Raw genomic sequence first — 56,505 nt, 5'->3', positions numbered from 1 at the left:
CCCTGGACAGGGGTATCATGGTGTATCGCAGCCCGAAACAGGCCAGCGTCTTAGCCAATCCACTCTGGCATGCGGCCAAAGTCGTCTTCGAGTGGCGCTATCTGCTGCATTATCGTTGAACACGTCCCATCCCGGGATCGCGACCGCAAGGTCGGGGCACAGGGGTGATCAACCCGCTCCTCAAATGATGAGGCGCTGTGCGTTCACTGCTCCTCTCCAGGCGAACTGTAATGCCGTCCCTTCCATGCACCGCCCCGGCCACTATAATGACGGCGGGCAGAATCCAGCGTCATGAGCGTATAGAGCAGGGCCGCAACGGGCAGGCTGAACGCCCAGAACGGGTCCAGCCTATAAAGACGCAAGGTGGGCAGATAGGCCGTCAACATCAGCAGGCAAGCGAGCAGCACTGGCAACACCAGCCAGATATTTTCCGTCCAAAGGCCGAACAGCAGCCCCCCTACCGGCCAAGCATAAAGAAAAATCATCCCTAATATCGCCCCGAGCAGGCGCCAGAGGCTGAACCGCAGTTGCACGTAAGCGGAGCGGGCTACCATCCGCCATATTTCGCCAAGCCGCTGATAGTCCCGCAGACTATGGCTCTCGGTTCCCAAACCCAGCCAGATCGCTCCGTGGGGCTTCAGTAGGGCCGCTAACGTGCAGTCATCTATGCGTGCCGCACGCATAGCAGCGAAACCGCCCGCCTTTTCGAGAATCTCCCGACGCAGCAGCATACAGCCCCCGGCAGCGCCAGCCAGCGCCCGGCGCGGGTTATTGACCCAGGGAAAGGGATACAGCATCTGAAAGAAAAAAATGAAAGGCGGAATCAGAAGACGTTCCCAAAAACTATGGCAGGAGAGCATCACCATCAAAGAAACCAGTGACCGGTCTTTGTCCTCTATCTGGGTGACGAGGCGTTGCAAAACACCCGGCTCGTGAACAATATCTCCGTCGGTGAACCAGAGCAGTGGCACCAGACCCGCCGCAGCCACCCCCTGGGCCATGGCCCAGACTTTGCCCGCCCAGTTTTCCGGCAATGGCGCACCGCTCAGCACCTCTAGACGGGAAGCAGCATCCACTCGATGTGCCGCTTCTCGCGCACACTCTGCGGTGCCGTCGCTGCTCTGGTCGTCCACCACGATGACGCGCAGCACACCGGGGTAATCCTGCCTAAAAAGAGCCGTTACGCAATCACCAATCCCCTCTGCTTCATTGCGCGCAGGCACCACGGCAGTCACTTCCGGCCAGGTTCGCTGCGCGCCATATGCTCCGAGGGAAAGACGCTGATCTGCCCGCCAAAAGCCCCCCCGCCCAAAGACCAGTATCAGCCAGGCCAACAAGGCTAACCATGCGGCCGGCAGAGTCCACCAGCCACTCAAGACTGAATGCGCCACTGTCCTTCGGTAGATGTACTGGAACCGGGGTCTTCCAGGCCACGCCGCATGCAGGCCTGCTTGATGGCAAGGCGCAGATCATTCTGCGAATCGGCCCCACGCAGGGCATCCTCATATTCCACCAACCCATCCATAAACAGGTGCAGCAGGCTCTGATCAAAAGTCTGCATACCGACATCATTCGTCCGTGCCATGGCGTCTTTCAGCAAGCCCACTTCACCCTTGTGGATCAAATCGGCAATGGCCGGGGTATTGATCAGCACCTCCATCGCGGCCACTCGCCCGCCCTGCCCCTTGATCGGCAACAGGCGTTGTGACACCACCGCGCGCAAATTGAGCGAAAGATCCATCAACAACTGCTTTTTGCGATCTTCCGGGAAGAAGTTGATGATACGTTCAATGGCTTGATTCGCATTGTTCGCATGTAAGGTCGACATACACAAATGCCCGGTTTCTGCATACGCCATGGCGTGATCCATGGTATCCCGACTGCGCACTTCGCCGATCAGAATAACGTCTGGTGCCTCACGCAAAGCATTCTCCAGCGCCCGCTCGTAATTCAGGGTATCTATACCCACTTCGCGCTGATTGACGATAGACATCGCATTCTTATGAAGAAATTCGATGGGATCCTCAATCGTGAGGATGTGGCCCGCCGCATTCTGATTGCGATACTGAATCATCGACGCCAGAGAAGTACTTTTACCGGAACCGGTAGCCCCAACAAAGAGCACAAGCCCCCGGGAAGTCATGGCCAAGTCTTTCAGTATGGGCGGTAGCCTGAGCTGTTCCAGGCTAGGAATTTGCGTCTTAATGGCACGCAAGACAAAGCTCAGTTCACCGCGCTGGAAAAAGCCATTGACCCGGAAACGCCCAATCCCAGGCGCGGAAATGGCCATGTTAATTTCTTTTTCCTGCTGGAATTCCTGCAATTGCTCCGTGCCCAGAATTTCTTTCGCCAGATTCAGCACCTGACCCGGCTTCAGCATCTCTGCCCCCAATGAAACCGTCCGCCCGTCAATTTTCATGACCGGCGGCGAACCTACGGTGAGGTAAAGGTCCGAACCGTTTTTTTCCACCATCAAGACCAGCAGATCATCTAGTACCGACATAAATTGTCCTCAGGCCACATTCATAAAGCTGTCTTTGTTCTGTACCCGGCGCAGGGCATCTTCGCGGGTCACTTTGTGGGCACGTACCAGATCGGCAAGACACTGGTCGAGGGTTTGCATGCCCTGATTCTGTCCGGTCTGGATCACCGAGTACATCTGCGCCACCTTATTTTCGCGGATGAGGTTACGGATAGCCGGAGTGGCAATCATAATTTCATGCGCGGGTACTCGGCCTTTGCCATCGGCCGTTTTGAGCAAGGTCTGAGAAATAACTGCGCGCAAGGATTCTGACAACATCGCGCGAACCATATCCTTTTCCCCCCCAGGGAATGAATCGACAATACGGTCAATGGTTTTCGGCGCAGAACTCGTATGCAGCGTCGCAAACACGATATGGCCCGTTTCCGCTGCGGTCAGCGCCAGACGCATGGTCTCTAAGTCACGTAGTTCGCCCACCAGAATGATATCGGGATCCTCACGTAGAGCCGAGCGCAGGGCATTTTCAAAGGAGTGGGTGTTGGCGCCTACCTCGCGCTGGTTGATGAGACACTTCTTGGGGGTATGCAAAAATTCAATGGGATCTTCAATGGTAATAATATGGTCAGCGCGATTCGCATTGATATGATCCACCATCGCCGCCAACGTCGTTGATTTACCTGATCCCGTCGGCCCGGTGACCAGCACCAGTCCGCGCGGTACGTTGATGATCTCTGTAAAAGACTTAGGTGCATTGAGATCTTCCAGACTCAGCACCTTGGCGGGAATCGTCCGGAACGCCGCCGCAGGTCCACGGTCCTGGTTGAAGGCGTTCACCCGAAAACGCGCCACGCCAGGTAACTCATACGCAAAGTCGATTTCCAGCCTTTCCTCATACCCCTTCCGCTGAGAATCATTCATGATGTCGTAGATCATGCCATGTACGGCCTTTCTGTCCTGCGCCTCCACATTGAGAGGGCGAATATCGCCGTTGATCCGCAGCATAGGCGACAAACCCGCCGAAATGTGCGTGTCCGAAGCATTGTTCTTCACCGCGAAGGCGAGCAGTTCTGAAATGTCCATCATGTAGCTCCCAGAATAAACGGCCCGTGATTTTGGACCAAAGGCTATTGAGCGTTACTATAGTCGACCTTGACCATTTCGCCCACGTCTGCCGGAGACCGATGCCCCTCGCCGAACGCTTAGCCCATGTGCAATGGGAAATTGCCGACCGTCCGCCACAATGCCTGCTCGCCGCCAGCAAGCGTGTCGCGCCAGAGACTCTGCGTCGCGCTTATGCACTCGGCCTCCGTCACTTCGGCGAAAACTATCTGCAAGAAGCCCTGGACAAGCAGATGGCGCTAAGAGATCTGGATGGCATCGTCTGGCACTTCATCGGTCGCATCCAGCGCAACAAGACTGCAGCATTAGCCCGGCATTTTGACTGGGTGGAAAGTGTAGACCGTCCACTCATCGCTGAACGACTCAATAACGCACGCGCGGGCATGCTGGCCCCGTTAAACGTGCTTATTGAAGTGGCCATCAGTGGAGAAAACAGCAAAGGAGGTTGCATGCCGGAAGAAGTCCCGGAATTGGCCCTCGCTATTTCCCGATTATCTTGTTTGCGGCTACGCGGCCTGATGGCCCTGGTCCACCCGCAACCGGAACAGGCAGACGCCGACTTCCGGCGGATGGCAGAACTTTTCCTCGCGCTACAGCAGACCCCAATCCATGCCGATCTAGATACCCTCTCCATGGGCACTTCGGCGGATTACCTCCAAGCCCTGCAACACGGCGCCACCGAGATCCGTCTTGGTACCATCCTCTTCGGAGCACGTACCCAGGAGTCCTTATGATACCTCAGAATATCGTCTTCATCGGTGCCGGCAATATGGCACGCGCCCTCATCGCCGGTCTACGGCATCGGGGCGTTGCGGGTAAGCAGATCCAGGTTCATGCCCCCAGCGGCGCGCGCCGTGATGCGCTTGCGGAAGAGTTCGGCATCCGCAGCCTGCCGGCCGAGGCGCAGCATTTGCCGACCAACAGCGTGGTCATCTATGCCGCCAAGCCGAAGCAAATCTCGTCGGTGCTTGCGCTATGGCGCCAAGCCTTTGCCGACGCCGGGGTGCTCTTTCTCTCTGTCGCCGCTGGTATCGGCAGTACGCGCATCGCCACCGAACTGAATGCCGGGAGCGCCATCGTGCGAGGCATGCCCAACACCCCGGCGCAGGTCGGCGCCGGAGCGACCGCTCTTTATGCCCGCGATTCGGTGAACGCTGCACAACGCCAGACTGCCGAAGCTATCATGTCCGCGGTGGGGCAGACTTACTGGCTGAGTGACGAGTCGCTGATGGATGCCGTTACCGCACTCTCTGGAAGCGGCCCCGCCTACGTCCTGCTTTTTTTGGAGGCACTCGAAGATGCAGCCGTGCTGCAGGGCCTGGACCGGCCCATTGCCCGCGCGCTCGCTTTACAAACCGTGCTTGGTACCGCGCAAATGGCCGCTGCCAGCGTGCTCAGCCCAACTGAGTTACGCCATCAGGTCACCAGTCCGGGCGGCACCACGGCAGCAGGTTTGGCCGCATGGGAGGAACATCTGCGGCCACTGGCGCAACGAGCCCTGGCAGCCGCGGCCGAGCGCAGTCGCGCTCTGGGCAGCCCCAAAAAGGATATACCATGACCGAACTAAGCATTATGGCAGCCCGTCTTACCAGCCTTGTCCTGACCCTGCTGTTCTGGGCTATTCTCATTCGCGCCATACTGTCCTGGGTACAACCCGATCCGCGCAACCCCATCGTCCAGTTCCTCGAACGGGTGACCGGCCCCATTCTTTATCCGCTACAGCGGATCATCCCGCCGCTGGGTGGCATTGATCTCAGCCCATTAGTAGCCATGCTGCTCATCGAGTTGATCAAAGGCCTGCTGGTCAACGCCATCCTCAAATTGGGCGGCTAACCCATTTAAGGCAGACTACGACTATGACACCCACAGAAACGCCGCCCCGGTACCTGCGCGTACAGGGTGACGACCTGTATTTACGCGTCCATGTACAGCCGGGTGCCAAGGCCGATACCATCAGCGGATGCCACGGCGATGCCCTCAAAATCCGTCTGCGCGCCCGACCCGTAGACGGCGCTGCTAATACTGCCCTTTCGGCTTTGCTCTGTGCTACCCTGCGCCTTAAAAGGCGGCAAATTACTTTAGTGCAGGGGGAGAGCGCTCGAGACAAAGTGCTTAGGATTAGCGCGGCGCCCATACTCGTTCAGACCCAACTCAGAAAATACGCCGAATCCTCCCACCCACCTGCTCTCAACAGGGAAGACTGATGAATACCACCACACCAACCCAGACCCTTGACGCCATCCTCGAAATCTATGCCCGTCCCTTCAACGATCTGATTTTTGAGGCGCAAAGGGTGCATCGGCTACACTTTGATCCAAACGCTATCCAGTGCTCCACGCTCCTCTCCATCAAAACCGGTGGTTGCTCTGAGGATTGCGGCTACTGTTCACAAAGCGTCCATCACCGGACGGCGCTCAAGGCAGAGGCCCTCATGGACATTGAGCAGGTTCGTGCGGCCGCACAGGAGGCCAAAGCCAACGGCGCCCAACGCCTGTGCATGGGGGCTGCCTGGCGCTCCCCCCACGACAAGGATATCGAAAAAGTCGCCGCCATGATTAGCGTGGTCAAAGAATATGGTCTGGAAAGCTGCGCGACGCTCGGCATGCTTAAACCGGGACAGGCGGAGCGCTTACAGAATGCCGGCCTCGACTACTATAACCACAACCTCGACACCTCACCGGAATTTTATGGCGAAGTCATCCACACCCGCAGTTACCAGGACCGCCTCGATACGCTGGAGGCAGTGCGTGACGCTGGTATTAAGATTTGTAGCGGTGGCATCCTCGGCATGGGTGAATCCCGTCGTGACCGGGCGCGCATGCTGCAAGTGCTGGCGCAACTGCCACAAGCCCCGGAGAGCATTCCCATCAACGCCCTGGTTCCTATCCCTGGCACCCCGCTGGAGACCGCAGAGCCCATCGATGGATTCGAATTTGTACGCACTATTGCCGTCACCCGCATACTCTTTCCTAGCGCCTATGTGCGACTGTCTGCCGGACGCGAGGCCATGCGTGATGAATTGCAGGCGCTCGCCTTCCTGGCCGGTGCCAACAGTATTTTTCTGGGGGATCGTCTGCTGACCACAGGGAATGCCAGCACGGGACACGATCAGGCTTTGTTCAAGCGCTTGGGATTGCATCCCAGTGGGAGCTGTTTTCATGCTTAAACGTGACCGGCCCCGGCAAATCTACGCCTGAGCTCAATGGATAGCATATCTTCGACAGAGACCGATAAAACTCCACCCATAGAACAGACCCTGGCCGATTTGCATACCAGTTCAGCCGGTATGACGGGTAGTGAAGCGCAGCAACGCCTGCAGCAATATGGTGCTAATGCCTTGCAGGAAAAGATAGTCAGTCTCCTCATGCATTTTCTGCATTACTTTTGCGGACCCATAGCCTGGATGGATGCACTGCGCGCCGCTGTCCTGGCCCTCTGTGGGTAAACGTACCGACGCCCAAGTGACGGATTCGTCTGGTCAGATTTGGATCATGACCAAGGGTGCGCCGCAAGTGATCCTTGGGCTTTGCCATTTGCCATTTGCCATTTGCCATTTGCCATTTGCCAACGACTGTACTTCAAGACACGTAGGCCCACATTCAGGCCCTAGCGCAGAAGGGGTATCGTACCCTCGGTGCCGCGCGCATGCCTGCTTCAGGCGATTGGCAGTTATAGATTAATCCATAATATCCAGAAAAACAGACAAGGTACGTGAACGTCTTGCCGAATTTGGAATCGCCATATAACTCTGCCATATCAGCTGCGAGGATATGATAGGCTGAGAAATCAGGTCCCAATCTGGTCTCTGCTCAAACACGGTGCGCGTCATAAAACCTATCCCCAAACCGGCCTTCACCATAGCGCCAACGGACTCCACATCGGCTACTTCAATGAAGTGCGCAGGCAAGATATTCTTTTTTCTGAATGCCTTCTCCAGTATCCTCCGGACTCCGGAAGAAGGCTCACGCCAAACGACGGGAAAAGGTTGCACATCTTTCAGGCTCAGCGCCGATGCCGATGCCAGCGGATGCGTTTTGGGCATGACCGCGATGATTTCGCCTGTCAGCCACGGTTGTATTTCATAACTGTCCGGAAGATGGGGTATATCCATCTCTCCTTCAAAAAAGAAAACGTCCAGCTCGGAAAGGTTGATATGTTCCCAATAGGCCACCCCACTTTTTATGAAGAGATTAACCCCTGGATTTTGCTTCTGAAAGATTTGCAAATATTGTGGTAGTAAATAATTGGCGATAAGGCTGGTAGAAGCGATACGGAGTTCTCCTGATTGCAGGGATTTTTGGCGCATCAGTAAATTCTCGATGTCCTGCAATTTCGCGCGTAATTGCCGGATGTCGGGAATAAGTGCCTGACCTGCCGGAGTCAACTGAATACCTCCACCCTCACGGACATATAAAGGCTCACCGATTTCCCGTGTCAGTTTATGTAGCCGTTCCGAGATGGCTGGCTGTCCCCGCCCCAGGCGTAGCGCGGCTTCGCTGACGCTGCCAGTTTCTGCAACCGCGAGGAGGGTGAGCAACTGCTCGGCATCTATCGTCATCGGGATCTCCGATATTTATTTCAAATAAATCGATTTGATTTGGCGGAAAGTATAGCGTACTTTTTAGAACGTGAATTCCCAGAGTGCGCCGATGGCCAACGATCCTTCCCTACCCGCCAACATGGATACCCTCGTTATGGAGCGCAACGTCAAGGGATGGGCGGGGTTGTTTCGGATGAATCCAGCCTTTCATCTGATTCTGGCGTTCTTTGTGGGTATTGTCGCGGGCCTGGGTGCGGTCGTTTTCCGGCGCCTCATCGGTCTGATGCATAACGCCTTCTTTTTCGGTCAGATTTCCTCACGTTTTGATGATTTGCAGCATTCCGCAGCCAGCGTCTGGGGCTTAGGCATCGTGCTAGTTCCCATTCTCGGCGGGCTCGTGGTGGTCTGGCTTGTCAGAACTTTCGCGCCGGAAGCCAAAGGGCACGGCGTACCTGAAGTGATGGATGCCATTTATTACGGGCGCGGCATTATTCGGCCCGTGGTGGTTCTGGTGAAGGCGCTCGCATCATCTATCAGTATCGGCAGCGGCGGATCGGTAGGACGGGAGGGGCCGATTATTCAGATCGGAGCCGCCTTCGGCTCCAGTCTGGCCCAGTGGTTGCGGTTGCAAGAATGGCAGAGACTGGGACTGATTGCAGCGGGAGCGGGCGCCGGTATTGCTGCGACCTTCAACACACCAGTGGGCGGCATATTGTTTGCGATCGAGCTCATGCTGGTGGAAGTCAGCGCGCGGACCCTTGTTCCGGTCATGATCGCCACCGGTACCGCCGCCTTCGTATCACGCCTATTTCTGGGTAATTATCCATCGTTTATCATCTCTCAACGCATTATCGACCAGACCCTGCACCAAAGCGCCGGTGCCTACGCCGCCTATGTTCTGCTCGGTCTTTTGACGGGCGGAGCCGGCCTGCTGTTCACAAGCAGTCTGTATTGGACCGAGGCTCGCTTCGAGCGCTGGATCAAAAATCCCTACGCACGACATGCTGCGGGCATGCTCGGCGTGGGCGTGGTCATTTACTTCATGATCACCTTTACTGGTCATTACTACGTAGAAGGGGTGGGCTATGCGACGGTTCAGGATGTCCTCGACGGCGTCATTACGCACCCTGGTTTTCTCCTGCTCCTGCTTTTACTGAAGATCCTGACCTTTTCCGTTACGCTGGGTTCCGGAGGGTCGGGCGGTGTGTTCTCTCCCGCGCTGTATGTCGGAGCAGTGCTCGGCGGGCTATATGCCGTCATCGCCAATCATTTGCTGCCGGGAATCGGGGTCAGCATGGCCATCGCGGCCGCCTTGGGGATGGCCGGGATGGTCGCTGCATCTACCGGCGCCGCCGTTACCGGTGCCGTGATGATTTTTGAAATGACCAGCGACTATCATATTATTATTCCCTTGATTATCGTCGCATCACTGGCCTTTGGGGTCCGTCGACTGATGACAAGGGAGACGATTTACACGCGCAAACTGATCCGCCGTGGTCATTTTATCCCTGAGGCACGGCACAGCAACCTCTACCTGATGCGTCCGGCTGGAGAGTTCATTGAAACCCCGCTGATCCGGGTGAAGGGTAGCCGGACGCTGGCCGATATCGCGGTGCTGCTCCATCGCGGCCGTGAAATACCGCACATCCTGGTCGTCGAAGGGACGCAACCCCGTGCGGTACTGACCGCCCCGCGCGTATGTGAGTTGCTGCGACACCGACAAACCTCGACCGCCATAGAAAATTTCGCCAGCGCGGATTGGTTTAGTGTTCCTGTGGATTACCAAATACATGACTTGGTCGCCCGATTCCGTGCCACCCATCAGGAATGCGCGCTACTCTGCCGGATCGACCCCCCGGAACATCACGAAGATGTTATAGCTATTGTGACGATTGCGGATGTGCTGGCCTATACCTCCCTGCCCATGCGCTTGCTACGCCCTCACCCGGCGCAATGACAGGGGTACTCTGATGGAACTTTCCGCATGGTCTCATCGCAGTTTGGAGCCGCATCACGAAGGTCCGGGTTTGATTCTGCTGGGTGCCGGAGTGGGTTTATTGACCGGGTTGGGTGCCGTACTTTTCCATTATCTGATTGCCGGCATTCATAATGCAGCGATTTTAGGCGCTTTGGGTATTGCGCAAAACGCACGGGAACATACTCCCGTATCCCCGTGGGGCGCATGGATTATTCTTGTGCCGGTGATCGGCGCCCTGCTGGTAACCGTGCTGGTGCGCAACTTTGCACCGGAGGCGCAGGGTGCCGGAGTCAGCCAGGTACTACGTGCGGTGCATGCCGACCGGGGCCATATGCGGCCGGTGATTGCGATCATGCGACCGATGGCGACAGCCATCACCATTGGCACGGGTGGCTCTGCTGGCCGCGAGGGTCCAGCCATGCAGTTCGGTGCCGCTATCGGTGCCCTGGTAGGGCATCTTTTTCGAGTGCCGGATCACCGACGCATCCATTTGTTGGGTTGTGGCGTTGGTGCCGGTATCGCCGCCGTCTTCAATGCGCCTCTGGGTGGGTGGTTTCTAGCCATGGAAGTGATCGTGCCCGACTGGCGGCCCTGGACCGTCCTGTCCACACTCGTGGCAACGGCCTCTGCCAGTTGGGTGACGCAGAAGGTTTTCGGGAGCGCCCACCTCTTCGCGCATGCCAGCATCACCCATTGGAATGGCAGCTTCATGTTACCGACCGTTGCCGTGCTGGGCAGTTTCATGGCGCCGATAAGCATCGGTTTTATCCGGCTGATGGATGGTGTTGACGCCTATAGTCGGCAACTACTGCAAAATCCTTACACAAGACACATGTCCGGCATGCTGCTGGTCGGTATGCTGATTTATCTGACTGATCGTCTGACGGGCCATTACTATTTGATCGGCGGCAGCTATGCGGGGATATCCGACGTACTGATCCAGCAGATTCGCTGGCCACTACTCCTACTGATTCTGCTGGTCCTGAAGGCGGTGGCTACCAGTTTGACCATTGGTACCGGTGGTTCCGGGGGAATTTTCTCGCCTTCCCTATTTATGGGGGCTGCACTTGGCAGTTGTTTGGGAATGCTCCTGGAACCCATTATCGGTGCCCCGCATCTGGCGTCCCTGTTCGCGCTGTGTGGAATGGCCGGTATGGTGGCGGCCACCACGGGTGCGTTGCTCAGTGCGCCGGTGATGGTAGTGGAATTGACCGGAAACTACCATATTCTGTTGCCGACCATGGTGACTGCCCTGACCGCTTTCGCCGTACGTCGTGTGTTTTTGCAGGACAGCATCTATACCTTACCATTGCACCGCGAAGGGCTACCCGTGCCTGAAAACCATTATATCGTCGAAGAGAAAATGGATGACAAATGATCTGCACTTTCCATACACCCCAACCCCATTTTTTGAAATGAGGTAGCCGTTTGAGATGATGGGGGAGAGCCAACAAGATCATATCTTGTCCATAGACTGCAATGGCGCCTAAATGATAAGGTAACTAACAATGACATACCGCTACACTGACTATATCTTTTTGTTTTATATATTTTTTTACATTGGTACTCTGGTGCAATATCTAGTGGGTCTCCATATCCGCACAAAAGTGCGGCATGGTTTTCAAGAACAAAAAATACTGAAGCGCTTCATGCTCAACTGAGTTGGTGCGCCAGGCACAACCTCGATATATCCTTACATTCTTGCGCCATAGCGAAAGAGGCCTACGTAAAAATAGGCGGGCAGTGAAATGAGATGACAATAAGGTTTTTCAAGCCTGATTCATAAGTAATCAATAATTCATTAACGATGGCCTCAATAACCCTACAAAAGGATAAGTATGACGACCCCAAAAAACGCTTTGGACGGACGTGAACGTCGATCCATTATTGCCTTGGCCGGAATATTTGGTTTACGCCTGCTCGGCTTGTTTCTGGTATTACCGGTGTTTTCCGTGTATGCGCATGGATTGCATGGGGCAATGCGCCATCCGGTGCTCATTGGCGTTGCTCTGGGTGCTTACGGTCTGACTCAGGCCATTTTTCAAATCCCCTTCGGCAGACTGTCCGATAAGTGGGGCAGAAAACCCGTCATTGCGGCAGGACTCCTCATTTTTGCCATTGGCAGCGTTATCGCCGCACAGGCCACCGACATCGAGTGGTTGCTGGTAGGGCGAATCATACAAGGTGCAGGTGCCGTAGCCGCCGCCATCATCGCGCTCACCGCGGATCTGGTGCGTGAAGAACGCTGGACCAAGGCTATGGCCACTATTGGCATTACCATTGGCATCAGCTTTAGCGTGTCGCTGGTGTTATCCGCGCCGTTAGCCCAATGGATTGGGGTGCAAGGGATCTTTTGGTTGACAGCGGCGCTCTCCATCCTCGCCATCGGCGTGCTCTACAAGGTGATTCCGGCTGTTCCAGCACGCTTCCATCGCGACGCCGAAATGAATCCTGCGGCGCTGAAGGACGTACTGAGGAATCCCAATCTGCTCCGTTTGGACTTTGGTATATTTTCACTCCACACTGGTCTGACAGCGCTCTTCGTAGTGCTGCCCTTGGTACTTATTGATCCGCAGCATCCTCTCCTCTCTGAGGCGGATCAGTGGATGCTGTATCTTCCGGTCATGCTGCTGTCTTTCGTGGCCATGATCCCTTTTATCATTGTCGGTGAGGCGAAGCATCGTCTCCGTGAGGTCTTTGTGCTGGCGATTGCAATTTTGCTGGCCGCCGTCATCTGGATGGCGCTCTCCAATCACAGCATCTGGTCTATTGCCATCGCGCTCTTTCTGTTTTTTGTGGGTTTCAATGTGCTGGAGGCAAGCTTACCTTCTCTGGTGGCCAAGTTCTGCCATCCGGGCGCCAAGGGAACGGCCACTGGCGTATATACCACGGCGGAGTTTTTAGGGGCATTCAGCGGCGGTTTGTTGGGAGGATTACTTTATCTGCCCGGTCAACACAACTACAGTGATGTCTTTTGGGCCGTGGCAGCCATCTATTTGATCTGGTTGATAGTGGCACTCACGATGCAGCAGCCACGTTACGTCGCTACCAGGATATTTCCACTCCCTGCCGATAGTCAAGACAACACCCAACTCACCCGGCAACTTCTGCAGTTGCCTGGAGTAGTGGAAGTGGCGGTTTTTCCAGATGAGGGCGCGGTGTATTGCAAAGTAGAGAGCAAAACATACGATGATGAGCGGGTGCGGTCGGTTATAGGATAGACCGGTCAAACCCACCAGCCCCGCGTCGGCGGGGAAAAGTGCCCATAAAAACTCATCTACCGCCAGTATGTCGCTGCTCTGATCAGGAGTGATCACCAAAAGACAGGGGAATGGAGTAGTTCAGCATGACTTCGTCTTCACCAGGGTCCTCCTGGGCGATATAGGCGTTGGAAATGTGGGCGATCTTGAGCCCCAGTCGCGATTGATCCGCAAACTGATAGGCCAGGCTCAATTCCAAGCGGAACTGGAAGGTGCCATCCAGATATTTGCCCCGCCCCTGATTATATCCGCCCATGCCGAGCACCGGCGTCAGCACCCAGTGGTCCCAGGCAATATCCGAGTACAGGCCAGTGTAACCCATGAAACCGCCATTGGTATTAGCGACGACACCCCACAATGCACCAACACCAAACAACTTGGAGGCGGACTGATATTCCAGATCAATTTCTGGAAGCGTCGCGTTACCCCGATGTCCGGGACCGGGCTCAACGCCCGCCGCATTAAAGGCACCAATACCAGCGTTGAAATAAGCTGGCCCGCCCTGAATCACATGCAACCCCGCACCCTCTGCCCAGGCTGGCCCGGCCGCCAACAAACTCAACGCCGTCACGCCCAGAATCCCCGCCAGGATTCCATTACCATCCTTCATGACTACTCCTTGTAGATTTGCGTCGGTTACCTTGCCGACAGAAATCGTTTGCGTTATGGTATCAACCGAACGGTCAGTATGCGTTCACTCGGCAAGCGTGTCAAAAATATCTGACAGACCTAACCCACACAGACATTACCCGCAAGACCTATTTTAAGTGGGGTCTTCGCCTGAGTCGAGCTTCAGGAACAGGCCGGGAGTCACCCGGCTGCTTAGATTGCAACAAGGGACATATATGCGCTGGCTCAAACGCCTTTTGGTTCTGATCATCGTCGTCGTGGTTGCCTTTGGTGCCTACGTCTACTTCCAGATTGCTGATTACTACCCCAACACGGACGATGCTTATGTACATGCCCATGTCGTGAACATTGCACCGCGTGTTACAGGACATATCGATGCTATCTATGTACATGACAATCAGGTCGTGCAGGCTGGACAGCCTTTGGTCAAAGTGGATCCGCGGGCCTATCTCTACGACGTGCAGAAGGCCAAGGCTGAACTGATGCAGGCGGAACGGCAGACTGCTGCCATTCGGGCCAACATTGCCGGAGCGCAGGCCAACATCAGCGCCGACCAGGTCAACTACCAGAATGCCCGGCACAATGCCCAACGCGCAGCGGCATTGGCAGCGCAGAAATACCTCTCTGCGCAACAGGCGGATAACAAAATGACCGCGGCGAAAAGTGCCGGGGCGCGCCTGGATGCCGATCAGGCTGCTTTGGCGGAGACGCAGGCGCAGCAAGTCCTCAACGGCGCCCGTATTGCCGCCGCGCAAGCGGCCCTACGTACGGCCGAACTCTATCTGTCTGAAACCACGCTCTACGCGCCCATCACCGGGGTCGTCAGCAAAGTGGATAATATCCATGTGGGCGACGTGGTCACTGTGAATCAAGATATTTTCCCCCTGATTGGCAACGCGGAATACTGGGTTGAGGCCAACTACAAAGAAACCGATCTCGACCGCGTGCACCCGGGGCAGAGTGCGGACGTCATCATTGACATGTACCCCAATCATCGCTTCAAAGGAAAGGTAGTGAGCCTGAGTGGTGGTGCTGGCAACGCCTTCTCGCTGCTACCACCGGAAAATGCTACGGGTAACTGGGTCAAGGTGACGCAGCGGGTACCGGTGCGTGTTCTCATCACCAACCCGGACCCCAAGTTCCCTCTACGGATCGGTACCAGTGCGTCGGTTACGGTGGATACGGGTGGCGCGCCGGGTTGGGTCAAGTTGCTGCGGCCTATCCTCTGAGGAGAGATTGCGCCACCCCGGCGCGTTGGAGAGAGGCGCTAATGGCGACGCTGTGACCAACATAAACACGCGGGGTTCGACCCGGATTTTTCCGCGCTGGAGTGCTAGTAGCTGCGGCGCGGATGCATCCTCACTTCGTATCAGAGATCAACGTACCCACGCCAGCGTCGGTAAAAATTTCCAGCAATAACGCATGAGGTACCCGACCATCAATGATATGCGCGGCATGCACCCCGGCCGCCACCGCATCCTGGCAGCACTGAATCTTGGGTAACATGCCGCCATAAATACGGCCATCGGCGATCATCCGACCTACCTCGGCGGCTTCCAGACGCGTGCGCAACTGCCCATCCTGATCCAGCACGCCAGCGACATTGGTCATCAGAATCAGCTTCTCGGCATTCAACGTCGCAGCGAGAGCGCCAGCCACCAGATCGGCATTGATATTGTAGGATTCGCCCAGGGAGCCCACCCCGATCGGGGCCACCACCGGAATGAAGTCGCCCTGATCCAGCAGGCGGATAATATCTGGATCCACCTGAGCGACCTCGCCCACCAGACCGAGGTCAACGCCATCCCGACGCAAAGGACGGGCGCGCAGCAATCCACCATCCTTTCCCGTCAGCCCCACCGCGCGGCCGCCCGCCCGGTTGATGGCTTGCACAATCTCCTTATTGACGCGCCCGCCGAGGACCATTTCCACCACTTCCATGGTCGCCGTATCGGTCACTCGCATGCCATCCACAAAATGGGTCCGCACCCCGAGTCGCTCCAGCATGGCACCGATCTGCGGTCCGCCGCCATGCACCACCACCGGATTCATGCCTACCTGTTTCATCAGGGTCACATCGTAGGCAAACTGCTCCTGAAGACGGGCTTCGGTCATGGCATTGCCACCATATTTGATAACGATGGTACGACCATGGAAACGCTGCATGTAAGGTAATGCCTCTACCAATATATGCGCCTGCAGGTGGGGATCATTGTGCATAGAGCTCATCACGTACTCGCCGTATCTATCGAAGACTCAGGAATCAGCCCGCGCAAGAGAATCTCCACAATTCCGGCGTCATAACCTGCGGGATCGTCGGCAAAGGTAATGGGCGGATAATGGCGCAAGATATCCCGGGACTGGAAAAAGAAAACATTTGCGCCCAACAACAAGGTTGCCACCAGTGCCGGGTCAAAATCTACCCGCAATTCACCCCGGGATTGACCGGCTTCGAGCACTGCGACCAGCGCCGAAAATACATCAGCAAAGCCCTGTTCGGCGAACTCCTGCGCTCTCGGCGCACCCTTTTCAAGAATTTCCCGCCATACCAGACGCACTAGTTCCGGTCGGTCCAACAGCGCCTGGAGATGGCAGCGCGCAAAATGCCGGAGCACATCCACCACGGCTCCGTGGGCGTTGACCGCATCATTGAGCAATGTCCGCAAACTCTGGCTGGCCGCACGCAATACCGCAAGATAGAGCGCATCTTTGTTGGGAAAATAATGATAAATATTGGCTTTGCTGATACCCGCCTGCAAAGCGATGGCATTCATGGAGACAGCATCAAATGCCTTATCGGAGAAGAGCCTTTCAGCGGCCGCCAAAATCCGCTGTCGTCCCTCACTTTCGATTGCCAGTGACAAATCTTCCATGAAACCTCCTTCCAATCTACATATAGGGGTCGCCCTTGCACGGCGCCCGACCAATCGGTCAATATGCGGCCAGTGTAGCACCACCCATGGCGATTGTCCCTCTGCGGACAGCGGTGGATAGTTGTCCACCATTCGCTCGCAATTTGCTATTCTACGTGCCAACGATTTTGGCAAAGGGAGCACGCATGTTTACCCATACACCCAGCCAGGGAGATTTGTCTTTTTCGTTGTTGCTGCGAGCGCTTCGCGGCATCACCTTATGGCAGCCTATATTGGTGTACGTCATCGCCGTTTTCCTAGGCATGACCGGCCTGGAACTCTTCGCGCAATGGCCTGGGGGATGGTCAGGCGCCACCATTGGGGTGCTCATTCTGATGACCAGTTTTGGTGTCGGCTATCTGGGCGCTGGCGGTGTTCTGCTGCACGAGGCGCGCGGCGACCCATTGCCAGGCGTGGCTAAAAGTCTCCGCTTTGGCATACGGGTGCTGCCGCGTCTGCTGGGGCTGTTGGTTATTGAAAGTCTCTTGCTTTTAGGCATTTTTGTCATAGAAGTACTGGGATTTCTCGCGTGCAAGATACCGGGGGTTGGCGCGATGCTCTTTGTCCCGCTCTTCCCTGCCATCATGTTGGTAAACGCCGTTGTTTTTATCCTCGCCATTATCGTCTTCAATCTCTCCGGCCCCGCGTTGTGGCACGGCGAAAGCGTAGGTAACTCACTTCGTCATACCATCTCCATCGCTCGCAACAAACCAGGCTCTATTCTGTTGATGATGTTACTGCTCGCCGCATTGGCAACCGGCATGGGGATTATTATTGCGGTGATTCTCTACACCGGATACAGCATGGCACTAACGGCCGCGACCCCCGTGCTGGCCGAAGAAATCAGCCGCAGTGCCGACATGTTCTGGCAAACGCTGGGGGCACTGTCTGGCGATAGACTCATCAACGGCGAAATACTCGCGCAACCGGTGGCAACAAGCACCTCTTTATATAACGCAGGACTCAGCATGGGGGTTGGCCTGGCCAGTGCGCTGGTATTTATTCTTCCCAATGTGGTGTTCCTGCTGGGTATGGCACATATCTATATTGAGGCTCTTGAACTGGTAGCACCTGAGGATGTCTAATTTCACCATGAAAAAATGGATACACCAATTGGAAATTGAGAAAAACCGCTGCCAGAGTTGTGGTATGCCACTACAGTTTGACCCCCACGGAGGGGGGACGGAGGTCGACGGCAATCGTAGCGCCCGTTACTGTAGCTATTGCTATGCGGCGGGTCAGTTCAAGGAACCAGAGCTGACGCTGGACGCCATGCAGCACCGCGTCCGCCAGTTGATGCGCAACCGCAATGCACCATGGTATATCCGCGCTTACATGGCGCACCGCATACCAACGCTGGCGCGCTGGCGGGGATGCAAAAAGCGTTAGTGGAATGCCTTATTACAAAAAGCCCCCGCATGCTCATCGCTTCGGGGGCCTCCGTACGTAAAAAACCGCTCAGGTTGGGGGGATTAAATCGCGGAACGGGGACGTCGGCCGCGACGGGGTTTCAGTTCCTGCATGAGCGTGCTTCCACGGTTATCCAACTCACCCAACAGATGGCTGTTATCACCCACGCGGTCACGAACTTCAGCGACAGCCGCAAGAATCTGCGCAGGCTCCCAATCAGGCACCAGACGAGAAATGCGGTCCATCAATGACCGTCGTTGAGCCTCACGCTCACGACGTGCGCGCGGGCTTTCCTGCAAACTCCGCTTTTGCTGTTCGAATTTTGCCAACTGCTCACGCAACCGCATCTCTGTCTGACGTTGCTTCTCTTCTAAATCCGCCAGACGCTCTTCTGAGGTACGGCGGTGACGTTTTTTTGCTTGCGCTTCCATAGTCGTTCACTCCTTAAAATTAGGTTACCATGGCGGAAGAAATCACCAATAGCATAATTATGTCAGCTTGTTTTTGCTTTGGCAAATACAAACGCATCAGCAAAAACGTGTTCAGCATTCAATCCTGCTCCCTGTAAAGCGTCGGATACGGAAAACACCATATCGGGATGCCCACAGATATAGGCATCGATTGCGCTCGCGTCTGGAAAATCATGAATGACGTGTGCAGTAACATAACCGGTAGCTCCCGACCAGGAAGCATCCGGACGCGATACTATCCGGGTTACCTGAAAGTGGTCGTGACACGACTGCCATTCATTCAGTAAGTCCTGATAATAAAAATCCTCCGCATGGCGTACACCCCAATAAAAATAGATCGGACGTACGGAGCCCTGCGCGAAGAGAGATTCGAGCATACTTTTAATAGGTGCAAAGCCCGTGCCGGTGGCGACCATCAGCAAAGGACGAGTGGACTCCTGACGAATAAAAAAGGTGCCTAACGGGCCTTCAAAACGCAGGATGTCCTTTTCTTTCAAAGCACCGAACACATGCCCGGTAAAGGCGCCGCCAGGCACTTTTTTAATGTGCAGTTCTAACAGTGCATCGTCGCCGGGCATATTGGCGAGGGAAAAACCCCGTCTGCCACCATCTTTCAGAAGAATGTCGATGTACTGCCCGGGAAGGAACTGCAGGCGCTCCGAATCAGGAATTTTTAGAAAGAGCGCGCGCACATCAGGTGCCAAGTCCACTATTTTGACTACTCGCGACGGCAGGGTTTTGATCTGAATATCTTTAGCGGCACCGATCTCCCGGACTTCTATCGTCACGTCGGACAAGGGCACCGCCTGACAGAAGAGCGCTAGCCCCGCCTCTTTCTCCGCAGCCGACAATGTTTTTTCTTCCACCGTCCCGTAATCCACTTCTCCGCTGAGAATACGCCCCTTGCAGGTCGCACAGGTACCATTGCGACAACTGTAGGGGATGTTAAAACCGTGCCGTAGAGCCGCCTCCAGGATGGTTTCATCACTATCACAATCCATCTCGTGGCCACTGGGTTCAATATGCAGACGGTAAGGCATAGGCGCATCCTCTCATAACAATTTAAAATATTTTCGGTGAACATTCTAACAGATGCGCGGCAGGTTGACCGTGCTTCAGGGATATTCCCGGTTGAGATCATACCGATTCACAATGCGGCAGAATAATTCCGCCGTCTGGCGCGCATCATAGAGCGCCGAATGCGCCTGCGTGTGGTCCCAGTCCAGACCGGCAGCCATAGCCGCCTTAGCCAGCACGGTCTCACCATAGGCCAACCCGGCCAGACTGACGGTGTCAAAGGTGCTGAAAAGATGAAAGGGGTTATTTTTAACGCCCGTCCGCTTTTCTGCTGCCTTGATAAAGGACAAGTCAAAAGAGGCATTGTGCCCCACAAGAATGGCACGTCGACATTGGGCGGTTTTTATAGCCGTGCGCACTGGCCTGAAAACTCCGCGCAAGGCCTCCTCCTCGGAAATCGCGCCGCGCAGCGGCTGAAATGGATCAATACCAGTGAATGCCAATGCTGCTGGGTCAAGCACAGCCCCGGCAAAGGGCTGCACATGAAAGTGGTGCGTGGCTATCGGCCGTAATTGCCCCACTTCGCCGCCGATTATAATCGCAGCCACTTCTAACAATGCATTACGGTCAGGATCAAATCCTGATGTTTCCACATCGACTACTACCGGCAAAAAGCCGCGAAAACGTCCGGCCAAAGCCGCCATTAGCGTATTACCCCTCAATACGTTGAGAAAAAACCAGGGCGCGTGGTGCCGCCAGCAGGACCGCGGTGGAGACACTCAAGGTTACCGACGCAGTCAACATCACCATCACTACCAATTGCATGGATACCGCGGCGAGCGGTGCCATGCCCGCCAGAATCATGCCTGCGGTAATTCCCGGAATATGAATCATGCCGACGCTTTTCAGGCTGTCGATAGTCGGGATCAATGCGCTGCGCACCACCATACTATACAGGTTGCGCATGGCCTGACGATGATTGGCACCCAGCGCCAGCATAGCCAGCAACAACGCCTCGCGCTGGTCCACCTCGCTGCGCAGACGGTTTAGCGCCAGCGATACGGCGTTCATCGCGTTACCGATAATCATACCGCCAATGGGGACCAATGATTCGCCGCGCCAAAAGGCCAATCCGGACAGAAGCATCCAACCTAGGGTGACGGTAGTCGCCACACCAATGCTGATCACCCCGATCCAGTAGGCGTGAGGGATACCGGCACCACGCTTACGATTAAATCGACCGGCCATCAGGATCATGGCTGCCAGAAAGAATACCAGCAAAAACGGCTGGTGCTGGCGGAACAACCAGCCCAGCAAAATCCCCATGATCCCTAATTGGACCATCGCCCGCGCCGCGGACCAGAGCAGTTCCTTGCCTACTTCGAGACGCTGCCAGGCAGACAAAGCCCAGGCACTGCCCAGGAGACCCATCACTCCAGCCATGGTCCACGGCGAAAAGGTGCTGAAAATATCCGGGGCGGCGTTGTTCATGCGCGTTTATACACCTCTGACAGCAGACGCCAGTCACCCGCTACAAAGCCTTCCAGAGGCCGAAAGCGCCTTTTATAGTCCATTTTTGGGCTGCTCGCGACCCAGTAACCCAGATAAAGGTGGGGCAAGCGCTGTTTTCTGGTCCATTCAATCTGGCTGAGAATAGCGAAAATACCCAGGCCGCGTTGCGGCAAATCCGGCGTGTAAAAGGTGTAAACTGCAGACACGCCACCGTCCAGCACATCCACCAATGCCACTGCTAGCAGGTGTTTATCCTGCTCAAAAATCAGCAGGCGGGCATCAACGCCGCCGGTTTCCGCAATCAATTCGCGATATAAGCGATCCGCGTGCGCGTCCATGCCACCCCCCGGATGCCGCCAGCACTGATACTCCGCGAAGAGACGGGCTTGGGCGGCATCCCATCGCGGAATCTGTTCACGTATTTGAATGCCCTGATTCCGCATCCAGGTGCGGCGCTGGCCGCGATCCGGCTGAAACTCCGCGACGGGGATACGCACGGAAATGCAGGCATCGCATTGCGGACACATCGGACGATAGGCCACCGGACCATTACGCCGGAATCCCTTCTGCAAGAGTTGGTCATACTCCACGCCACCGACCATCTCGCGAGGGTCACTGAGTACCAGGAGTTCTTCCTGATCTGGCAAGTAGGGACATTTCTGCAAAGTGGATAGATAAAAGGCCATGACTAAAACATCTCGTGCGCAGGTAACGAGATCTTCCAGTCGCCTTGCGGGTGTTGGGTACGCAGATCAGCGAGGACCCGCAAAAAATCGCGGCGGGGCAGTTCGCGCCCGCCCATGCTTTGCAAATGTGGGGTGATGAACTGAGTATCCATCAGACCAAAGCCCCAGCACTGGAGGTGACGCGCCAGGAGGACAAGAGCCAGCTTGGAGGCATCGGGCACCCGGCTGAACATGGACTCCCCAAAAAAGAGTCCGCCGAGGGCAACGCCGTAGAGCCCGCCAACCAAACGGTCCTGCTGGTAGACTTCTATGGAATGCGCTGCTCCGACAGCAAACAGGTCCAGATAGGCGGCGCGCACCGCCGGAGTAATCCACGTACCACCCTGCCCGGCACGTGGCTCCGCACAAGCATCGATGACGCCAGCAAAGTCGCTGTCCATGTGGTATTGCCAGTCCCTGTTACGGGCCGACTTGCGTAAACTGCGGCTAATGTGTATCGCGGAGGGTTCCAAGACGGCACGGGGATCAGGGGACCACCAGAGAATGGGGTCCTCCTCACCAAACCAGGGGAAAATGCCCTGCGCGTACGCCCTGAGCAGGCGCTCCCGGGATAAATCTCCACCAATGGCGACCAGATTGCCGTCGGTCTGCCCCGGGTCGGGAAAAGGGGCTGACCGGTCATGACGGCGCAGGAAGACCGGACGTACGCCCTCAGGGCGCAACTGCACTGCCTCCTGCCTGCATCAAAGACCAATCCCCCATTTTGTGCGATAGCTACCGGTAACTATATCCGTTTTGAAGTGCTTGCAGAGCCGCCACCCGCGCCTCCAGACTGGGGTGCGTAGCAAACCAGCCGCGCCAGCTTCCGGAAATGTAGGCTGTCGCCATGGGATCGCGCACCACGTCATGCACCACGTGCATGGCTTCTGCCCGCTGATGCAGCTTTTGCAGCGCCGAGACCATCGGGGCCACGCCCACCTGCTCGGCAGCAAAACGATCCGCCGCGAACTCCCGGCGACGCGAAAACCAGGTGATGGGAATTAGCGCCAGGAAAGACAGGCCAATCTGCAAAACTATGGACACCATAAAAGCGATCATGGGTCGATCATCAAACTGCCGCGCGGCCAGCATGGACAGCCAGAATACAAATGTATTCATCAAACCTTGTAGTAAGGTGGTGCTCACCATATCGCCATTGTATACATGCCCCATCTCATGGGCCAGTACCGCCTGCACCTCATTGTCGCTAAGCAGGTTGACCAGACCACTGCTGACCGCGACCATGCTATGATTGCGGCCCGGTCCGGTGGCGAAGGCATTAGGCTCATCATTCCAGTACACCCAGACTTCCGGCATGCGGATGCCCAGACGATTGGCGAGCTGTGCGACCGAGTCGTACACCAAACGTTCCTTGGCCGACTGTGGTGTGTCGATACGTTGCATCTGCAGCCCCGCGCGCGCCAGATGTTTCGACATCAGCAGCGAAATAAAGGCACCCCCAAAACCGATCACCAGCGCCCAGAGCATATCTGCGTTGCTCACCGCGCCACGCAGGTCCACACCAAACAGCGGTAGAACAAAATTGACCAAAATGGTAAAGCTGATCGACAGGCTGACGAATATCAGCAGGTTCGTCACCACCAACAGCAATATGCTCTTGAATGACTTCATGACACGCACGCTCCATCAGAATACCTTGACCCATCCCGCGATACAGCGAATCTTTTACCCTGACATCGCGACTGATTGCCTTTTGTTTTTTATGGCAACGCGGAATCAGTCTAACATCAATATAAGGATGCAGGAAGAGACAGATAAGGACTCAGAACGGCGGCGGACCAGTGCGGGATATAGGGCAACACCCCCAGGCAAGGCGCCGGTAAACACTGTTGCAAGGTCTCCAAGGTGCCCTCTGCGACCGCAGGATTCAAGATGTTCGCCACCCATCCGGCGAAGGACAGGCCCCGTGTGCGGATGGCCTCGACACTCAGCAGGGTGTGGTTGATGGCGCCCAGCCGCAAACCCACCACCAGCAGCACCGGGAAATGCAGGTCCTCGGCCAGTTCGGCAAAGCCCCAGTCAGCGCCCAACGGCACGAGAAAACCACCCGCGCCCTCCACCAGCACGCAGTCCATCGCCACGGATTGCGCCCGGACGAAGGCCGCGACGCGCCCACGATCCACGGTGACGCCCGCCCGCTGCGCCGCCCAGTGGGGGGCCAGCGGCGGGTCGAAGGCGTAAAGATTGGTTTCGGTAATGCTGCGCGGGGGCTGGCTGGCGGCGCGCAAAATTTCCACGTCCTCCCAGGTACCGTCGGCTTCGGCCCCCGAGACAATGGGTTTGAGAGCCGCAACGCGCATACCGTGACTGGCGCAGAGCCGCGCCAACGCCGCGGTGACAGCAGTTTTGCCGACGCCCGTGTCGGTGCCAGTGATGAAAAGTCCGCGCGCCTGACGCACTTGCTGCTTCGGCAATGGCTGTTCCTGCGTCACGGGCGGCGATGATGCCGTTGGATCAACGGAAAAGCGATACCGCCGTCTGCACGCGGAAGGGCGCGCGGTCCACTGCTCCAGGCATGTCCGTAGACGACTTCATAGGTAGCGGGCAGGCGGCCGTCGGCGCGAAAACCCTCGTAGGCCTGCCGCAGTGCCTGCAGGCGGCGGGGGGTGAGCAGGCCACGGGCGCGACCCGCGGCGGCATTGGTGGCACCGACATTACGCAGGTCCCGCAGGAGATCGTCTACGGCCGCATAGGTGAGCTGATAATGTTCTACATCCAGGACCGGCATTTCGTAGCCCTGACGCACCAAGGCATCACCAATATCATGCATGTCGATGAAATGACTGACATGGGGCTGGTCGTCCACCGTCGCAAAGGCCTGACGCAGTTCTTTGAGGGTGTCCGGACCGAGGGTGCTGAACATGAGCAGACCGCCAGGACGCAGCACCCGCGCAAACTCGCGTAACACCTGATCCAGATCATTGCACCACTGAATGGACATATTAGCGTAGAGTAGGTCGACGCTGGCCGTCGCCAGTGGCAAATTTTCCGCGTCGCCCTGGCAGAAATGCTGACGCTGACGCCAGCCTTTACGACGCCGGGCCTGCTGTAACATGTTCGACGCCAGATCCAGGGCGAGCAGCCGCGCCTTGGGATAACGGCGATTGAGACGGCGGCTTTGCAGGCCGGTACCACTACCCATATCGAGTATCCATTGGGGTTCCAGCTTGACGAGGTCCAGTCGCTCAATGAGCTGCGCGCCGACCTGATCCTGCAAGACGGCACTGATTTCATACGCGGCCGCTGCCTGCTCAAAAGCCCGCCGCACAGCGCGTTTTTCCATGAAGAAGGACGGGATGCCGGAGTTCATCCCCAGGTCTCCAGCAGCGCCTGGGTACAGGCTTGCGGATGCGACAGAAAAGGGGCGTGACCAGTCTGTTCCAGGAGGGTAAACCGGCTGCCGGTCAGATGCTGGTGGAGATATTCGCTGGCACCGACGGGCACGATCCGGTCCTGTCGCCCATGCACGATATGCACCGGCATGGGCAGTCTCCTCAGTTGGCTACGCAAATCCACCTCCCGCAGCAGCCGCAGTCCATCGGCAAGACAGGTCTGATCCGGCATGGGCCAGGCGCTGAGGCCTTCCAGAGCGCGGCGTCCTTGTGGATCGTTCAACACTTGCAGGGCGAGGAAGCGCCGCCGGGTACCCTGGGGATCTTCGCGCAGGCGTTGCGCGAAATCCTCCAGAGTCGCGGCAGGAATGGCCGGAGACCAGTCGGGGCGTTGGCAAAAGGCGGGGGAACTGGATACCAGCACCAGTCCCTCCAATAATTCAGGGTGCTGTAAGGCGATGCCCAGGGCCAACAAGCCCCCGAGGGACCAGCCGAGCAACAGCGGCTTGGGGGCCTCCTGAGCAAGCATCTGACGGAGACGCTCCAGACTGGCAGACCAAGCCAGGCCGGAGGGCGCACAGGGCGTCTGCCCGTGACCGGGGAGATCGTAGCTGATGCAGGTGAAATGCGCATCCAGAAGGGGCCGCCAGGAAGCGAAGACCCGGTTTTCCATCCCCCAGCCATGGAGCAGCACCAGCGCGCGTCCCTGACCACTGACCTGACGCGCCCAGCTCATAAGACCTCCCGGAGCGCGGTAGCCAGAAAGTCGATATCATCGTGACGGTGTGCCGCACTGAGGGTGATACGCAGACGGGCACTATCGGCAGGCACCGTCGGTGGCCGCACCGCTGGGCAGTAAAGGCCGGCACGGTGCAATTGGGCGCTGACGGTCAGCGCCCGCCGCGCATCGCCCAGCAGGAGGCCCTGAATAGGTGTCTCGCTGGCCAACCAGGGAGCGTCGGGCACTTGCGCACGCAGCTGCTGCCGGTGCTGCGTCAGGCGCTCGCGCCGGGCATTTCCATGCCGTAAAAGGTCGAGCGCGACGAGGGCGGCAGCCGCCAGGGCGGACGGCAGGGCGGTATGGTAGATGAAGCTGCGGGCGCGATTGCGCAGGAGATCCACCAAGTCCTGACTCCCCGCCACGAAGGCGCCGTAAACACCAAAGGCCTTACCCAGGGTGCCCATGATAACGTCTACCCCGTGGAGGTCCATGTTCCAGTGCGCCGCAGTGCCTTGCCCCTCCGTCCCCAGCACTCCAAAGGCATGGGCCTCGTCGAGAATGATCCCTGCACCAAACTGCTGCGCCAGGGTGGCAAGTTCAGGGAGCGGGGCGACATCGCCATCCATGCTGAACACCCCGTCCGTGATGATCCAGGCCTGCCCCCGGCCGCCGCGTTCCAGCCATTGCGCCAGATGCGTCATGTCGCCATGCCGGTAGCGGTGCAGGCGCGCACCGGAGAGACGCACCCCATCCACCAGCGAGGCGTGGTTGAGGCGGTCGGCGTAGACGCGGTCACCGCGCCCGACCAGCGTGGAGATGACCCCGAGATTGGCCAGATAACCGCTACCGAAGAGCAGCACCGCCTCTACCCCCAGCCAGCGGGCCAGGGCGTCTGCCAGCGCCGCATGGACGGGCCGCTCGCCACCGAGCAGGGGCGCCGCACCGGCCCCTACCCCGCTCTGCTGAATCTCGGCAATGGCGGCGTCACGTAACGCCGGTTCTGCGCTCAGGCCCAGATAATCATTACTGGCGAAGGACAGGAGCGGTTCGCCCTGCGCCCCCACAAAAGCGGGCGGCCCACGCTCAGGCGCGGGTTGCAGGACCTGCAACTCCCGCCAGAGGGCGTGCGCACGCAAGGCGGACAATTCCACACGCCATTGTTCTTCCCGTTCCGTATGCATAGCTTCTTATAGGGAGGGGCCTGTGCCTTGTCAATGGAGGGCGAGGGCGAGAGAATCAGATCCGGCGACAACGACTGGCGTTGCCAAACGACTTGACTAATAAGCAAAGGAGCTTCTTGCAACGGATCCTTCCACACCTGTATCGGCTACACGACGCAGTGGGGCGCTTCAGCCACTGGCTGTTTCCGGAACATTGTCGTGCCTGTGCCGCGCCCGGTGCCCCGCTCTGTGCCGGCTGTTTCGGCGACTGGCCGCGTCTGCCCGCCGAGCGTTGCAGTTATTGCGCGCTACCCTTGTCAGACAACGGGGACTGCCGGGTCTGCGCGGTGGAAGCCCCCGCCTATGACCACGTCTATACTCCGTTTATCTATGCCGAACCACTGAACACCGCCATCATCGCATGGAAGTTTCAGCAGCGTCTGGACTGGACCAGGCCACTGGCCGATGCCTGGGCCAGTGCCTGGGGCAAGCATCCGCCGTCCCGCCCGGACGCGCTGCTGCCCGTGCCTCTGCATCGCCAGCGCCTGCGCGAACGCGGTTACAACCAATCCATGTTGCTCGCCCGTCACTGGGGCAAACGCTGGAGAATCCCGGTCATCCCCGGAGCGCTGCAGCGTCGCCGCAATACCGGCCACCAACTCGGACTGAGCGCAGCCGCCCGGCGAGACAATCTGGATGCGGCCTTTGCTCTGCGCGGACGCGTTCCGGATCACGTCGCCGTCGTCGATGACGTACTTACGACCGGAACCACTGCCGCGCAGATTGCCAGCACCCTGCGGGATGCCGGTGTACAGCGCATCGACATCTGGGTGCTCGCCCGTGTCCTCTGAGAGTCCATTGGCGCCTGAGCCATTTTTGCACGTCATCCTGTATGAGCCGGAGATCCCTCCCAACACCGGTAATGTCATCCGCCTCTGCGCTAACACCGGGGCCACCCTGCATCTCGTGGAGCCCTTGGGTTTTGCCTGGGACGACCGCCGTCTGCGCCGCGCCGGGCTGGATTATCACGAATTCGCGCAGGTGCATCGCCATGCGGACTGGGCGGCCTGCCGGACATTTTTAGGCGATGCGCACGTTTTTGCATTCAGCACCAAGGGAACGCAGCGTTATCACGACGTCGCGTACCAGCCCGGCGATGCACTGCTTTTCGGCCCGGAGACCCGCGGCTTGCCTGCCAGCCTCCTGGACGGCCTGCCCGCCACGCAGATACTGCGCCTGCCCATGCGCCCCGGCCAGCGCAGCCTGAATCTGTCCAACGCTTGTGCTGTCGCAGTCTTCGAGGCTTGGCGGCAAATGAATTACAATGGCGGCGTGTAAATGAGGTGCTAACTGCCGCCTGCCGTTGAGATCAACCCTTCCCGGGCATCCGACCGGACGGTATCTTGTGTTAAACTGAGCCACCAAGGACGTACGGAAGGGGAATCCATGGCGCGTACACGTATCGCTGCGTTCCGTCTCGACGGCGAGCATGCTGAGCAGAAACGGGAAGAGATTCGCAGGACCTTTCACGAGACTTTTTCGCTGTACGAACAGCTTTTTGATCACCTGGCAGAACCGGCGGCGTGGTATGAGAGAGCCATTCCCCTGCGTCATCCCCTGATCTTTTATTTCGGCCATAGCGCCACCTTCTATGTAAATAAACTCCAGGTAGCCGGACTGATCGGACGGCGTCTCGATCCACGTTTGGAATCCGTTTTTGCGGTCGGCGTCGATGAAATGTCCTGGGACGACCTGGACGAAACCCATTACGACTGGCCCGCCGTCGACGACGTCCGTCAGTACCGGCAACGGGTGCGGGAACTAGTGGACGGTCTGATCCGCGAGATGCCCCTGTCCCTGCCCATCACCTGGGATTCACCGTGGTGGGTGATCCTCATGGGCATTGAGCATGAAAACATCCATCTGGAGACCAGTTCGGTGCTCATGCGACAATTACCCCTGTCCCGCGTCCGGCCTGTGGAAGCCTTCCGTCCCTGGACCCCCGCGGGGGCCGCGCCGGATAATATCCTGCAGGCCGTGGCCGGCGGCGCCGTCCGTCTGGGCAAAGAACGCGCGGATCCCCGTTATGGCTGGGATAATGAATATGGCCTTCATCAGGCGGCATTGCAGCCTTTTCATGCCTCCCGCTTTTTGGTGAGCAATCAGGAGTTCCTGGCTTTCGTGGAGCAGGATGGCTACAGCGACAGCCGCTGGTGGACCGCAGAGGGAGATCGCTGGCGCCGTTTCAGCCAGGCCCGGCACCCGACGTTCTGGGTCCTGGATCAGGGCACCTGGCGGCTGCGCCTGATCGCGGAGGAGCGGCCCATGCCGTGGAACTGGCCAGTAGAGGTGAATGCCCTGGAAGCCGATGCCTTCTGCCGCTGGAAATCGGCCCGGACCGGTCAGAGCCTGCGCCTGCCCAGCGAGGATGAATGGCGGCACCTGCGTGATCTCAGCGGACTCGCGGACTGCGATGCCTGGGATGACGCAGTGCCCGGCAATATCGGACTTGCCGACGGCTGTTCACCCTGCCCTGTAGATCAATTCAAACAAGGGGATTTCTACGATGTGGTCGGCAACATCTGGCAATGGACCGCAACGCCCATCTATCCCTTTTCCGGTTTCGAGGTGCATCCGGTTTATGATGACTTCACGGTGCCCACCTTCGACCAACAGCACAATCTCATGAAAGGCGGCTCATTCATCAGTCTCGGCAACGAAACGCAGCAGGAGGCCCGCTACGCCTTCCGCCGCCATTTCTTCCAGCACGCGGGATTCCGCTATGTGGCCTCGCCCAATGCGCTGCCTGAAGTGCCGGTCTATGAGAGTGACGCCCTGGTCTCCCAGTATGCGGAATTTCACTATGGGCGCGAATATTATGGGGTGGCCAATTTTGCGGCGGAGGTCGTAGGCATCGCGGTGGAGGCTATGGCCGACAGGCCCTTACGTCGTGCTCTGGACATCGGTTGTGCCGTAGGCCGCGGTAGTTTTGAACTGGCAAAGCACTGCCCCGAAGTCACTGGCCTCGACTTCTCCGCACGCTTCATCAGCGTAGGCGTGCAACTGCGTGAGCGCGGGCACTTTTCCTACACGCTGACCGAAGAGGGTGAACTGCAAAGTTATCAAACGGCCGATCTCGGCGCCCTGGGTCTGGCCGGGACGGCAGACAGGGTCCACTTCTTCCAGGCCGACGCCTGCAATCTGAAGCCTTTGTATCGGGATTATGATCTGGTAGTGGCAGCCAACCTCATCGACCGCCTGCATCATCCCCGCAAATTTCTGGAGGACATTGCCGACCGCATCCTTCCCGGCGGTTTGCTGGTCATCACTTCGCCCTATACCTGGCTGGAAGACTACACCGCGCGGACAGAATGGCTCGGCGGTTTCAAACGGGATGGGGAGAATCTGAGCACCTTCGACGCCCTGCGGGAAATTTTGTCCGGACCATTCCGTCTGCGCGATGACAGCCCGCAGGATTTGGCCTTTGTCATCCGCGAAACGGCGCGCAAATATCAGCACAGTATCGCGCAGGTGACCATCTGGGAGCGCTTATGAGCGCGGAACAAGGCAGCGTCGACTTCGACAGAGTCATTCCACGACGCGGAACCGGCTCCCTCAAATGGGATGGTGCGGCAGAACGTTTTGGCGCTGAAGTGCTGCCCATGTGGGTGGCAGATATGGATTTCGCCGCACCGGACACGGTCATAGCCGGTTTGCGGGAACGTCTGCATCATCCCGTTTTTGGTTATCCGGGCAACGAAGGGATTATGTTGCAGGCCGCCGCAGACTGGCTGACCAGGCGCCATAACTGGCGGCCGGAAAGCGACGCAGTCGCCTGCATCAGCGGTGTCGTTCCTGCCCTTTACGCAGCCGTACGTGCCTTCACCCGACCGGGCGAGGCGATCATCGTCATGCCTCCCATTTATCCGCCGTTCATGACCGCAGTGGAGGACAACGGGCGGGAATTGCTACTGGCCCCGCTGATCACGGATGACACCGGCCATTACTGCATGAATTGGGATGCCCTGGAAATCGCCGTCCAGCGGGCGAAACTGCTGCTCCTCTGCTCGCCCCACAATCCGGTGGGGCGGGTCTGGACACCGGAAGAGCTGCAACGACTGGGTACTCTCTGCGCTGAAGCGGGCTGCGTGATCGTCAGCGATGAAATCCATGCCGACCTCAGCCACCATCCGCACCGCCCTTTCCCCAGCCGCTTCCCGCGCGCGATTTTCCTGACCTCTGCCGGCAAAAGCTTCAATCTGGCGGGACTGGGTGGCGGGGTCAGCGTCATCCCGGATGCCGGGCTGCGTCACGCCTTTCTGAATGAAGTCCAGCGCAGCCAGATTCAGCACACCAACCTTTTCGCCCTGACCGCCATGACCAGCGCCTGGCGGCACGGTGCTGGGTGGCAGGCCGCATTGCGCCAGTATCTGAGCAATAATGCCCGCCTCATCAGCGAGTACCTGATGCGGGAGCTACCCGAAGTCGGCTACCGGCAACCGGAGTTCGGCTATCTGGCCTGGCTGGATGTGCACCATTACGGCGACGACGAGACGCTCGCTCGGCGACTGCTGCAAGCTGGTCTCGGCCTCAATCCCGGCCCCAGTTTCGGGCCGGGCGGCGAGGGTTTTGTGCGACTGAATTTCGCGGCACCGCGGAGCGTGCTGGAGGAAGGCATGGATCGCCTGCGGCGGGCGCTGCACCGGTAGTCCGGAAGTCTCGTCGCGGGCAACACCAGGCGAACACTGGGTATCCGAACGCCCCGCCCTATCCTACAATACCTGCCACAAAATGGAGGAGACCAGGGAAAAGTGGCTGAAGAGCAGGGAAATCTGCGGCAAAAGGCAGTAGCCTCGCTGGCAGCGGGCATTCTGCGCGGGGCGGGTTACCTGCCGCGGCGTTGGCGTGCGGCTCTCGGTGCAATGCTCGGTGATTTGGTACGGCTCAGTATGACACGGGCGCGCAAGGTGGTGGACGCCAATCTCGCCATTGCTTTCCCCAGGATGGGCCTGGCTCAACGGCATACCTTGCGGCGCGCACATTTCCGGACACTGGGCCAGGCCGCCCTGGAGTTGGGACCACTGTGGTACTGGCCCTTGCCCCGCGCCCTCGGCCTGATCCGCGAGGTGCGTGGGGACGATCTGGTGGACGCCGCTTTAGCCAAAGGACATGGGGTTATTCTCTTCACCGCGCACCTAGGGGCCTGGGAAGCCGCGGTGCTCTACATCGGGCAACGCTGGCCGGTCACCGTACTCTACATGGAAACCCGCAATCCGGCTGTCAACGCGCGCATAGTGGCCGGACGCGGGCGCAGCGGAGCGCAACTGGTCCCCAAGGAGGGTGGTATCCGCCCGCTGCTCTACGCGCTGCATCAGGGAAACGCCATCGGCATACTCCCGGATCAGAACGTCGATCCGCGCGAAGGGGATTATGCCCCGTTCTTTGGCCGTCCTGCCTGTACGACACCGGTGCTGGGCCGACTCGCGGCGCGGCGCGGAAGCCCGGCATTCGGACTCTTTGCCTATCGGCTACCGGACGGTGAGGGTTTTCGTATCGAGATTGTGCCCATGCCTGAATCTTTCCCGAGCGGCGATGCCAAGGCGGATGCCACAGCGATGAATGCCGCACTGGAGACCGCTATCCGTAAAGCCCCTGAACAGTACTGGTGGGTTCACCGTCGTTTCAAAGATCAGCCGGAAGGCTGGGACTATCCCTATTAAAAACCTTACGGAACGATATGATCTAGCAGGGAAAAAGTACGCCCCAACGCGCCACGCTGCTGCTGCAGAAACGCCAAGGCGCGCTCGCCCATCTCTGTCGCTGACTCCTGGGTGGTCAACCAGGCCCCCAACTGCGCTACCAGGGCCTCGACATCCACAACCTGAACCGCCGCGTTGGCCGCCAGCAAATCCTGGGTGATGCCCTTAAAATTATCCATATACGGGCCGAAGGTAACCGGGCGGGCCAGTGCTGCAGCTTCCAGGGGATTATGCCCCCCCGCCGGCACAAAACTGCCACCGATGGTCACCACATTTGCCGCCGCGTAGAAATCCATCACCTCACCCAGGGTATCTATCAGAAAAACCGCGCGCTCCCCCACGTCCTCGGCACGCGAGCGCAAGACAAAGGATACCCCCTTTGCCTGCATCCGTGCCATCACCTCCAGTCGCCGCGAGGGATGACGGGGAATCAGCACCAGCAACAGATCCGGCCATTGGCGCTGCAAATCTGCCAGCGCCGCCAGCGCCATCTGCTCCTCACCAGCATGCGTAGAAGCGAATACCCAGACCGGCCGCCCACCGAAGCGCTGCTGCCACTGGCGCCCCCGCTCCCGCGCGGCGACGGGTTCCGGCAGGTCATATTTGATATTACCGGTCACCACCACATGCCGCGCCCCCAGATTGCGAAAAGCTGCCGCATCTTCCGAACTCTGGGCCGCAACCGCGCTCATGCTGGCCAATGCGGGGGCAAAGAGCGTCCGGAAGCGGGCGTAACCCCGAAGCGAGCGCTGCGAGAGCCGGGCATTGACCAGCATCAGGGGCACACCCTCGCAGCTGGCTGCATGACAGAGATTGGGCCAGATCTCCGTTTCCATGATGATTCCCAGACGCGGTCGCTGGCGGCGCATATAGCGCGTGACCGCCGCGGACAGGTCATAAGGCAGGTAATACGGCAGCACCTCCGTACCCAAACGCTGACTGACTACAGCAGCTCCCGTCGGGGTGGTGCTGGTCATCAGAATGGGCACCTCCGGATAACGTACCTGCAAAGCCCGCACCAACGGAATCGCCGCGATGGTCTCCCCCACACTCACCGCATGGATCCAGATAGGCCGATCCGAACGGGGCGGCCCCCAGCCGAAACGCTCCCACCAGCGCTCCCGGTAGGCAGGTCGTCGCCAGGCTCGCCAGAGGGTAAAACCCAGAACGACAGGGCTGAGCAGCCAGAGCAGAAAGGCGTAGAGGCGACGATTCATCATTCGCGGTGCAAAATACGGTCGGTCAGCCAGTCGAGACGATACCAGGGCCGGAAGTTTTTCAGGACGTGCTCGCGGTCATACCCGTCCTCGATCCAGGCACGCAGGGTCAAGCCGGGCTGGCGGGCGGCAGCATCGTGGTAATTGAAGAAAAACCAGTCGAGAATGCCGGTATTGGCGTGCCGGATATGACCGAAAGGCCACAAACGCAGTTGCCGCTGCGCCGCGCTGAGGGGTATCCCCAGCACCAGATGCAGATACAGCACACTGATGAAACCGGCCCGATCCGCCCCGGATTTGCAGTGCAGCAAAAAAGGTTGGGGTAATTGATCCAGCATTTCTATGCCCGCCAGCAACTTGTCGCGTTCCGGCAGATCCCGGGAGCCGAAGCCGTGCAGGGTCAGGTGCGTCATGCCCAGGGCATCACAAGTCTCCTGCTCCAGACGGTAATGTGGTTCGTGGGGTGCCGGAGCACGCAGGTTCAATACCGTGCAGAAACCATGCTTTTGCTGCCAGCGCCGTAACTGAACCGGCGACGGCTGGGCCGAGCGAAACACCCCTGGCGCAATCTCGTGAAAATTCGCATAAAACAGCTCGCGGAAAATGCCGTGATCCGTCCAGAACTGATGCCGCCGGTAGCGGCGGCGCTCGTCCGACTGGAGCACCAGGGGGTCATTCATGATCGACGCTCCAGCAAAGGGGATAAGGCCGCCCAGACTTGCTCCGCGCGTAATGCCTGCTGACAGAGTATCAGGCCATATTTTGCTTCCGGCAACGGGCATCGGGATTTACCGCAAGGCGCACAAGGCTCGAGGCTTTGCAGGCTGGCCTGATGGTCCTCCGCCACAGAAAACCGATCCCTGGCCGTCGGTCCGTACAAAGTAACCCCCGCCAGCCCCAAGGCACCGGCCAGGTAAGAAAGTCCTGTATCCATGCCGACATAGGCATCAGCCCGCACGATCAAAGCGGCGAGCTCCAGCAACGTAGCGGGGGGTAGGACGACCACATTATCCGCTTGCTCCGCAATGCGCTGCGCGCGCGCCGCCTCGCGCGCACTGCCTGCGGGCAGCAACAAACGCCATCCCGCCTGTCGCAACGGGGCGGCCAGTGCCCGCCAATAGTCTTCCTGCCATTCCTTGTTCTCCCACGAGGTCCCGTGAAAACCCAGCACAAAGGGTTGCTGCACCAGCTCCTTCCAAGGCTGCGCCAGCGTGTCTTTACGCAGGCGCGCAGCGGCCACCTGCAAACCATAATCTGGCGGCGTTTCCGGCAGGGGGTAATCTAAAGCCTGCGCGAACAGCTGGCGATTTCGGCTGATGGCAGACTGCCCCCAAGACACGGGAAAGCAGCGATGGTAAAGCCGGGTGGCACCCGGTTCGCGGGCGCTGGCGGCATCCAAACCCCACAGCGGCGCACCGCCCAGACGGCCTAGCAACGCACTTTTGTAGAGACCCTGGGCATCGAGAATGTGCTCATAATGTTCCTCCCGAAGGGTCCGGCGTAAATCCCGTAATGCAGCCACTAGCCCACGCCATTGTTTTTTACGGTTGCGCAGCGAGAAGGGGATCACCCGCGCGACCCCGGGATGCAGTAGTGCGATGGGCGCGAATGCGGGCTCTACCAACCAATGCAAGTGCAAATCCGGCCGGGCCTGCTGCAAATCGGTCACCGCCGGCAGGGTATGCAGCACATCGCCCATGGAACTCAGGCGCAGCAGCAGAATCTTCATCACTGACTATGGTCTCTGAGTTCCAGCGCAATAGCATATTTCATGAACGCTCCCAGCGCAGTGGTCCAGGCAATGGCGGCACCTTCCACACCATCCAGAAATCCCAAGCGCCAGAAATAGCTGCGCCCAAAAGCCGCCAGTGCGTGGGTCATGGGCATGTAAGTATGGAGCGCTTTGCCGCGCTGGTGGACCTGCTGAGCATTGAGGGTGGCATAGAGGCGTAGTTTATCCAGCATATCCGCATAGCTCGGGAAAGAATGATGGTCCAGGATATATCCCTGCATACGCCGCGTCTCCCCCTGACCATACCAGCTTTCATGCACCGTATCCTCGGGACGATAATGCCCATAGCGTCGGTTAAAAAGCCTCACTACATAATCCCGGCTCCAGTCTCCGTGGCGTATGGCCTTGCCGTGAAGGTAATTATAACGCCTTAGCGCATAAGCAACATGAGGGTCGCTACTCCGCACCACATCCACAATGGCAGAACGCGCCTGATCGCGCAAAATTTCATCCGCATCCAGCATCAGTATCCAGTCATTTTTCGCCGACTCCACGGCAAACTGCCGTTGTGCACCAAAGCCTGGCCAGGACCTTTGAATGATCTTTACACCCATTTCCGTAGCGATGGTCAGCGTATCATCCGTAGAACCACTATCTACCAGAAAAATTTCTGCACCTAACGGCACCACGCTGCCCAGCGATGCACGCAGCAAACGCCCGGCATCCCTGGTAATATAAATAACTGATAGAGTACTAGCAGCCACGGCCACCTGATCTCCAAAATAAGTACTCATTTATTTACCGCACTTCCCCGGCAGGCCCCAATGTGTTGGCCGGAACAGAAGATGCCACATCAGTATTCCTCCGTAGGTCAAACAACGTTTACGCTGACGAGGAAGAAGCCCGAGAGTAAGCACCATTGCTATTCCATTGGCAAGAAAGTCAATTGCCGCTTTTACTGGCATCCACAAAGATAAAACCACCCAGGGAATGCGGCCCTCCACCTTACGTGCATAGAGCAACCGTGCGCGCTGAAATTCAATGCGCGACCCTACTTGAAATTTCCTAGCGGTACCACCAAGCGCGTGCTCTACCCTGGCATCTGGACAAAACACCACGTCAAATCCAAGGCGATGAGCACGTGCGCACCATTCCGTTTCTTCCAGATAAAAGAAGAAATCTTCGTCCAACATGCCCAATTGAGGCAAGAAAGAACGGCGTACCGTCATTGCTGCACCGATCAGGCTGGGAACATTTACCGATTGACGCTCCCCCGATAGACGCCCACCGAAGTATTTTGGTGCCATTCTTTTGAGCAGCGCCCTTGGCAATATTTCGTGCCAGAATCGCGGCAATGCCGCCACTACATTTTGTGTACGACCGACCGGGTCAATCAGGCGGGCACCCACAAGGGCCGCTTGAGGCCAAGCCAGAAAACAGCATGTCACAGCCTCCAGCGTACCCGATAATAATTGCGCGTCATTATTCAGAACCATGACAAAATCACGATCAGCGACCGCTAACCCCTGGTTGACCGCACGGGCGAAGCCCGCATTACAACCGTTAGCCAATATTTTGATGTCGGGAAACCGTTGCGAAATCACCTCCACCGACCTGTCATCGCTACCATTATCGATGACGATACAATGCTGCGCCAACACGCCTTCCGCAAGACAGGAAGAAATTGCGTCAAGCGTTGACGATACGCCATTGTAGTTAACAATAATAACGCAAAATTTCATAGTCACGATTATGCGACACCCGTATATTGCATGGTAATCCTATACACGAAGCCAACCTCAATGCGTCTTCGCAACCCCAATTTATAGCCTTATAAAGCATCATCCGACAGAACACTGCTGGAACCAGCAATACGCACCATCTCAGTGGGGACCCGTGAAAAATCAACGCAGTTAACGATATCATCATCGCGCCAGAAACTGATTCAAATAATTTATCAGGTAAAAAGCAGCCAGCCCTAAAAATACGGCAGCCATGACTACAAATTTATGTCTCTGCTTGTTGTCACCGCATATCACCGTTCGTATTTTCTACGCGAAGCGATTGTCAGTTGTAGTCGCGCCACGTAAGTCATCCTGGGCAAGGGGGATTGGTAAGGCGGCCAGTATCGCCAGCGAGAATACATTAGCATATCCCCAAATCAATGTGTCAGAAAAACTACCAGCTATAAATACCGCCATATAAACCAAAACAAACCAGCCTTCGGGAACTGCCTTCAGTCGCCATGCTGGTGCCGTTACGGCCCACAAGAACCACACCAGCAGCAACAGACCGGGAATGCCTAGCATGGCCAGTTCAAGGAGATAACTGTTTTGAGGCTGGCTCATGATCAACGGAGATGGCAGATCAGGTAAAATATGATTTTTCTGTAATTGTGCCATCTCGTTTGCGTAATTGCCTGTACCAACCCCTAGGATAGGATGCTGGAAGCCCATGTGCAGTGCGCCCTGGGCCATCAAAACACGCAGTCCCCAACTGGTATCGTAATCACCCTTGCTGACGACTTGTAAATTTTGCAATCCTTCTTGCACTCGATGCTGAACAATGGGAGACATTCCCATCCCAATTATTGTCAGCGCAATACCCCCCAATGCCCAATAACGCCACTGCCCCCTGAATAACACCAATACCGCAAGCGGCATGAGGATAACGAAAAGCAACTGACCAGTACGTCCGGCACCCATGCCCAATTGCAGCAGGAAGGCTACCGCGAGAATTGCGTTTGTCCATCTCGGCAACAAAACCCTATCCCGCATATCGTAGGCTATCCATAGCAATGCCATGGTCAGCGTCATGCTGAGAAAAATATGATTGGCGTAACCGACAGGACCAATCCTCGGAATCAATGGATTCCATTTCCATATTCCAAGCCACTGACATAAGCCGACTATCCAGTTCAATATCAACCCCGCCAGAAATAAACCCGGAATCATCCGGAACCTGCTTCTGTTCCAAGGCAGTGTTGTTCCTGCATACGCAAAAAAGAAATATCCGAGTCGGCTTATGGCTATCCAGGTATCGTGAGGGTTCGCTCTGCTCCAAATAGTGCCTAGCAACGTCCATAATATTAACAGGCTCAGCGGCACGAACCATGGGCGCGTCAGGATTTCCCATGAGTTTTTCCAGTACCCGCTCATGATGTATAGCAGTATAAAAATACTGCCACTAATACCCGCTGCTGCAGTACTTAACGGAAAGAAAAAAATCGGCAGACAAAAAAACAGGAACATGATTTTTTGTAAAAATGCATTCATATGCGTGGCGTCAGCGCAGTTTATATTCAAATATAGGCCATACCATGTTATGCAGTCGCTCGCAAATGGAAAAACATTGTTCTATTTTCTTATTTATATTTTTACATTTTTGTAAATCATTCATGGCGTTCGTCCTTCTGGCCGCAAACTGTACCGCGACATAGCAACCATACGCCCTGATACCGTGACACAACGGTATAGCCCAGTGGCACCACCCCGGGGTAACTGATGACGAACCCGTTGGCCAAATTTGAAGGCGGCGTTACCAGCGGAGGACGCGGTCTAATCGCCAGGTCAATGTCTGCCGTCACGCCGATACCTACCCATGCCACGTTCGTAACATAGAGGGGTGCCCCACGAGTTTGCATGAGCACATCCCGCGCTATGGCGCCGATATGCGGGCGGAACCGCTCGGTATACGCGGGAAACGCCCACAGAGCGAAAAAATACTTGAGAAGGATGACTCCCATCATCCACTTTACAGCCAAACGCCGTGTCTTTTCGGCATCAACGACCCACCCCGCCAATACCAGTGCCACGACTCCATAGAGCGGCATCAGGTAACGGATCCCGCTTTGCGGCGACAGCCAATAAGGCAGGTAATTCACTCCTGCTATCCATAGAGCCGTCCGCACCTGCGGATCGTTCATGCGGGAGATCGGATGACGGCGCAACATGGCATACAACACGACGCCTCCGACTGGAAGCAACTGCCCGAGAGTCTGCGCAGGGAAAACAAAAAACTGATGCAAGTAATCCAGCAGTCCCTGCCCCTGTAATTTGTCGATGATGTCGTCGAACATTCCATGGGCCATGGTGCCGCCGGCAGAGGCCATGGCGTACCAGAGGACAGGAACCGCCAACGCCAGAAGATGTATGATCCAGGAAGGCCACGAAAACAAAAAACGCCAGCCACGGGTTTGGAAGGCCACCACGAATACTGCCACGCCGTAAAATACATAGGCGGTTAGTGCCTTGGTAAGAAAGGCACAAGACAACGCCAGTACGGCAATGGCGAAGAAACCAACACGCCGCTCTGCCACCGCAAGCCACCCAAGAAGCATGGCCAGCAAGCAGAAAAAGGCGAATAACGGGTCACTATACGCCAGCCAGCCATCGTAAAAGAGCACATCCCCTAATGTGATATACACCAAGGCAGCGAAAGCGGCTAGCCATCGTTCCTTCCAGACCCTTCCCGCAAACCATCCCACGAGCAGTCCGGAACCCACAGTCGCCAAACCTGCGATCAACCGTGCCGCAACTAACATGTGGGACCAACCAATCAACATCGACAGAACGGTGATGAGCCAGTTGTCCAAGGGCGGACGCCAATAGTCCTGTCCATACATGACAGGGGTGAGGATATGACCGTGATACCACATCTCATAGGACATGAGCGGGTAAACCGCTTCTTCCCCAGTATACTGGACGTTGCTGAGAGTAAAGACGAAGCTGGCCGCCGCGAGCGCAAAAAGCAGCCAGTAATTTCTGGTATTAGTTGTAGTCATTAGATCCGGTACCCTGATGGCGGAAAGCATGTGTAAAGCCCGAGTCGTCGGAGACACCCCTATCAGTTGGACGTGACATCATGGCTGCGTTCAATCCGTCTGCAGGGCCAAAGGCAGATCGACGCCGGTATAGATGTCCTCTACTGAAAGTGCCAGATCGACACATCGGAAGCGCAAACGGTCGCTTTCAGGGTCATTCAGCAACTCATACCACCAACCTTCAGGATGCCGGCGGAATGCCTCGACGACGGCCTTTTCGCTATCCACCAAAACATATTCCTGCAGGCTAGGAAGCGTCTGATAAGCTTGTAGCTTTTCACGACGGTCCACATTCGCCGTGCTAGCCGACAATACTTCGACGATAAGGCAAGGATCTTCCAGATAGAGGGTATCTCCGGACAATGGCACACCACAACGCAACACGACATCGGGGTAATAAAAGGCATCTACAGCTTCTACCCGCACTTTCATATCGCTGTTCAGAACCTGGCAGTGACTACCACGGGTCTTTTGCCAGAGCAGTCCATACAGGTTGCCCGCAATCTGGTTATGACGCAACTTGGCCCCGGCCATGGCATAGACCTGCCCGGCCACATACTCGTGGCGTATATCGGCGCGCTCCTCACCTTCCAGATACTCTTTGACGGACAAAGGCCGTAACATGGCTACCTGCATGACCTTTCCCCCTGCCTCAGCGAATAAACAGCCCCTATCATAAGACGTGGAAGCATCTGTGTCATCGCGCCAGGGTGGCCAGAAAATCGCGGGCGATGACAACCGCATCAAAGTGCCGGGCGTAATTCGGTCCGGCCCCAGCCAAACGCTCGCGCAGAGGGACGTCTGCTGCCAGCCGCAGAATGGCGTCCCGCCAGCCTGCCGTGTTTCCGGCAGGCAATAACAGACCGCTCCGATCCGCCGCAAAGCTCTCGGGGATACCCCCCATGGCCGCACCCAGCACCGGGGTGGCGCAGGCCTGCGCCTCCAGGCAAACCCGCCCAAAGGTATCCGGCTCGATGGAAGGTAGGGCAAGGGTATCCATAATGCTGTACCAAGGCATTGCCGGGTCTTGCCAGCCCAACAAATGGTGCCACGGCTTATCCTCCAGACGTGCGCGCAACTCCGCTTCATGGAGGCCTCCCCCCAACCACAGCCCATGCACCCGTGCATCTGTGGCATGCGCCGCGTCGATGGCGTCGGCAAGCATGAACACACCCTTGCCCCGGTGCCAGGCGCCGACAAAACCCACGAGAAAATCCTCATCTGCTAATTCCAAGGCGGCGCGCTGCCGCATTCGCGCCGTGAAATCACGCTGAAAATCTGCCAGGCGCAGGGGATTCGCCAACACTTCGACACGTTCTGCGGGCACACCCTGCAAGATCAGGCGCTCCCGCAAATAGGCAGAAATAGCGAACAGGCGCAGCGGCCAGCGCGAGAGCAGCCAGCGGGTGTTGGGCTTGAGTCGCAGGTCCATGTGCCGAAAGAGCGCAAGACGCCGCCCCTCACTGCGGCTGATCAGCGCCAGCGGCCAGTATTCCTTGCTGAAGCTGCCGATAACCCAGTCCGGCTGCACCCTGCGGATAGCCCGACGCAAGGCACGGATGCCGCCGGGATCGGCGCTGTTGCGGAAGACCCCGAAATGCCGGGTCACCGGCGCGGTCTCCAGCGCCTGCGCGATCCGTCCTTGCGGATGCACCAGACAATGCACCTCCGCCCCCTGCTCGGCCAGGGCGCGACTCAGGGTGATCATGTGCGTCTCCGTACCGCCACCGCCGGGGTTGGTGCCCACCCAGAGCAGACGCGGGGTGGCGGTCAATGGTGGTCCTCATGCCGGGTCAGCAGTTGCAGGGGGAAAACATGGGGCGCATGATGCCCGCCGACCATCACCCGCGGTAAATCCATGAGGTCAGCACCCGGCAAGATACGGCCCCGCCGCACCGTCACCGCGGCAACAAAGCCGGCGCGCCGGGCCGCCTCCCGTTCGCGCAGCCCCGCCGCACCATAGGGATAACAGAACTGAGTCACCGGCACCGCCAAAAGCCCTTCCAACTCGCGCTTGGATCCTGACACCTCGTCGTCCAACTCGGACTCACTCAGCTCCGGCAAACGGGGATGATGACGGCTGTGCGCCCCGATCTCCATTCCAGCCTCCCGCCAGCGATGTAGCTCATGCAGATTCATCAGTGGCTTATGTGTGCCTAACTGCTGCGCATCCCAGTGATTGTTGGTACCGATGGCGGCACTCACCACGTAGCAGGTTGCCGTAAAACCATGGCGCTGCAACACCGGCAAGGCATATTCGAGATTATCCCGATAGCCGTCATCCAGAGTAATCACCGCCACTTTGCCTTCCCGCTCTCCACGCAGATAGGGCATGGCTGCAGACATGGACAGCCCTTGATAACCCAACCAGTGCAGTAACGCCATTTGCCGGGCAAAACGCCGGGGGGAGATATAAAGGCCACGCAGCTTGACCCCCTTGGGAGCTGTTGCGACATTGTGATACATCAGAATGGGAATGGGTTTCACGCGGGTGGATCCAAATGAACAGTGTGGCGCACCACGTAGGTCTTTTTATCCTGAGACTCATGATAGATGCGCGCCAGCATCTCGCCGAGGATACCGGTGTTGAGGAATTGCAACCCTGCGAGGAAAAACAGCACGCCGGCAATCAGCATAGGGCGCCCCGAGATTTCCGCAGCAAAACCGAATTTATCGATGAAAAGATACAACAGCATAGCCGAGCCAATGCTGAGCAGCGCCAGCCCGGTCACCCCAAAGAAATGCATCGGACGCTGACTGTAGCCGAGAAAAAACTTCACAAACAACAAGTCCACCAGCACCCGCAAGGTGCGGGTGATCCCATACTTGCTCCGCCCCGCACGACGCGGATGATGGCGCACGGGCACCTCAACGATGCGATCCGTATAAGTCAGGGTGGAAAGCCAGGCCGGGATAAAACGATGCATTTCGCCATACAAGCGCACCCCCTTGATCACCGAGGCACGATAGGCTTTGAGGGTGCAACCATAATCATGTAAATAAACGCCCGTGAGACGGCGGATCAGATGATTGGCCATCTGCGACGGAATCTTGCGTAACAACAGACTGTCTTGCCGGTTTTTTCGCCAACCCGCCACCACATCCAGATTCTCCTCCAGCAAGCGCTGCGCCAGAGGCAGGATATCTTCCGGATCATTTTGCAGATCCGCATCCAGAGTCACAATCACCTCGCCCTGAGCCGCATCAATCCCCGCCTGCATCGCCGCGGTCTGTCCAAAATTTCGTTGCAGGTGGATGATTTTGAAACGCGCGCCGCGCGCCTCTGCCTCCCGGTCCAGCGCGGCGGCACTCCCGTCCCGGCTGCCGTCATCGACGATGATCACCTCGGCATCGGCGCCCCCCAGGACATTGCTGAGGGCCGCACACAGCGGCGAGACATTGCCGATCTCGTTGTAGAGCGGAATCACGACGGAAATAAGGGCCATTTATCCATCCCAATGCTGGAGAAAAGCACGAGCAGCGGCGGCAGGGTCCCGCGCTTCGAGAATACCGGAGAGCACCGCCACACCGCGCGCGCCAGCAGCCAGCGCCTCCGGCACCCGTGCTGCCGTCATTCCGCCGAGCGCAATGACGGGCAGAGACGATTCGGCGGCCATCGCCGCAAAAGCCCGGGATCCCAGCGCCGCCGTACCCGGATGACTGGAGGTGGGGAAAATCGGTGAGAGAAAGGCATAGCGCGCCCCCAGACGCGCCGCCTGCTGCAAGCCCACCGCGTCATGACAGGACACGCCAAACGCTTCATCGGGTTTTACGCCTGCCTCTAACTGAGCCTGGGTCAGGTGGCGACCAGACCGCGGCCAGTCGGGCAGGGGATCAGGATGATTGAGATAGACCTGCGCGTCTCGTGCCAGCGCCCCGGCGCACAGTGCCGCCAGCACATCGGCGCTAGAGTCATCCGACACTACTTTGCAACGCAACACCAGCCAGCGCAATCCGGCACCGAGCGCAGCTTCCAACGACCTCTGCAAATCGGGCAAGGACACCCTGCCCGGATCGGCAATCAGACAGAGCGGCGGCTGAGGCAAGGCCTCCGCCAATACGGCCGCCGTCATGCAGAGATTCGCGGGCAGGCATTCCAACGCAGGAATTTCCCAGGGATACATCCAGCGCACTTCCTGTCCTTCCCGGCCGTGCGCCGTGCCCGTCCAGTGCCGCACCCGGTAGAAATGCAGACGCACCGTCCGCTCCGGATAGGTATACTCCAGCACCCGGAAGGGTTCCGGCGCGGTTACCGTAATCCCCAGCTCTTCCCAGAGCTCCCGGACCAGCGCCTGTTCCGGTGTTTCACCCGGATCGACTTTACCGCCTGGGAACTCCCAGAAGCCCGGCCAGGGCTTGCCCTCCGGGCGCAGTGAAACCAGCAGGCGCCCGGAGGCATCTTCAATGATTCCGGTTGCGACGGGAACAGTGGGCATCAGCTACGGTAATCGGCGTTGATACGTACATAGTCATAGGACAGGTCACAGGTCCAGATTTGCGCTTCGGCGGCCCCTCTGCCGAGATCAACCCGTACCAGGATTTCCTCCTGAGCCATTGCCGCCTGCCCCGCCGCCTCACTGTAATTGGGGTCGCGGGCGCCATCCCGCACGATGCGCGTATCGCCCAGCCAGACCTGCACCCCATCCACTTCCAGGTCGTCCACGCCCGCTGAACCGATGGCCGCCAGCAGGCGCCCCCAGTTCGGGTCAGAAGCAAAGAACGCCGTCTTGATCAAGGGACTATGGGCCATCCGGTAAGCCACCTGCAGACACTCTGCTTCGTCACGCCCGCCCCGGATATGGATCGGAATAAACTTGGTCGCCCCCTCGCCATCGCGCACCACGGCCTGCGCCAACCACTGCGCCACCGCCGTGATGGCGTCTCTCAGGCTTACGTAGCGGGGATCTGTCGCCAAAAGGACGGGCGGCAGCGCCGCCCGTCCCGTTGCCATCAGGATGCAGGCATCGTTGGTAGAGGTATCGCCATCCACCGTAATGCGGTTGAAGGACTGTGCCATGGCCTCTTGCAGGCACTGCTGCAAGGCTGCCCCATGCAAAGGGGCATCGGTGGCGATATAGGCCAGCATCGTGGCCATATCCGGGCGGATCATCCCCGATCCCTTGGCCATACCGGTCACTGTGATCGTAATGCCATCCAGTTCCACCTGATGGGAACAGGCCTTGGCGATGGTATCCGTGGTCATGATCGCTGCCGCAGCCGCCTCCCATTGATCCTCGGCGAGTCCGGCAATGCAGGTTGGCAGTACTGCGGCGATCTTCTCCGCCAGCGCCACTGGTTCGCCGATCACACCGGTGGAAAAGGGTAGCACCGCCCCCGGCGCACAACCCAACTGTTCGGCCACCACCCGACAACTCGCCTCTGCCGCCTGCAAACCGACTGCGCCGGTACCGGCGTTGGCATTACCCGTATTGATCACCAGCGCCCGCACGCTGGGGCCGCCTACCAGATGACGCTGCGCTATCAGCACGGGCGCAGCGCAAAAGCGGTTGCGGGTAAAAACGCCCGCCACCTGGGACCCTTCCGCGAGATGGATCAGGGTCAGATCACGACGATTCGCATAGCGAATGCCCGCCTCCGCCACGCTCAGGCGAACCCCCGCTATGGGCAGGATATTCCGGGGAGGGTGGAGACCGACGGCCATACGTTTTCCTTATTGCAAACGCCCGTGACAATGCTTGTATTTTTTACCGGAACCGCAAGGACAAAACTGATTCCGCCCCACCTTGTCATCATTGACTACGGGACGATGGCCAGCCTCCTGTTCGCCAATAATTCCCAGCCCCGCCAATGCAAGGCCCTCATCTTCAACAGCCGACGCTGCGGCCGCCGCGAAATCTGGATGGGAGAACTGCAAATGCTGCGGTTGGGCGGCACGGGCAATGGCATCCCAATCCGTTGGCTCTGCTGGCGTCGGGCTCACATGCAGTCGGGACAAGGTACTGATCACTTCTTCGCGCAACTGATCCAGCATCGTGTTGAACATGACCAGAGACTCCCGCTTGTACTCCTGCTTGGGATTCTTCTGGGCATATCCACGCAGGTGAATGCCTTCACGGAGATGATCCATGCTCGCCAGATGATCCTTCCAGTGACTGTCCAGAACCTGCAGCAGGATGGACTTCTCAAAGTGACGGGCCATTTCACTGCCCATGAGTGCTTCCTTGGCCGCATAAGCAGACAACACCATTTCCATGATCCGCTCGCGCAACGCGGCGTGGGCGAGGCCCTTATCCTGCTCCAGCCATTGTTCGACCGGGACCTGCAGACCAAAAACCCGCTCCAGCGCCGATTCCAGGCCGGGTAGATCCCAGCGTTCTTCCATAACGCCTTCAGGCGCAGTATCGGCCAGCACCGCGTCGAGGACGTCATCACGCAGCGCATGGATTTCCGAACTGACATCATCCGCATCCATGAAGGCATTACGCTGCTGGTAGATGATCCGGCGCTGCTCATTGGCCACATCATCGTATTCCAGCAATTGTTTGCGGATATCGAAGTTGCGACTTTCCACCTTGCGCTGGGCATTCTCAATGGACTTGGTCACCCAGGGATGCTCAATCGCCTCACCTTCCTTCATCCCCAGCTTCTGCATCAGACCGCCCAGCCGGTCACTGCCAAAAATGCGCATCAGCGGGTCATCCAGAGAAAGATAAAAACGCGTAGTACCGGGATCACCCTGGCGAGCGGAGCGCCCCCGCAACTGGTTGTCTACCCGCCGCGATTCATGACGTTCGGTGCCGACAATATGGAGTCCGCCCGCCGCTATCACCGCATCATGCAACCCCTGCCAACCATCCTTAAGTGAATCGATCCGTTGGGTTTTTTCCTCTTCTTCCAGATCCGGATTGGCCAGCACCATATCCACCTGATGCCCAACATTGCCGCCCAACACGATGTCGGTACCACGCCCCGCCATATTGGTAGCGATGGTCACCATTCCGGGTTTGCCGGCCTGGGCAACGATCTCGGCTTCGCGCTGATGCTGCTTGGCATTCAGCACTTCATGGGGAATCCGTGCCTGCCTGAGATGGTGGGACAAAAATTCGTTATGCTCGATAGAAGTGGTACCCACCAGTACCGGCTGACCACGCTGCTGACAGTCGCGGATATCCTCAACAATGGCCGTCCACTTTTCCTGGCTGGTGCGATAGATGAGGTCAGCTAGGTCCGTCCGCCGCATCGGCTTATGAGTCGGTATCACCACCACTTCCAGCCCGTAAATCTGATTCAGCTCAAAGGCCTCGGTGTCCGCAGTACCAGTCATGCCCGAAAGCTTTTCATACATGCGAAAATAATTCTGGAAGGTGATGGAGGCCAGGGTCTGGTTTTCATTCTGAACGGCCACCCCTTCCTTGGCTTCCACCGCCTGATGCAGACCATCGGACCAGCGCCGCCCGGACATCATGCGCCCGGTGAATTCATCAACAATGCAAACCTCTCCGTCGCGGACAATATAATCCGTCTCCCGCCGGTAGATCACATGGGCACGCAGCGCCTGATTGAGATGATGGACCAGGGTAACATTGGCCAGATCATAGAGATTGCCGTCACTCAGTAGGCCGCTTTCTGCCATCAAGCGTTCCGCCTTTTCGATCCCCTCTTCCGTGAGCATCACCTGCCTGGCCTTCTCATCGACCGTATAGTCCTCATCGACCACAAAATTTCCGACGAGTTTGTCCACCCGGTAGTAAAGGTCGGTATTCTCTTCGGTGGGACCGCTGATAATCAGTGGGGTACGTGCCTCGTCGATAAGGATGGAGTCCACTTCGTCGATGATGGCGTAGTGAAGGCCGCGCTGCACCCGGTCGGCCGGAGAAAACGCCATGTTATCACGCAGATAATCGAAACCGAACTCGTTATTGGTGCCGTAGGTGATGTCAGCAGCATAAGCGGCGCGGCGCTCCTCGCTGGAAATATCCGAGAGGATGGTACCCACACTCAGGCCCAGAAAGCCGTGAATCTTACTGACCCACTGAGCATCACGGCTGGCCAGATAGTCATTGACCGTCACTACATGCACGCCCCTACCCTGGAGGGCGTTGAGGTAGGCGGGCAGGGTCGCGACGAGGGTCTTGCCCTCACCGGTGCGCATTTCCGCAATTTTACCTTCATGCAACATGCAGCCACCGATCAGCTGCACGTCGTACTGGCGCATGCCCATCACCCGCTGAGTCACCTCACGCACCACCGCAAAAGCCTCGGGCAACAAGGCCTCGAGTGATTCACCGTGGGCCACCCGCTCTTTAAAGAGCATGGTCTGTCCGGCCAGGGTGGCATCGTCCATGGATTTGTAGTGATCTTCCAGGGCGTTGATCTGCGCCACGACGGCACGGGCCTTCTTGATCAGGCGGTCATTGCGACTGCCAATGACATGGCGGATGATGGTTCCAAACATGAGCACACAAGCCTAGGTAAAAAATATCGAGCAGGGTAGCATGAAAGCCTATGGATGATAAACGACGACGTACCTGGCGCCCCATGACGCAAAACCCTTCCGGGCCGATCGGAGAGGTCTGCCGTCGCGGAACACTATTACGTGAGCGCCAAATGGACTGGAATGCGTTACTCTCACTGGAGGCACAGGACCATACCTGGCTGGTGGATTGGTCCGGGGGGGTGCTGAGTGTGCTCTGTCAGAGCCCGGTGTGGATTTCATGGTTACGAAGAAATGAAAAAAACATACTGAAACAATGGAATAATCGCTTCCCAAACACTCCAGCGCAGCAAATCACAGCCTCGGTGCGACCATGGTCATACCGGCTGCCGCAACCAGCCAAAATCCCGATAGTGCCTCACATTTCAGCGGCGGCGGCCCAAGCGCTGCGCGCAGAGGCCGAGGCCGATCAAATGCCAGAAGCCATAGCCGTCGCGCTTAAGCGCCTAGCAGCCACTCTGGACAGCCTTCAGACAGAGGCTGTCGCCAGTGCCTCAGCAAAGGAAAATGGCGCGCGCCTCTCGGAGTAATCCACAAACTCCCAGGCATCCTGACGAAGAAGTAACGCCCGCAGTAGATTGTTGTTGAGGGCATGCCCTGCCTTGTGACCAGAAAAATGCCCCACCAGCGGGTGGCCAAGCAGATAGAGATCGCCGATGGAGTCAAGCACCTTGTGGCGCACGAACTCGTTGGTGTAACGCAGACCTTCTTCATTGAGCACGCGGTAATCATCGACCACAATGGCGTTATCGAGATTGCCACCGAGGGCGAGCCCCATGCGCCGCAATGTCTCGACTTCGCGCATAAAGCCGAAGGTACGCGCACGTGCCACTTCCTTTAGATAAGACGTTCGGGCGAAATCGACAGTCACTTCCTGACTGCCATTTTTCATCACGGGATGATCGAAATCGATGGTAAAGCTCACCTTAAAACCTTCGAAGGGCTCCAATTGCACCCAACGATCACCATCTTCTGCCCTGAGGGGCTTGGTGATACGGATGAAACGCTTGGGTGTATTTTGCTCTTCGATCCCAGCGCACTGGATGAGGAATACAAAGGGCGCAGCGCTACCATCCATGATCGGCACTTCCGGTCCATCGAGATCTACATACGCATTATCAATACCCAAACCCGCCAGGGCCGACATCAGATGCTCAATGGTACCGACCCGTATCTGACCATCACCGATATTGGTAGACAGGCGAGTATCCACCACATGCAGAGGGTCGGCCTTGATCCAGGCGCCACCCTCGATATCGCTACGGTGGAAAACGATCCCGGTATTCACCGGCGCCGGGCGCAGGCCGATATACACCTTCTTGCCACTGTGCAAGCCGATACCGGTGCCCCAGATCATATTTTTGAGCGTGCGCTGACGGATCATGTTCCCTTTCGCGATCTCGGGGATCGCCCTCCCGCTAAATGCGTGTGGCCCACTTTACAACTTTTGTTGTCTCTATACAACTAACCGACTGGTCAGGCAGTGTACAGCGACCTGCCACCCTTGACAATATTCCGTTGACATTTATTAACACATCCGTTGACTGTCTTTATTTAGCGGGTCGGTGCGGTTCATCACCCCAAGGCGCATCTGGTTATGTATAATCCAACGGATCAGGCGACCGCGGTACCGTGGTCGCACCAAAACAAGTTTCTCCAATACAAGGACGTATATCATGGCGACCCCCAGCAGCAAAAAAACTCTGATGACCCTTTACTCCGACAACGATTGTGTTTTTGCGCACCGCGTCCGCTTCGTTCTGGAGGAAAAGGCCATGGAGTACCAGACCATCGACGTTGATCTCGCCAATAAGCCAGAAGATCTCGCGGAACTCAACCCCTACAATCAGGTGCCTACCCTGGTAGATCGTGATCTGGCCATCCACGAATCCGTCCTCATCATGGAGTATCTGGATGAGCGTTTTCCGCACCCCCCGTTGATTCCAGTGGATCCCATCTCCCGCGCCAAGGTGCGCCTGGGTCTCTTACGTTTCGACCGCGACTGGTTCGCACCGCTCTTCCAGCCGGGCTACAGTGCCGAGCAGGTCAAAACGGCTAAGGAGCAGATCCGCAGCACCCTTGCCGGACTGAGCAGCATTTTCGGGCAGCAGCGTTTCCTCTTCGGCGATGAACTCTCGGTGCTCGACTGCGCCATTGCTCCACTCCTGTGGCGCCTGCCAGTTCTGGAAATCGGCCTGCCTGCGGCGGCCCGCGCCACCCAGGAATATATGGACCGCCTCTTCAACATGGAAAGCTTCAAACGCAGCCTGACGCCCGTCGAAAAGGCCATGCGCTGACATGGTCGTCGACCTCGCCCGCCTCCAGAGCCTGCCGGAAGGGCTCTTTGCACGCTGCGCCCGCGATCCCGACAGAACTATTGCCCTGCAACGACAGGGCAATGCTTTTCAGCCGATGACGGCAGCGACCTTCGCAGGACATGTAAAGGCAAGGGCGCGGGGACTTCTGCATTTGGGTGTACGTCGGGGCGAGCGGGTCATTCTGATGGCGCCCAACTCCCTGGATTGGGCGATCATGGATTTTGCCATCCTCAGCGTTGGCGCCGTTACCGTTCCGCTCTACCCGACGTTCAGCCCACGCGAGATTCACTATGTGCTGGGCGACAGTGGCGCCGGATTGATGCTGTTGGAAGGCGCTGGTGAGTGGCATCGCATGGGCGTGGGCTGGGGCGTGCCCGGTGATCGTATTCTGTTGCGCGATGCGGCCGCCGCGCAGAACGCCGGGCTGCGCCACTGGGCGGCGCTGGAGAACGACGGCGCAGCCATACCCGATACCGGGTTGGAAGAACATCTGGCGGCAATACAGCGTCAACAAACCGCAACCATCGTATATACCTCCGGGACGACGGGCTGGCCCAAGGGCGTTATGCTCAGTCACGGCAACATCCTGAGCAATATCGAAGGGTTCGTTCCGTTGGTGCCACTGCATGCCGGACAACGCCTGCTCTCCATTCTGCCCCTCTCCCATGTTTTTGAACGGGGCACGGGGCACTTCGGCGCCTATCTGCTGGGGCTGGAAGTCGCCTACGCGGAGCGCCCGGACACCGTCCTCCGCGATATGGAAGCCTCTCATCCAGACATTATGATCGCCGTGCCACGGGTCTTCCAACTGCTCTATAGCCGGGTACGACGGGGTATCGAAGATCGACCGGGCCTGCTCGGTCGTTTTCTGCGTCGAGGAGCGGGTATTGATCCGGAGGGACGTCCCGCAGCGCGCTGGCAGCGCTCCCTCACCCGCCGCCTGCTGGTCCGCAATCTCCGCAAAAAGCTGGGGGGACGCTTGCGTTTCTTCGTCTCTGGAGGCGCTCCACTGGATGCTGAAATTGCTCGGTTTTTTATTGAGTTGGGGCTACCTGTTGTTGAGGGCTACGGCATGACCGAGGCGAGTCCGGTGATCGCCGCCAATCCACTGGAGGCCATTCGCCCGGGAACCGTGGGACAGTTCCTACCCAATCTGGAGGGACGTATCGCTGCTGATGGCGAAATCCTGGTGCGCGGCCCATCCGTCATGCTGGGCTACTGGAACAATGAGAGTGCCACGCGCGAGACACTGGTAGACGGCTGGTTACACACTGGCGACGTGGGCAGCCTGGACCCGGACGGTTATCTGCGCATCAGTGACCGCAAGAAAGACCTGATCGTGAATTCTGCTGGCGAGAACATTCCGCCGCAGAAGATTGAGATGCGATTGATGGCGCAAGCGCTGATCGACCAAGCCGTCGTCTTCGGCGATCGCATGCCCTATCTCATGGCCCTTATTTTTCCCAATAAGGAACTCCTCACAGAACGTGTCGGCATTCACGCTGACGGTACCGCAATCCGCAAGGCCATCCAAGCGGCCATCTCGACCGCCCTCGCCGATCTGCCCTCCCACGAACAGGTACGGCGTTTCGCCTTGCTGCCAGAGGCACTGAGTGAGGCCAATGGCGAACTAACCCCCACCCTCAAGGTGAAACGGCGCATCGTCGCCGAACACTACGCCGAGCTGCTGGCGCAAATGGGCCATGGCAAAGGCTGATCTCCCATGCTACTTACGCCGCCCGCTGCACTGATTCCCATTCTAACGGCCTTGCAGCGGACGGGGGCGCGGGTCTTGGTGGTAGGAGGTACACCGCGGGATGCTCTGCTCGGTGTGATCACCCACGATTGGGATCTGGAAATACACGGATTGGGCGAGGCCCGTTTGGCCGAATGTCTGGAGCCTTTCGGCGCCCATCGGGTAGGTGGCCGCTGTGCAGTCTGGGTGGTGGCCGGTGCGGAGATTTCCCTGCCACAGGCACGGGGCGGGCAAATCAACCCCCACCTGCCCTGGGCCATCGCCGCCCAGCGGCGGGATTTTTCGGTCAATGCTCTGGCCTGGGACTGGCAAGCTCAGCGCCTCTTGGACCATGTTGGAGGAGTAGCGGACCTCCACGCACGGCGGCTCCGCGTAGTAGCGGCCGACACTTTTGGGGAAGACCCTCTGCGCGTTTTCCGCGCGGCCCGGTTGGCCGGCCAGTTAGGCTTTTCTATTGAAGCCCGGAGTGCCACACTCTGCCGCCAATTGGCACCCCGCCTACAAGATGTCCCCCAGGAACGCATACGCAAAGAGTGGGAAGCACTGCTCCTGCGCGGCGAGCATCTGATCCGGGCCTGGGATAGTCTCGCCCTTACTGGCAGTATCACCCGATTCCCCGAACTCCGTGCCCTGCAAGCAGTACCCCAGCACCCCGATGTTCACCCGGAAGGCGATGTCTGGATATACACCGGGCGAGTGCTTGCCGCTGCCAGCCAACTCCGCAGCGGCGACAAAACGCGCGACACCATACTCATGCTTGGCGCCCTACTGCACGACCTCGGCAAAGCCAGCACCACCCGGCGCGACTCCCAAGGTCGCTGGCGCGCTTTCGGACATGAACGGACACGAGTCGCCGCCGAGACTTTCCTAAGCCGCTACTTTCCCGGCAACCATCTCAGCCATCAGGTGCTGCCCCTCATTCGCTGGCACGGCACGCCTTATGCCCTGCACCGCGATGGCGCGGGGCGCGCCGCCTACGCCCGCCTTGCCCTACAGGTCCCTGACCGCCCCTTACTGCTGGATCTTGCCCTGGCAGATGGGCGCGGGGCAGGCACAGAGCGTCCTCCAGCCATAGAGGTCACCCGCAAGATATGGCAAGAGATGAACGTTTGGTCCGGTCTCCCGGATCCGCTGCTAAAGGGGGCCGACCTGATGGCACTGGGACTCGCCCCCGGGCCACGGTTGGGTAAGGCGCTGGCACTTGCCCACGAACTGCAGGTGATCGGTGGTTACCACGATCACAAACCGCTGATCGCGGCGTTGCGCCGGCGCCTGCCCGAACTCAGTCTCCGAGACGACCGTGTTTATGGACCGCCGTCGCGTTTCCCCAGTGACTAACGTCCGGTACCTGGACCCCCACCCACCAGTAGGTAGCGACACTGTCCCGCCCATGACCGCCGACAAGGCTTTGCCCCGACGCCAGGTACACATGCTGTAAATGCTTCCGCGCATCCTCACGACTCCGGAAAACAGACCAGGCCACCACCCGCTCCATCGGCGTAGTGGAAGGCACTTCCCGTGCTTCATCGAGAAAACTGTCGTTGATCATGGCACTCCACCCCCTCTATGGCCATCGCAGCGGGCCACGGTGGGCCCCCGAGGACAATGGCGATCGTGTCCCACAGTATAGCGCGCGAAGTCCGATCCTGCGTTTTTCTTCTGACAGCAGGCCATAAAACGCGTATGATCCGCGACGGAGTGGGCCAGACGACCGCCGCGGAGCAATCCGGGGAGGAAAGTCCGGGCTCCATAGGGCAAGGCGCCGGCTAACGGCCGGGAGGCGTGAGCCTACGGAAAGTGCCACAGAAAATATACCGCCAAGCGCGCAAGCGCCGGTAAGGGTGAAAAGGTGCGGTAAGAGCGCACCGCATTTCCGGTAACGGAAATGGCAGGGAAAACCCCGCCTGGAGCAAGACCAAATAGGCGTGCGATACCGTGGCCCGCGGTGCACGCGGGTAGGTTGCTGGAGCCTGCGCGCAAGTGCAGGCCTAGAGGAATGGTCGTCCACGACAGAACCCGGCTTATCGGCTCACTCCAATTTTTACCACACATCCCATATTATTCTGGACAGGCACCCTGAAAACAATAAATAAAACACATTAAAATCAATAATATAAAAAATCCCTACGAATAGGATATGCTCATTTTATTATCCCGCAATATTAAACTTACAGTCCATTTTGCGCCATGTAATCCGATGATTGCAGAAACCCCTTCAAGTAGTTTATTTACTCTTTATAAACATGCTCTAACATGCCGTAATTATTCGTTTTTCTCCTTGACAGCGGACGTTCCTCCCTCTAATCTTCAAATGGTGGGGGGAAGTGGGGCAAAGTGGAAGAATTTGGAGGAGGGCGCAGGCATGTTTAGGGGAACGCATCGGCACAGTCTGGACAGCAAGGGACGCATGAATGTCCCAGCGCGCTTCCGCGACTGGCTGAGCGCCCACTGCGACGGGCAACTCATTGTCACCATCGATGCCCAGAGCCAGGAAGGAGAACGCTGCCTGATCGCCTACCCCCTGCCCACCTGGGAAAAGGTCGAACGCCGCATCGCCGAACTCCCCAGCAACAATGCCGCAGCCCGTCAGTTTCAACGTCTATTTGTGGGGCAGTCCGAAGAGCTCCGCCTGGATGCCCAAGCCCGCATCCTCCTTTCCCCCAACCTGCGCAAATTCGCCGAGCTGGACAAAGAACTGGTACTGGTAGGTCAGATCGACAAATTTGAAATCTGGGATGCGGCCCGTTGGGATACCTGCCAGGAAAACTGGCTGGCCAACGCCAATGGTTTCGCTAGCTTGGGTGATCTGGTCCTGTGAGAGGTGAAAATGAACAAAACACAGCACACGTTGCAGTTCTTCTGGCAGAAACCATCGCCGTCCTGCGTCCGGCATTCCATACCGGTACACCGGTGCGCTGCGTCGACGCGACCGGCGGACGGGGCGGCCACAGTTCGGCCTTGCTGGCTGAACTCGGGGCGGCAGACACCCTGCTCATCCTCGACCGCGACCCGACCGCCATTGCCGCGCTGCGCGCACGCTTCGCGAAGGATTCCCGGGTATATATCCGTCAGGCATGTTTCAGCCAATTGGCCAATGAGCTTGCGGCGCTGGAATGGGAGAGCGTGGACGCCATTCTCGCCGACCTCGGCGTTTCTT

58 protein-coding genes and 1 other RNA gene (2 of these 59 cut by a window edge) are annotated in these 56,505 nt (G+C 57.9%); 25 read left to right on the top strand and 34 right to left on the bottom strand.

Annotated elements, in window-relative coordinates:
• Positions 1 to 119: the final stretch of an FAD-dependent oxidoreductase gene (locus M0P56_RS10875; RefSeq protein ID WP_291510052.1), read on the top strand. It extends 1,015 nt beyond the left edge of the window; 119 of the gene's 1,134 nt are visible here — the last part of the coding sequence; the start codon falls outside the window, past its left edge; it ends in the stop codon at positions 117 to 119.
• Between the two features lie 84 nt (positions 120 to 203).
• Here M0P56_RS10875 and M0P56_RS10870 read toward each other — a convergent pair whose 3' ends face one another.
• The 3 genes from M0P56_RS10870 to M0P56_RS10860 are packed head-to-tail and all read right to left on the bottom strand — an operon-like array spanning position 204 to position 3,562.
• On the bottom strand, positions 204 to 1,391 hold the full coding sequence (locus M0P56_RS10870; protein ID WP_291510051.1) for a glycosyltransferase: 1,188 nt from the start codon (positions 1,389 to 1,391) through the stop codon (positions 204 to 206).
• Complete coding sequence (locus tag M0P56_RS10865; protein WP_291510050.1) at positions 1,373 to 2,503, bottom strand: PilT/PilU family type 4a pilus ATPase; 1,131 nt, start codon at positions 2,501 to 2,503, stop codon at positions 1,373 to 1,375. Before M0P56_RS10865 ends, M0P56_RS10870 begins: the two co-directional genes overlap by 19 nt.
• 9 nt (positions 2,504 to 2,512) lie before the next feature.
• Positions 2,513 to 3,562 carry a type IV pilus twitching motility protein PilT gene (locus M0P56_RS10860; protein WP_366110093.1) on the bottom strand — a complete coding sequence of 350 codons (1,050 nt, stop codon included), beginning with the start codon at positions 3,560 to 3,562 and terminating at the stop codon, positions 2,513 to 2,515.
• Positions 3,563 to 3,663: 101 nt separating this feature from the next.
• Here M0P56_RS10860 and M0P56_RS10855 point away from each other — a divergent pair, with 101 nt between their 5' ends.
• Genes M0P56_RS10855 through M0P56_RS10830 form a run of 6 tightly spaced genes read left to right on the top strand, consistent with a single transcriptional unit; the run spans position 3,664 to position 7,046 of the window.
• Entirely contained in the window at positions 3,664 to 4,335 is a 672-nt protein-coding gene (locus M0P56_RS10855) for a YggS family pyridoxal phosphate-dependent enzyme (RefSeq protein ID WP_291510048.1), read from the top strand.
• Positions 4,332 to 5,159, top strand: a complete 828-nt coding sequence (gene proC, locus M0P56_RS10850) for a pyrroline-5-carboxylate reductase (protein ID WP_291510047.1) — start codon at positions 4,332 to 4,334, stop codon at positions 5,157 to 5,159. The genes M0P56_RS10855 and proC overlap by 4 nt, the downstream gene beginning before the upstream one ends.
• The gene (locus M0P56_RS10845) at positions 5,156 to 5,434 is read left to right on the top strand and encodes a YggT family protein (RefSeq protein ID WP_291510046.1); all 279 of its coding nucleotides are present in this window, start codon (positions 5,156 to 5,158) and stop codon (positions 5,432 to 5,434) included. The genes proC and M0P56_RS10845 overlap by 4 nt, the downstream gene beginning before the upstream one ends.
• A gap of 23 nt (positions 5,435 to 5,457) precedes the next feature.
• A complete protein-coding gene (locus tag M0P56_RS10840; protein WP_291510045.1) occupies positions 5,458 to 5,805 on the top strand; it encodes a DUF167 domain-containing protein in 348 nt (115 codons plus the stop codon).
• Positions 5,805 to 6,767: a biotin synthase BioB gene (gene bioB, locus M0P56_RS10835; RefSeq protein WP_291510044.1), complete on the top strand. Its 963-nt coding sequence runs from the start codon at positions 5,805 to 5,807 to the stop codon at positions 6,765 to 6,767. Before M0P56_RS10840 ends, bioB begins: the two co-directional genes overlap by 1 nt.
• Positions 6,768 to 6,803: 36 nt before the next feature.
• Entirely contained in the window at positions 6,804 to 7,046 is a 243-nt protein-coding gene (locus M0P56_RS10830; protein ID WP_291510043.1) for a cation-transporting P-type ATPase, read from the top strand.
• 231 nt (positions 7,047 to 7,277) lie between these two features.
• Here M0P56_RS10830 and M0P56_RS10825 read toward each other — a convergent pair whose 3' ends face one another.
• Positions 7,278 to 8,159, bottom strand: a complete 882-nt coding sequence (locus M0P56_RS10825) for a LysR family transcriptional regulator (protein WP_291510042.1) — start codon at positions 8,157 to 8,159, stop codon at positions 7,278 to 7,280.
• 91 nt (positions 8,160 to 8,250) lie between these two features.
• On the opposite strand from M0P56_RS10825, the gene M0P56_RS10820 reads away from it, so the two are divergent.
• The 3 genes from M0P56_RS10820 to M0P56_RS10810 all read left to right on the top strand — a co-directional run bounded on the left by M0P56_RS10820 (position 8,251) and on the right by M0P56_RS10810 (position 13,340).
• Positions 8,251 to 10,098 carry a chloride channel protein gene (locus tag M0P56_RS10820; protein WP_291510041.1) on the top strand — a complete coding sequence of 616 codons (1,848 nt, stop codon included), beginning with the start codon at positions 8,251 to 8,253 and terminating at the stop codon, positions 10,096 to 10,098.
• A gap of 13 nt (positions 10,099 to 10,111) precedes the next feature.
• A complete protein-coding gene (locus M0P56_RS10815; RefSeq protein WP_291510040.1) occupies positions 10,112 to 11,497 on the top strand; it encodes a chloride channel protein in 1,386 nt (461 codons plus the stop codon).
• Between the two features lie 460 nt (positions 11,498 to 11,957).
• The gene (locus M0P56_RS10810; protein ID WP_291510039.1) at positions 11,958 to 13,340 is read left to right on the top strand and encodes an MFS transporter; all 1,383 of its coding nucleotides are present in this window, start codon (positions 11,958 to 11,960) and stop codon (positions 13,338 to 13,340) included.
• An 82-nt stretch (positions 13,341 to 13,422) separates the two neighbouring features.
• Here M0P56_RS10810 and M0P56_RS10805 read toward each other — a convergent pair whose 3' ends face one another.
• Positions 13,423 to 13,989 carry an acyloxyacyl hydrolase gene (locus M0P56_RS10805; RefSeq protein WP_291510038.1) on the bottom strand — a complete coding sequence of 189 codons (567 nt, stop codon included), beginning with the start codon at positions 13,987 to 13,989 and terminating at the stop codon, positions 13,423 to 13,425.
• 235 nt (positions 13,990 to 14,224) lie between these two features.
• On the opposite strand from M0P56_RS10805, the gene M0P56_RS10800 reads away from it, so the two are divergent.
• Positions 14,225 to 15,238, top strand: a complete 1,014-nt coding sequence (locus M0P56_RS10800; RefSeq protein ID WP_291510037.1) for an HlyD family secretion protein — start codon at positions 14,225 to 14,227, stop codon at positions 15,236 to 15,238.
• A 130-nt stretch (positions 15,239 to 15,368) separates the two neighbouring features.
• Here M0P56_RS10800 and argB read toward each other — a convergent pair whose 3' ends face one another.
• A complete protein-coding gene (gene argB / locus M0P56_RS10795) occupies positions 15,369 to 16,229 on the bottom strand; it encodes an acetylglutamate kinase (protein WP_366110095.1) in 861 nt (286 codons plus the stop codon).
• An 8-nt stretch (positions 16,230 to 16,237) separates the two neighbouring features.
• Positions 16,238 to 16,882 (bottom strand): TetR/AcrR family transcriptional regulator, encoded by a 645-nt coding sequence (locus tag M0P56_RS10790; protein ID WP_291510035.1) that lies wholly within the window; start codon positions 16,880 to 16,882, stop codon positions 16,238 to 16,240.
• 185 nt (positions 16,883 to 17,067) lie between these two features.
• On the opposite strand from M0P56_RS10790, the gene M0P56_RS10785 reads away from it, so the two are divergent.
• Positions 17,068 to 18,006 carry a hypothetical protein gene (locus M0P56_RS10785; RefSeq protein WP_291510034.1) on the top strand — a complete coding sequence of 313 codons (939 nt, stop codon included), beginning with the start codon at positions 17,068 to 17,070 and terminating at the stop codon, positions 18,004 to 18,006.
• Positions 17,999 to 18,310, top strand: coding sequence for a zinc ribbon domain-containing protein (locus M0P56_RS10780; RefSeq protein WP_367273215.1), 312 nt, complete (start codon positions 17,999 to 18,001; stop codon positions 18,308 to 18,310). Before M0P56_RS10785 ends, M0P56_RS10780 begins: the two co-directional genes overlap by 8 nt.
• 83 nt (positions 18,311 to 18,393) lie before the next feature.
• Here the strand turns inward: M0P56_RS10780 and M0P56_RS10775 are convergent, their stop codons facing one another.
• From M0P56_RS10775 to bioF, 11 genes are all read right to left on the bottom strand, one after another.
• Positions 18,394 to 18,762 carry a hypothetical protein gene (locus M0P56_RS10775; protein ID WP_291510032.1) on the bottom strand — a complete coding sequence of 123 codons (369 nt, stop codon included), beginning with the start codon at positions 18,760 to 18,762 and terminating at the stop codon, positions 18,394 to 18,396.
• Positions 18,763 to 18,824: 62 nt separating this feature from the next.
• Positions 18,825 to 19,841 (bottom strand): CDP-6-deoxy-delta-3,4-glucoseen reductase, encoded by a 1,017-nt coding sequence (locus tag M0P56_RS10770; RefSeq protein ID WP_291510031.1) that lies wholly within the window; start codon positions 19,839 to 19,841, stop codon positions 18,825 to 18,827.
• Between the two features lie 75 nt (positions 19,842 to 19,916).
• Positions 19,917 to 20,522 carry a ribonuclease T gene (rnt, locus tag M0P56_RS10765; protein WP_291510030.1) on the bottom strand — a complete coding sequence of 202 codons (606 nt, stop codon included), beginning with the start codon at positions 20,520 to 20,522 and terminating at the stop codon, positions 19,917 to 19,919.
• 7 nt (positions 20,523 to 20,529) lie between these two features.
• Positions 20,530 to 21,309: an iron export ABC transporter permease subunit FetB gene (fetB, locus tag M0P56_RS10760; protein WP_291510029.1), complete on the bottom strand. Its 780-nt coding sequence runs from the start codon at positions 21,307 to 21,309 to the stop codon at positions 20,530 to 20,532.
• Complete coding sequence (locus tag M0P56_RS10755; protein ID WP_291510028.1) at positions 21,306 to 22,016, bottom strand: arginyltransferase; 711 nt, start codon at positions 22,014 to 22,016, stop codon at positions 21,306 to 21,308. The genes fetB and M0P56_RS10755 overlap by 4 nt, the downstream gene beginning before the upstream one ends.
• A gap of 2 nt (positions 22,017 to 22,018) precedes the next feature.
• Entirely contained in the window at positions 22,019 to 22,744 is a 726-nt protein-coding gene (aat, locus tag M0P56_RS10750) for a leucyl/phenylalanyl-tRNA--protein transferase (protein ID WP_291510027.1), read from the bottom strand.
• A gap of 46 nt (positions 22,745 to 22,790) precedes the next feature.
• Positions 22,791 to 23,687: a protease HtpX gene (htpX, locus tag M0P56_RS10745; protein WP_291510026.1), complete on the bottom strand. Its 897-nt coding sequence runs from the start codon at positions 23,685 to 23,687 to the stop codon at positions 22,791 to 22,793.
• Between the two features lie 116 nt (positions 23,688 to 23,803).
• Positions 23,804 to 24,490, bottom strand: a complete 687-nt coding sequence (gene bioD / locus M0P56_RS10740; RefSeq protein ID WP_291510025.1) for a dethiobiotin synthase — start codon at positions 24,488 to 24,490, stop codon at positions 23,804 to 23,806.
• 14 nt (positions 24,491 to 24,504) lie between these two features.
• Complete coding sequence (gene bioC, locus M0P56_RS10735) at positions 24,505 to 25,386, bottom strand: malonyl-ACP O-methyltransferase BioC (protein ID WP_291510024.1); 882 nt, start codon at positions 25,384 to 25,386, stop codon at positions 24,505 to 24,507.
• Positions 25,383 to 26,144 carry a pimeloyl-ACP methyl ester esterase BioH gene (gene bioH / locus M0P56_RS10730; RefSeq protein WP_291510023.1) on the bottom strand — a complete coding sequence of 254 codons (762 nt, stop codon included), beginning with the start codon at positions 26,142 to 26,144 and terminating at the stop codon, positions 25,383 to 25,385. The genes bioC and bioH overlap by 4 nt, the downstream gene beginning before the upstream one ends.
• Complete coding sequence (bioF, locus tag M0P56_RS10725) at positions 26,141 to 27,310, bottom strand: 8-amino-7-oxononanoate synthase (RefSeq protein WP_291510022.1); 1,170 nt, start codon at positions 27,308 to 27,310, stop codon at positions 26,141 to 26,143. The genes bioH and bioF overlap by 4 nt, the downstream gene beginning before the upstream one ends.
• 116 nt (positions 27,311 to 27,426) lie before the next feature.
• Here bioF and M0P56_RS10720 point away from each other — a divergent pair, with 116 nt between their 5' ends.
• The 5 genes from M0P56_RS10720 (at position 27,427) to M0P56_RS10700 (ending at position 33,009) form a co-directional block, all read left to right on the top strand.
• Positions 27,427 to 28,140 carry a ComF family protein gene (locus M0P56_RS10720; RefSeq protein ID WP_291510021.1) on the top strand — a complete coding sequence of 238 codons (714 nt, stop codon included), beginning with the start codon at positions 27,427 to 27,429 and terminating at the stop codon, positions 28,138 to 28,140.
• A 7-nt stretch (positions 28,141 to 28,147) separates the two neighbouring features.
• A complete protein-coding gene (gene trmL, locus M0P56_RS10715; protein WP_366110097.1) occupies positions 28,148 to 28,627 on the top strand; it encodes a tRNA (uridine(34)/cytosine(34)/5-carboxymethylaminomethyluridine(34)-2'-O)-methyltransferase TrmL in 480 nt (159 codons plus the stop codon).
• Between the two features lie 108 nt (positions 28,628 to 28,735).
• The gene (gene ovoA, locus M0P56_RS10710; protein ID WP_291510019.1) at positions 28,736 to 30,844 is read left to right on the top strand and encodes a 5-histidylcysteine sulfoxide synthase; all 2,109 of its coding nucleotides are present in this window, start codon (positions 28,736 to 28,738) and stop codon (positions 30,842 to 30,844) included.
• Positions 30,841 to 31,998: a PatB family C-S lyase gene (locus tag M0P56_RS10705; protein WP_291510018.1), complete on the top strand. Its 1,158-nt coding sequence runs from the start codon at positions 30,841 to 30,843 to the stop codon at positions 31,996 to 31,998. The genes ovoA and M0P56_RS10705 overlap by 4 nt, the downstream gene beginning before the upstream one ends.
• Before the next feature lie 102 nt (positions 31,999 to 32,100).
• Positions 32,101 to 33,009: a lysophospholipid acyltransferase family protein gene (locus M0P56_RS10700; RefSeq protein ID WP_291510017.1), complete on the top strand. Its 909-nt coding sequence runs from the start codon at positions 32,101 to 32,103 to the stop codon at positions 33,007 to 33,009.
• A 5-nt stretch (positions 33,010 to 33,014) separates the two neighbouring features.
• Here the strand turns inward: M0P56_RS10700 and waaA are convergent, their stop codons facing one another.
• From waaA to secA, 14 genes are all read right to left on the bottom strand, one after another.
• Positions 33,015 to 34,268, bottom strand: a complete 1,254-nt coding sequence (gene waaA, locus M0P56_RS10695) for a lipid IV(A) 3-deoxy-D-manno-octulosonic acid transferase (protein WP_291510016.1) — start codon at positions 34,266 to 34,268, stop codon at positions 33,015 to 33,017.
• Positions 34,265 to 34,945 carry a tyrosine-protein phosphatase gene (locus tag M0P56_RS10690; protein ID WP_291510015.1) on the bottom strand — a complete coding sequence of 227 codons (681 nt, stop codon included), beginning with the start codon at positions 34,943 to 34,945 and terminating at the stop codon, positions 34,265 to 34,267. The genes waaA and M0P56_RS10690 overlap by 4 nt, the downstream gene beginning before the upstream one ends.
• Positions 34,942 to 35,994: a lipopolysaccharide heptosyltransferase I gene (gene waaC / locus M0P56_RS10685; RefSeq protein WP_291510014.1), complete on the bottom strand. Its 1,053-nt coding sequence runs from the start codon at positions 35,992 to 35,994 to the stop codon at positions 34,942 to 34,944. The genes M0P56_RS10690 and waaC overlap by 4 nt, the downstream gene beginning before the upstream one ends.
• Positions 35,994 to 36,791 (bottom strand): glycosyltransferase family 2 protein, encoded by a 798-nt coding sequence (locus M0P56_RS10680; RefSeq protein WP_291510013.1) that lies wholly within the window; start codon positions 36,789 to 36,791, stop codon positions 35,994 to 35,996. Before M0P56_RS10680 ends, waaC begins: the two co-directional genes overlap by 1 nt.
• On the bottom strand, positions 36,792 to 37,739 hold the full coding sequence (locus M0P56_RS10675; protein ID WP_291510162.1) for a glycosyltransferase family 2 protein: 948 nt from the start codon (positions 37,737 to 37,739) through the stop codon (positions 36,792 to 36,794).
• Positions 37,740 to 38,048: 309 nt separating this feature from the next.
• A complete protein-coding gene (locus M0P56_RS10670; RefSeq protein WP_291510012.1) occupies positions 38,049 to 39,272 on the bottom strand; it encodes an O-antigen ligase family protein in 1,224 nt (407 codons plus the stop codon).
• Between the two features lie 116 nt (positions 39,273 to 39,388).
• Entirely contained in the window at positions 39,389 to 40,780 is a 1,392-nt protein-coding gene (locus M0P56_RS10665; RefSeq protein ID WP_291510011.1) for a dolichyl-phosphate-mannose--protein mannosyltransferase, read from the bottom strand.
• A 90-nt stretch (positions 40,781 to 40,870) separates the two neighbouring features.
• Positions 40,871 to 41,455, bottom strand: coding sequence for a Uma2 family endonuclease (locus tag M0P56_RS10660; RefSeq protein ID WP_291510010.1), 585 nt, complete (start codon positions 41,453 to 41,455; stop codon positions 40,871 to 40,873).
• Between the two features lie 61 nt (positions 41,456 to 41,516).
• Positions 41,517 to 42,593, bottom strand: coding sequence for a glycosyltransferase family 4 protein (locus tag M0P56_RS10655; protein ID WP_291510009.1), 1,077 nt, complete (start codon positions 42,591 to 42,593; stop codon positions 41,517 to 41,519).
• On the bottom strand, positions 42,590 to 43,306 hold the full coding sequence (locus M0P56_RS10650) for a polysaccharide deacetylase family protein (RefSeq protein WP_291510008.1): 717 nt from the start codon (positions 43,304 to 43,306) through the stop codon (positions 42,590 to 42,592). Before M0P56_RS10650 ends, M0P56_RS10655 begins: the two co-directional genes overlap by 4 nt.
• Positions 43,303 to 44,265, bottom strand: a complete 963-nt coding sequence (locus tag M0P56_RS10645; protein ID WP_291510007.1) for a glycosyltransferase family 2 protein — start codon at positions 44,263 to 44,265, stop codon at positions 43,303 to 43,305. Before M0P56_RS10645 ends, M0P56_RS10650 begins: the two co-directional genes overlap by 4 nt.
• Positions 44,266 to 45,255, bottom strand: a complete 990-nt coding sequence (locus tag M0P56_RS10640; RefSeq protein ID WP_291510006.1) for a Nudix family hydrolase — start codon at positions 45,253 to 45,255, stop codon at positions 44,266 to 44,268.
• Positions 45,255 to 46,481, bottom strand: a complete 1,227-nt coding sequence (gene argJ, locus M0P56_RS10635) for a bifunctional glutamate N-acetyltransferase/amino-acid acetyltransferase ArgJ (RefSeq protein ID WP_291510005.1) — start codon at positions 46,479 to 46,481, stop codon at positions 45,255 to 45,257. Before argJ ends, M0P56_RS10640 begins: the two co-directional genes overlap by 1 nt.
• A gap of 9 nt (positions 46,482 to 46,490) precedes the next feature.
• Positions 46,491 to 49,235: a preprotein translocase subunit SecA gene (gene secA / locus M0P56_RS10630; protein ID WP_291510004.1), complete on the bottom strand. Its 2,745-nt coding sequence runs from the start codon at positions 49,233 to 49,235 to the stop codon at positions 46,491 to 46,493.
• Between the two features lie 50 nt (positions 49,236 to 49,285).
• Here secA and M0P56_RS10625 point away from each other — a divergent pair, with 50 nt between their 5' ends.
• Positions 49,286 to 49,804 carry a DciA family protein gene (locus M0P56_RS10625; RefSeq protein ID WP_367273214.1) on the top strand — a complete coding sequence of 173 codons (519 nt, stop codon included), beginning with the start codon at positions 49,286 to 49,288 and terminating at the stop codon, positions 49,802 to 49,804.
• Here M0P56_RS10625 and lpxC read toward each other — a convergent pair.
• Entirely contained in the window at positions 49,744 to 50,658 is a 915-nt protein-coding gene (gene lpxC, locus M0P56_RS10620) for a UDP-3-O-acyl-N-acetylglucosamine deacetylase (protein WP_291510003.1), read from the bottom strand. The two genes, M0P56_RS10625 and lpxC, sit on opposite strands and share 61 nt — an antisense overlap.
• Before the next feature lie 292 nt (positions 50,659 to 50,950).
• Between lpxC and M0P56_RS10615 the strand changes: the two genes are divergently transcribed.
• From M0P56_RS10615 to M0P56_RS10605, 3 genes are read left to right on the top strand one after another with little or no spacing between them, the layout of a single operon-like run.
• Positions 50,951 to 51,571 carry a glutathione S-transferase N-terminal domain-containing protein gene (locus M0P56_RS10615; RefSeq protein ID WP_291510002.1) on the top strand — a complete coding sequence of 207 codons (621 nt, stop codon included), beginning with the start codon at positions 50,951 to 50,953 and terminating at the stop codon, positions 51,569 to 51,571.
• A gap of 1 nt (position 51,572) precedes the next feature.
• The gene (locus M0P56_RS10610) at positions 51,573 to 53,309 is read left to right on the top strand and encodes a long-chain fatty acid--CoA ligase (protein ID WP_291510001.1); all 1,737 of its coding nucleotides are present in this window, start codon (positions 51,573 to 51,575) and stop codon (positions 53,307 to 53,309) included.
• 6 nt (positions 53,310 to 53,315) lie between these two features.
• A complete protein-coding gene (locus M0P56_RS10605) occupies positions 53,316 to 54,686 on the top strand; it encodes a CCA tRNA nucleotidyltransferase (protein WP_291510000.1) in 1,371 nt (456 codons plus the stop codon).
• Here the strand turns inward: M0P56_RS10605 and M0P56_RS10600 are convergent.
• Entirely contained in the window at positions 54,631 to 54,897 is a 267-nt protein-coding gene (locus M0P56_RS10600; RefSeq protein ID WP_291509999.1) for a hypothetical protein, read from the bottom strand. The genes M0P56_RS10605 and M0P56_RS10600 overlap by 56 nt on opposite strands.
• A 146-nt stretch (positions 54,898 to 55,043) precedes the next feature.
• Here M0P56_RS10600 and rnpB point away from each other — a divergent pair.
• From rnpB to rsmH, 3 genes are all read left to right on the top strand, one after another.
• Positions 55,044 to 55,388, top strand: an RNA gene (gene rnpB, locus M0P56_RS10595) — RNase P RNA component class A.
• Positions 55,389 to 55,710: 322 nt separating this feature from the next.
• The gene (gene mraZ, locus M0P56_RS10590; RefSeq protein ID WP_291509998.1) at positions 55,711 to 56,166 is read left to right on the top strand and encodes a division/cell wall cluster transcriptional repressor MraZ; all 456 of its coding nucleotides are present in this window, start codon (positions 55,711 to 55,713) and stop codon (positions 56,164 to 56,166) included.
• On the top strand, positions 56,163 to 56,505 hold the beginning of the coding sequence (rsmH, locus tag M0P56_RS10585; RefSeq protein ID WP_291509997.1) for a 16S rRNA (cytosine(1402)-N(4))-methyltransferase RsmH. The gene runs 623 nt beyond the window's last position; the window shows 343 of its 966 coding nt (coding positions 1-343); it begins with the start codon at positions 56,163 to 56,165; its stop codon lies off the right edge, out of view. The genes mraZ and rsmH overlap by 4 nt, the downstream gene beginning before the upstream one ends.

Source organism: Acidithiobacillus sp., assembly GCF_023229925.1.
Lineage (GTDB): Bacteria > Pseudomonadota > Gammaproteobacteria > Acidithiobacillales > Acidithiobacillaceae > Acidithiobacillus.
The sequence above is the reverse complement of the archived record's forward strand: the minus strand, read 5'-3'. Positions and strand labels throughout refer to the sequence as shown.

Excerpts from the sequence above, each read along its gene's own strand:
- waaA (WP_291510016.1), bottom strand. The coding sequence starts at position 34,268 with ATGATGAATCGTCGCCTCTACGCCTTTCTGCTCTGGCTGCTCAGCCCT.
- M0P56_RS10855 (WP_291510048.1), top strand. The coding sequence starts at position 3,664 with ATGCCCCTCGCCGAACGCTTAGCCCATGTGCAATGGGAAATTGCCGAC.
- bioB (WP_291510044.1), top strand. The coding sequence starts at position 5,805 with ATGAATACCACCACACCAACCCAGACCCTTGACGCCATCCTCGAAATC.
- bioC (WP_291510024.1), bottom strand. The coding sequence starts at position 25,386 with ATGAACTCCGGCATCCCGTCCTTCTTCATGGAAAAACGCGCTGTGCGG.
- M0P56_RS10610 (WP_291510001.1), top strand. The coding sequence starts at position 51,573 with ATGGTCGTCGACCTCGCCCGCCTCCAGAGCCTGCCGGAAGGGCTCTTT.
- ovoA (WP_291510019.1), top strand. The coding sequence starts at position 28,736 with ATGGCGCGTACACGTATCGCTGCGTTCCGTCTCGACGGCGAGCATGCT.
- M0P56_RS10625 (WP_367273214.1), top strand. The coding sequence starts at position 49,286 with ATGGATGATAAACGACGACGTACCTGGCGCCCCATGACGCAAAACCCT.
- M0P56_RS10705 (WP_291510018.1), top strand. The coding sequence starts at position 30,841 with ATGAGCGCGGAACAAGGCAGCGTCGACTTCGACAGAGTCATTCCACGA.
- M0P56_RS10790 (WP_291510035.1), bottom strand. The coding sequence starts at position 16,882 with ATGGAAGATTTGTCACTGGCAATCGAAAGTGAGGGACGACAGCGGATT.
- M0P56_RS10800 (WP_291510037.1), top strand. The coding sequence starts at position 14,225 with ATGCGCTGGCTCAAACGCCTTTTGGTTCTGATCATCGTCGTCGTGGTT.
- M0P56_RS10605 (WP_291510000.1), top strand. The coding sequence starts at position 53,316 with ATGCTACTTACGCCGCCCGCTGCACTGATTCCCATTCTAACGGCCTTG.
- M0P56_RS10785 (WP_291510034.1), top strand. The coding sequence starts at position 17,068 with ATGTTTACCCATACACCCAGCCAGGGAGATTTGTCTTTTTCGTTGTTG.
- M0P56_RS10665 (WP_291510011.1), bottom strand. The coding sequence starts at position 40,780 with ATGACTACAACTAATACCAGAAATTACTGGCTGCTTTTTGCGCTCGCG.
- M0P56_RS10805 (WP_291510038.1), bottom strand. The coding sequence starts at position 13,989 with ATGAAGGATGGTAATGGAATCCTGGCGGGGATTCTGGGCGTGACGGCG.
- M0P56_RS10755 (WP_291510028.1), bottom strand. The coding sequence starts at position 22,016 with ATGGCCTTTTATCTATCCACTTTGCAGAAATGTCCCTACTTGCCAGAT.
- M0P56_RS10860 (WP_366110093.1), bottom strand. The coding sequence starts at position 3,562 with ATGGACATTTCAGAACTGCTCGCCTTCGCGGTGAAGAACAATGCTTCG.
- htpX (WP_291510026.1), bottom strand. The coding sequence starts at position 23,687 with ATGAAGTCATTCAAGAGCATATTGCTGTTGGTGGTGACGAACCTGCTG.
- M0P56_RS10600 (WP_291509999.1), bottom strand. The coding sequence starts at position 54,897 with ATGATCAACGACAGTTTTCTCGATGAAGCACGGGAAGTGCCTTCCACT.
- M0P56_RS10810 (WP_291510039.1), top strand. The coding sequence starts at position 11,958 with ATGACGACCCCAAAAAACGCTTTGGACGGACGTGAACGTCGATCCATT.
- argJ (WP_291510005.1), bottom strand. The coding sequence starts at position 46,481 with ATGGCCGTCGGTCTCCACCCTCCCCGGAATATCCTGCCCATAGCGGGG.
- bioF (WP_291510022.1), bottom strand. The coding sequence starts at position 27,310 with ATGCATACGGAACGGGAAGAACAATGGCGTGTGGAATTGTCCGCCTTG.
- bioH (WP_291510023.1), bottom strand. The coding sequence starts at position 26,144 with ATGAGCTGGGCGCGTCAGGTCAGTGGTCAGGGACGCGCGCTGGTGCTG.
- M0P56_RS10825 (WP_291510042.1), bottom strand. The coding sequence starts at position 8,159 with ATGACGATAGATGCCGAGCAGTTGCTCACCCTCCTCGCGGTTGCAGAA.
- M0P56_RS10640 (WP_291510006.1), bottom strand. The coding sequence starts at position 45,255 with ATGCCCACTGTTCCCGTCGCAACCGGAATCATTGAAGATGCCTCCGGG.
- fetB (WP_291510029.1), bottom strand. The coding sequence starts at position 21,309 with ATGAACAACGCCGCCCCGGATATTTTCAGCACCTTTTCGCCGTGGACC.
- M0P56_RS10845 (WP_291510046.1), top strand. The coding sequence starts at position 5,156 with ATGACCGAACTAAGCATTATGGCAGCCCGTCTTACCAGCCTTGTCCTG.
- M0P56_RS10675 (WP_291510162.1), bottom strand. The coding sequence starts at position 37,739 with ATGAAATTTTGCGTTATTATTGTTAACTACAATGGCGTATCGTCAACG.
- M0P56_RS10670 (WP_291510012.1), bottom strand. The coding sequence starts at position 39,272 with ATGAATGCATTTTTACAAAAAATCATGTTCCTGTTTTTTTGTCTGCCG.
- M0P56_RS10780 (WP_367273215.1), top strand. The coding sequence starts at position 17,999 with ATGTCTAATTTCACCATGAAAAAATGGATACACCAATTGGAAATTGAG.
- M0P56_RS10865 (WP_291510050.1), bottom strand. The coding sequence starts at position 2,503 with ATGTCGGTACTAGATGATCTGCTGGTCTTGATGGTGGAAAAAAACGGT.
- M0P56_RS10830 (WP_291510043.1), top strand. The coding sequence starts at position 6,804 with ATGGATAGCATATCTTCGACAGAGACCGATAAAACTCCACCCATAGAA.
- M0P56_RS10680 (WP_291510013.1), bottom strand. The coding sequence starts at position 36,791 with ATGAGTACTTATTTTGGAGATCAGGTGGCCGTGGCTGCTAGTACTCTA.
- M0P56_RS10815 (WP_291510040.1), top strand. The coding sequence starts at position 10,112 with ATGGAACTTTCCGCATGGTCTCATCGCAGTTTGGAGCCGCATCACGAA.
- lpxC (WP_291510003.1), bottom strand. The coding sequence starts at position 50,658 with ATGATCCGTCAGCGCACGCTCAAAAATATGATCTGGGGCACCGGTATC.
- M0P56_RS10645 (WP_291510007.1), bottom strand. The coding sequence starts at position 44,265 with ATGGCCCTTATTTCCGTCGTGATTCCGCTCTACAACGAGATCGGCAAT.
- mraZ (WP_291509998.1), top strand. The coding sequence starts at position 55,711 with ATGTTTAGGGGAACGCATCGGCACAGTCTGGACAGCAAGGGACGCATG.
- M0P56_RS10775 (WP_291510032.1), bottom strand. The coding sequence starts at position 18,762 with ATGGAAGCGCAAGCAAAAAAACGTCACCGCCGTACCTCAGAAGAGCGT.
- argB (WP_366110095.1), bottom strand. The coding sequence starts at position 16,229 with ATGCACAATGATCCCCACCTGCAGGCGCATATATTGGTAGAGGCATTA.
- M0P56_RS10660 (WP_291510010.1), bottom strand. The coding sequence starts at position 41,455 with ATGCAGGTAGCCATGTTACGGCCTTTGTCCGTCAAAGAGTATCTGGAA.
- proC (WP_291510047.1), top strand. The coding sequence starts at position 4,332 with ATGATACCTCAGAATATCGTCTTCATCGGTGCCGGCAATATGGCACGC.
- M0P56_RS10770 (WP_291510031.1), bottom strand. The coding sequence starts at position 19,841 with ATGCCTTACCGTCTGCATATTGAACCCAGTGGCCACGAGATGGATTGT.
- M0P56_RS10690 (WP_291510015.1), bottom strand. The coding sequence starts at position 34,945 with ATGAATGACCCCCTGGTGCTCCAGTCGGACGAGCGCCGCCGCTACCGG.
- waaC (WP_291510014.1), bottom strand. The coding sequence starts at position 35,994 with ATGAAGATTCTGCTGCTGCGCCTGAGTTCCATGGGCGATGTGCTGCAT.
- M0P56_RS10840 (WP_291510045.1), top strand. The coding sequence starts at position 5,458 with ATGACACCCACAGAAACGCCGCCCCGGTACCTGCGCGTACAGGGTGAC.
- M0P56_RS10615 (WP_291510002.1), top strand. The coding sequence starts at position 50,951 with ATGGCGACCCCCAGCAGCAAAAAAACTCTGATGACCCTTTACTCCGAC.
- secA (WP_291510004.1), bottom strand. The coding sequence starts at position 49,235 with ATGTTTGGAACCATCATCCGCCATGTCATTGGCAGTCGCAATGACCGC.
- rnt (WP_291510030.1), bottom strand. The coding sequence starts at position 20,522 with ATGGCGGCTTTGGCCGGACGTTTTCGCGGCTTTTTGCCGGTAGTAGTC.
- M0P56_RS10820 (WP_291510041.1), top strand. The coding sequence starts at position 8,251 with ATGGCCAACGATCCTTCCCTACCCGCCAACATGGATACCCTCGTTATG.